Source organism: Dyella halodurans, from assembly GCF_026283925.1.
GTDB lineage: Bacteria > Pseudomonadota > Gammaproteobacteria > Xanthomonadales > Rhodanobacteraceae > Dyella > Dyella halodurans.
Window position 1 is genome coordinate 458,353 of the sequence record NZ_JAPDPF010000003.1, and the last position, 57,671, is coordinate 516,023.

Here is a 57,671-nt window from a genome sequence, read left to right on the forward strand (position 1 = left end):
TCAGAGCCTGTACAAGCTGGACGGCACGCTGTTGGGCGGCGGCCGCGTCACCGGCCTGATCGCCACCAACGCCGTCGCGAGCCTGATTGCCACCAATCCACGCAGGCTCGCCTTCGTCCAAAGCCTGTGGGATAGCCCGGTACCCAATGGACCGCAGCGCTACTACAACGGCATGCTTTATCTGATGGCCCTGCTCCATTGCAGCGGCGATTTCCGCGCCTGGCTGCCCCACGCATCGCCCTGAGTCGCGTATATCGACACGGGTTCCAGCCAGGCCCGTGGATAGACGGACGCTGGCCGATCGCGGTGAGCATGGGTCACTCGTACTGCAGCGCCTTCACGACCGACATTCGCCTGGCCTGCTGTGCTGGCCAGGCGCAGGCGACGACTGAGACGATCGAGACAAGGACCAGCCAACGCATGACACCGACCGGTTCGGGCGTCAGCGAGGCAGGCACGGGGAACATGACCTTGGCGAAGCTTCGTGACATCGCCACGCTGATGGGCACGGACAGCGGCAGCGATACCAGCCAGCCAAGCAATGCCATTGTCAGCCCCTCCAACTGCACCATGCCGAGGATGGTGCGGCCGCGCGCACCCATGGCCCGCAATACGCCGATCTCACGCTGACGTTCCAGCACGGTCACACTCATGGTGGCTGCCAGGCCCATACCGCCGACCACAATCATCACCCAGCCCATGACGCCGAGAAAGCTCACCACCATCTGCAAGTGATCCTCGATGCCTTGCCGCTCTTCGCTGAGCAAATGGCTGCTGGCAACTGTCAGCCCCTGGTTGTCGAAGGCATCGCGCAAGCGCCGAATGAGGTCGAGTTGACCATCGCGGTCGCGGGCGACGCTCCTGACCCGCAGCACTGAGGCGAGGTCCCGACCGCGCCAGGCGGCGAATCCGGACCGGGAGACGTACGCCACCGGCTCGGGCCCGCTGTCCATGATGCCGACGACCCGCAAAGAAGCAGGCCGACCATCGATGGTCAGCTGTATGGGCTGTCCGACCGTCAGTCCCGGGTCGCTTCTCAGCAAACCGCTGCCGATCACGACGTCGTTGGCATCGTCATCGCGCAACCAGCGGCCGCTGCGCATCGCTGGCGTCAGGAGACGGCTGCTCCGCGGGACCGCCAGGAGGGCAAACATGTTACCCACCGTGCCATCGGTGCGTGCCAGGCCGACGCTGGCGCCACCCCAGGCCTCGGCCAAGGCGACGCCAGGCACCGCGTTCGCGGTCGCGATCAAGCGACTGGCCGGTTGCGGCTCGAGCAGGCGTAGCGTGACATCGTGATGTTGATTGACGAAGAGCAGATCCGCCGACTGCTCCACCGCCGTGCGCAGATTGCTTGCGCCGATGAACACGGAACCGGCGGTCGCCAGCGCCGCCAAGGTCAGCATGCAACGCTGACGCTGGCGAAAAGCGTTATGCAACGAGAGCAGTTGTGGACGCGCGAGAGGCACACCCTGCAGCCAATGACGTGCGCGCATGACGGCGGGGCCGTGGGACAGCGCCTGCTCGCGCAGCGCCGCTACCACGGACTCACGGCAGGCTCGAGCGACCGGCACGGCAGCGGCCAGCACGGGCAGCACGATGCCGACAGCGGCTTGTGCGGCGAAAGCCCATAGAGGGATGGCATAGCGCTCGACCGGGAAGTTCAACAGCTCGCCCTGGAAGCCGCCATAGCGTCGCCCCAGCCAGGCGGCCACCGGCAGCGCGATGGCCGCCGCAAGCAAGCCCAAGGCACCTGCCAAGGCCAGCACTTGCGTGGCCAGTTGTCGCTCACTGGCGCCAAGCGCCTTCATGATGCCGAGCTCGCGCCGCTGGCCTGCGAGCATGGCCGACATCAGGTTGACGATCAGGCAAGCGCAGACGAGCAGGGTCAGGACTCCGAAGCCTCCTTGCGTGAGCATCAACGTATCCATCTGGGCGGCATGCATATGCCGACCCGGTACGGGCACGTCGATGGCGCCGGCGCGACGTCCTTCCGCTTCTGCCAGCGCCTTGATGCGCCACGCCAATTGCCGCACGCCCTGCTGGCTGGGGTGCGGCTCGGACACCGTGATCTGCAGCTCATCGAACCCGGATGGCACGCCCAGCCGGGTCAAGGTGTCCGGGGTGGTAAAGCCATACACGAGATGATCCATCCAGCCGGGCGCCACCGAGACGTCGCGCACGATGCCGCCTACGCGCAGCGTGATGGGCGGCTGGCCCGCCACGGCCACCGGGAGTGCCATGCCCACCGTCGCGCCGGAATAATCCAGCGACGATCGCTCGATGATGATCTCGCCGTGACGCGGTGGCCACCCGCCTTGCGCGTCCTGCAGTCGCCCGATATCGGGCCGGGCCACATCGTCGAGCGCGTGAAGCACGATCGTTTTGTGCTCTCCTGGCCCTTGCGTGGTCACCACCACGGTCCGTCGCAGCCGGGCGGCCGCTACACCGGGCATCTGGCGGACGCGCGCCAGGAATGCATCATCCAGCGGCGTGATCTGCAGCGTCGCCGCGACCGGATGGCTCGCGACATAGCTGGCTTGAGTAGTCACACGCACCAGGGCCCACGCATCGAGTATCGCCCCGGCCCCCATAAGCCCCAACGCTACCGCGAGTACCACGAGCAAGGTGCGCGCGCGATGCCCCCAGACATCCCGCAGCGTTTTGCGCCAGCGCGTATCAAACATGGCAGCGTTCTTCGCGCTGGATCACCCGGCCATCTTCCAGCGTCACGGTGCGGCCGGCTCGACGCAGCACCGACGGGTCGTGACTCACCATCACCAGGGTCTGTCCTTCGGCCACCAACTCGCCCAGCAAATCCAGCAAGGCCGATGCGTTGTGCGTATCCAGATTGCCGGTCGGCTCGTCCGCCAACAGCAAGGCCGGGGCGTTCGCCAGGGCGCGTGCCACGGCGACGCGCTGTTGCTGTCCACCGGACATGGTCGAAGGCAACTTGTCGGACTGCGGCAGCACGCCCAGTCGATCGAGCAGTGCTTGCGCGCGCTGGCGGCGCTCCTTGGCGGGCCAGCGTCCCGCCAGATCCATGGGCAGCATCACGTTCTCGAGCGCCGACAGGGTCGGCATGAGCTGGAAAAACTGAAACACGATACCGACCGAGCGCCCACGCCATTGCGCCAGGGCACGTTCGGATAGCGCCTGCAGCGCCTGGCCGTCGACCCACACTTCACCGGCGCTCGGCCGATCAAGCCCGCCCAGCAGATTGAGCACGGTCGATTTGCCACTGCCAGATTTGCCGGTGATGGCGACGAATTCCCCACCAAAGACTTGCAAGTCGACATCGGCGAGCGCGATGCACCTCGCGCTGCCCTCGGCGTAGGTCTTGTTGACGCCGCGAAGCCGGATCACAGGCTCGGGCGAAAGCGGTTGAGCTGTTGAACGGTACACGGGCGACTTCCGATGCGGCCTGACGATGTCGCTTAGCGTAAGCAGGTGCGCTGGACTGAAGACTCCCGTTCACCGGCCTGTTTCGGCGATTCGGCGAATCCCGATGCCTGGGGTCCGCGGCGCCATGGCAGTCTCGATGCGTACATTCCACCACCGAGGCCTCACCATGACTCCTTTCGTTCGCCGTGCATTCGCTGTTGCCTTGTCGTTGAGCTTCGCATCCGTCGTTGCCCAAGCCGTCGCCGCCGACGCCGGCATCCCGACCGCCAACGCACCCGAGTCCCACCAGTTCGATTTTCTGCTTGGCCAATGGCAAGTGAAGGGGGAAGTGAAAGTCGGTGGACTGATTGCCATGATTCACGGCACGCCAAAGCTGGCCGGCAGCTGGAAGGCCACGCGTGCCGTGGACGGCAAGGGCATCGAGGACGAACTCCAACTGACCGACCCCTCGGGCAACCCCCTATCTTCGGTACACTCCACGCGTATCTACTCCCGCGATGAAAACTGCTGGAAGATCACCGGGCTCGATGCCCGCGATGGCCACGCGCAACCATCGACGGGGCACTGGCAAGATGGAGAAATGGTGGTCATCGGCAGCGGCACGGACCACGATGGCTCGCACTATCGAAGCCGCACCCATTTCAACGCCATCACCCCAACGGGATTCCGCATGGTGCAGGACCGCTCATACGATGAGGGAAAGACGTGGGATACGGCTCACGTGACACTCAACGCCAGTCGCACGGGCAACTGACCGGTGTGACGAACGCACCATCGCCCTCACGCAACTGGTTCTGGCTGCAGCTGATCATCGGCTGGCTGCCGATGTGGGCCTTGTTCACCGTCCTGATCATCAACATGCACGAGGCGCCTTTCGCCGGGGCGGCACGGGTGGCGTTCCGCCTGATCGCCAGCGGCGCCATCGTGGGCCTGGGCGTGCGCGCGCTTGTTCAGCGCTGTCCCTGGCCCTACCCATTCCGTTGGCCCTTCTTGTTGATCCATGCAGTCGCTGCCCCGCTGTATGCCGTGCTGTGGATCGTGGTTTACAACCTGATCGAAAGCCTGGTTCGATGGCACCTGGTGTTCATGGTAGGGCCCGGCTTCGGCCGCTTCATGCTGACCGGCATCTGGCTCTATTTGATGATTGCAGCGGTGGGCTATGCCCAGCAGGCCGCCCAGCGCACCGCGCTGATCCAGGCAGCGACGGCGCGCGCGCAGCTCGCCGCCTTGCATGCGCAGTTGCATCCGCATTTCCTGTTCAATGCCCTGCACACCGTCGTGCAGTTGATCCCGCTCGACCCGGCCAAGGCCAGCCACGCGGCGGAACTCCTTGCCGAACTGCTGCGCTCCGCGCTGGACGAGCAACGCGATCAGATCACTCTGGCCGAGGAATGGCGCTTCGTCGAGCGCTATCTGGCCATCGAGCAGCTGCGCTTCGGCGATCGGCTACACGTTGCCACCACGCTGCCCACCGATCTGATGGGCGCCGCCCTGCCTTCGTTTGCGCTGCAGACGCTGGTGGAAAACGCCGTGCGGCACGGTGCCGCCCCCAAACTCGGTACGACCCATCTGCACATTCAAGCTTGTATCGAACACGGGCAACTGTGTCTTGTAGTCAGCGATGATGGTGTCGGCGCCGAACCCGCGGCCGTGATGCAGGGCGGGGGGACGGGATTACACCGCTTGCGCGAGCGGCTGACCTGCCTCTACGGCAGCCATGCCAGCTTGGCCATGCAAGCCTCGCCGGCAGGCGTGACTGCCACCCTGTCTTGGCCGGCGACTCGAGTCACGCACGCGTCCGTCAACGCGGCAAGCAACGATGACTGAGCGCAGCGCGGTCCCCACCCTGATCGTCGACGACGAGCCCCTGGCCCGCGCTGGCTTGCGGCATCTATTGCAGGAGATCGACTGGATTCGCTGCGTTGGCGAAGCCGCAGACGGTCCGGCAGCGATCGAGGCCATTCACCGGCTTCAGCCCGAGCTGGTTCTGCTGGATGTACAGATGCCGGGGTATTCGGGCATCGACGTGTTACGCCAGTTGCCGCTCCCTGCCCCACGCATCATTTTCACCACCGCGCATGCCGAGCACGCCGTTGCCGCTTTCGAACTTGGCGCGCTCGACTACCTGCTCAAACCCTTTGGGGCCACCCGCCTCGCCGCGGCCCTGGATCGGGTTCGTGCCTCGCTCGGCGAGCCGCTGCCACCAGCACTGGACCGGTACGGCGAAATGCTCGCCAACGGTCCCATGCAACGCCTTTTCGTGCGCAATGGACGCAGCATCCAGCCGGTGGCCGTGGCCGATATCCAATGGTTTGAAGCGGTCGGTGATTATGTCGTGGCCCATACCGCCAGTGGCGAGCATATCTTGCATCTTGCGCTGAGCCGCCTCGAGGCGCGACTGGATCCGCAGCGCTTCGCCCGCATTCACCGCGCACATCTCATCAACCTCGGCCACCTGGCCCGCTTCAGACGAGAGCTTGATGGCCGGCTGATGGCCGTTCTGCATAGTGGCGTCGAATTGCCGGTCAGCAAAAGCAAGGCGCACATCTTTCGCGAGCTGGCTCGTTAGTCACAACCACCCACCGCCACTGCGTAGTTTGCGCGCCAGCTCACCCAAACTCCGGCCCGCGCTTCCATAGCTCGCTCCATGGCTGGCGCGCGTGACCGCACACGAAGATATCGGGGTGATACCTGCTCTCTTCATTGAGCACGCCCAAAGCATTGGTCGTGTGGCCCGCAAGGCGGCAATCAGTGAAAAGCTCATTGGCGCGCTCGCGCGAATTTCCCAACACGATAAGCGTGGTAGGTGGCGTCTGCGGATAGCCGCGCAGCCAGCCGGAATTGATCGTGGTGATCGGCGTGGGCAGGTGATAGCGCTGGCCCAGTAAGGCGATGGCGCCGTACTCGCCATAGTTGCCCACGGCAATGCCAAGATGTGCCTGCTGCTCGGCGGGCAAGGCGTCACGAATAGCGGCCACTTGCGCGACGAGTTCGTTCCAGCCGATTTCCTCGCGGAGATCGCCGTTGTTTCGCAGCGCAAAGTCCCGCAACGGACCGCTGGTTGCGATGGGTACGATGCGAAGCGTCGCGTAGATGCCGACGGCGAAGACACCCGCAAATGCCAGTGTGGCGATGCTCACGCGCCATGTAGGACGCATGGTGCGCAACCAGCGCTCGCCTGCAACCGACCCCATGGCGAGTAGCATGGGATAACTGCCGCAGGTGTAATAGAAGCGCCCCTGCGCAAACAGGAACAGTAGCAGCGGCACCACATACATCCAGGCAAGCATGCGATAGCGGCGATCCTTGAAGTACGCGAACAACCCTGCCAGCCAGACTGGCACGGCGAACAGGTTGGCGTTCAACAGGAACTGATCGCGCAGGAAGCCGTCTGCCCGCCCCTGATGGACGTCGCGCGCATGGATGCCCTGCAGGAAGTGGTAGGAAATGAAGTCGTGCCGGATCAGCCAGACGAGGTTGGGGGAAAAGACAAGCAATGCGATGCCGCCACCGACCCAGAACCAGCCACTCGTGACATAGCGCCGTGCATCGGTGAGCAGCACCCCCACCAGCACGCCGGCAAGCGCGAATGCGATCGAATATTTGGTCTGCAAGCCAAGGCCCGCAAGTAGGCCGATCGCCACCCACCAGCGTGGCTCATCGTCACGCAACAGGCGAATCACGCACCAGGCGATCAGCACCCACCACAACAGGTCAAATGAGGAATACTGGAATTCCGTGGCCTGAAACAACGGCAACGGGGACAGCGCTACCGCAATGGCCGTGAAGGTCTGCGCCAGCCGCCCGCCCCCGAGGTCACGCGCCATGAGGCCACTGGCGAGAATCACCAGGACTTGGGCGAGCACCGAAAACACCCGCAGGCCAACCAGTGACAGCCCAAATATCTTGAGGCCCAGGCTTTCCAGGGCGGCAGTCAGGGGCGGGTACGGCACGAAACCCCAATCCAGATGCTGTGCATCGCTGAGGAATTGCCATTCGTCCCGGTGAAACCCGTACTGACCATTCGTCAACATGTGGGCTGCGCCGAAGAGCACGGCAATCACGAGCACCGGCATGACACCGCCTCGCCTGCCTGTCATGGCGCGCTGAACTGGGGTGCTGGTCGCAGTCATGCACGCATCCTCAAAACAGGTCGACGAATCGCCCGATGCCGATCCGGATGCCGGGCGGTAATCCTTGCACTTCCCCAAGATAGCCAATGACCGGGTGGGGTCGGAAGCCAACCTTTCCAACGCGCCATGTGACCGTCCGACCCACCCGTCCAGCACTGCCTAGTAGCCCACGACCTTGATGATTGTTCCCACAACCACAAGGACCATCCCCAGGTATACCAGTCGCTTTTGAATCACTTTATTAGGCATGCGTCTCCGTGAAATCCCGGCTTCATCGTCCTGTCTCTGTGCTCGTTTCCATCGCATTCGGTTTGGCGCGGAAGCGGGCGCACGTTACTGCGCCGACGCCGTCAAGCCAAACCTGGCGGCGCGTTCGTCGATGTGCGGATCGAGCGCACGCGCGGCTTTGAGGTCTGCATCACCGGCGTCCTGTCGGCCATCGCGAATTTCTGCCAAGCCAAGGCCATAGCGTGACCAGGCGGCATCGGGCGCTTTATCCAAAGCCTGCTTGTAGGCCTTGATAGACTCCGGATAGTGGCCCAACCGCCATTCCACCAGCCCGAGGCTCTGTAGGTAGTCCGGTTTTTTGCCATCGCGCCGAATCGCGTCGCGGCAATCACGTAATGCATCATCAAGCATCTGATTGGTGAGCCCGCGGGCCATGCAGCGCTCGCTTAGTACCTGACCAAGCATGGCATCGTCGTCATGCATGACAATCCAGCCATCGAGCAGAGGAAGTGCCGTCATGGGCTGATCAAGCTTGATGTAGAGGACTGCGACGGTCTGAGCCAGCATGGAGCCGGACGGCAGCATATTGCTCATGGCAGCCAAGTCCGATGCGGCGCCCACGCGGTCGTTGCCGGAAAGGCGAAGTTCGGCGCGCATGAGCCGTGCTTCGCCGGCTTTTGGATCGAGGCTTAGAGCCTGGCCGAGATCGGCGAGCGCGTCATCTGGGCGCTTGTCTGCTTCATGAACCCTTGCGCGGGCAACATAGTATGCGGATCTATGGGGCGACAGGAGTATGGCTTTATCCAGATCGGCCAGCGCAGCGCTTAGTTCCCCGCGCGATAGATGCGCCTGACCCGATAGGAAGTAGTCAGCGGCACTCTTTCGATTGCCATCGGTGTCGGCTGCTGCAGCGCCCATGTCGGTCGTACCGCTGTCCGCTGTCGAAGCGTAAGTGAACACGCGCCCGCCGTTATACGTGAAGTAGGCTTTTTTCTGGTCGTTTGCGATGTACACATGATGGGCGAGCAGGAAGTCCGCGCCAAGCAGCATGTCGGTGCCTTCGGCAATGCTACCGTCGATGACTTGCATCTCGGTGTTCTGGATAGTCTCCTGGCCAATCGAGAATGTATCGACGTTCATCGTCCACTCCTTGAGGGACTTACTGCCGACGCCGCCACCAACGGCTGCCTTACTCCCTGGCATGATGACCTTGATGCCGGCGCGCTCGGCGGAAGAACGACTGATGACGCTGCTTGGCGCCCCCGAATCCAGCAACGCGCGCAACCTCGCCCCGTTGATTGTCACGATCAAGAACGTTCGACGATCGAATTTGTTCTTGGATGGCTCGATATCGACGACGTTGTACTCCTTGGTCCAGTACGCCAGCGGCGTGTCGCCACACTGGAACTCGCTAAATAGCGCCACGCTACCGTGCGCGAGGTCGATATCCAGGTCAGCCTGATCGAGCAGATTGGCGCCAAGCAAAGCATGGCCTGCATCACTCCCGCCAACGATGAAAACGGCGTGCTTGATCGGCAAGCCAGGAATATCGATTCGATTCACGAACGCTTGCTGGACGTTCACATCGCCACCAATGCCCGTCATCTTGAAGCCCTTGGGCGCGGGAAAGGGGTCGAGTCCCAGCGATGCGGCGTTGGCGCTGGACATGAAGTTGAAAAAGGCTCCCGTGTCCAGAATAAAGCGGGTATTTAGTCCATTGATCTTAACCAGAGTGGTGGCGCGCGAGCCGATCATCTCCACGCGCATCGTGCCGAACTTGCTCAAATGGCAGTCAGTCGCCCATGCCTGGTCCGCGGTGAGAAGACTGGCGGCAAGGCAGAACAAGCGCAACATGTGCATCATGCGTTCCATAGTCCTGGTGGCCAAGCTTGTTCTCGGCCCCAAGCACACGACGGCAGTCTTCGTTGTCATCGAGCTGATTCCCCTTCGTTGAGTCGAAATCTGAGTCAGGCGGAATTTCAATGATTCAAAAGTGCATCTGACCCGGCCCTGTTCTGATTGGCGGTTCGCTAGTGTCCGTTCCGCGTCGCGGATTCATCCGGCGCATGCGACAGCTTGATGAAATCGCTGAACTGGCTGAATCAACCGACCAGTTCGTCCGCAAGCCTCGCCAGAATCCTCGTTCCAAGCTGCTTACCAGGAGGGGCGAAGTCGACTCGCCCGCATCACGTCAGCTGAACCATTCGGGCCCAGCGGTGCTTGCAAATCCACCGCAGTTATTCGGAGCCTTCCAGCTTGACCGTGTGCGATGGTCGACATCGACCTGTATCGCAGTCGATATACACACCATATGAGCCACAAGGCGCTACATAGCCCCCAGTCGCGCCGGCCTTGACCGCACCACATCCCAACTGGCTGGCTACGCTCTGTGCCTGCGCCTCGATTGGCGCGCTGGCCATGGCAATGGTGGCGACTGCTGTCTCCGAAGCAGCCTGACCGGCGACCGGCATGCTTGACACCGAACTCGCCGAAGCCGGCCCTCTATCATCCACATCCGGTCGCGTCGTCGCGATCGGTGCGGAGGAACCAGCGGGCGTCGCGCTAGCGAGAGTCGTATTGCCGGCTTGTCCGCGAACGGTCATGGCAATCTTGTCTGTCGCCAACGCCCTGATCTTTTCGCCCGCCTCTTCGTCCAGAGGGGGGCCAGCCACAATCTCACCGGCCTTGCTGTTCTCGATCGCGCCAATGATCAATCCACCGATCAAGCCACCGACCAATCCTGCGCCAGCGGCCTGGCCGTAACTGGTATGCACCTGCGGGTGGATCGCCATGCCTGTCGCGGCGCCAATCCCTGTTGCCGCTCCCATTGCCCATACGTTGACCTTGTGGGTAGCAGGGTCGACTGAATAGCTGAGCGTAGAGCAGTCTGTCTTGTCCGGCGCCGATCGAGTCGACCCGCTAAACGTTCCGTAGTATTCGTAGAGGGTCGGCGCAACGGCGGGATCGTTCGGGACATAGATGCCGCCTTCGAACGTCGAGCGACGCCCGCCCGTCGAACTTTCCTTGAGGTCTGCACGTCGAAGGGTGATCGCGCCGGAAGGAGCCCGGTAATAGACGCCATGGTCGTCTTCGTGCTCGGAGATATACGCTCCTCGCCCAACCTCGTAATCCCAGGGAATATGCAACAAGCCCCGTTTGATCGTGTAAGAAATGTCCTGCTTCATCTGCAGGCAGGTCATATTTTTTGGCGCAGGTAGCTTGTCAGCACGTACGCTTGCTGCATGCGACAACGGTGTAACCGCAACCAACAGGAACGCAATCGGCAACTTCCATTTCATGTTCGATTCTCCTGAAGAGGTCTTCCCTAAAAGAGCGTTATGGCGACTACACGCGCGCCTGCCGATGAAGCTGACGTCGGCCAGCGGAACGCGCTTGCTCAGCCCGATGCGACTAGCGAGCTGCCTTTAGCCTCGCCTCATGCGCCCATCGCACGGCCTCTCCGTGAAGGGAGCCCATGGCCACATGAGTGTTTTGTCCGCGCTCGCGAAATATTGGCGCAACCTGCTTGCCACGGGCGAAGCGATTGGCGATCAGAACAGGCAAATGCAAACTCACTCCCCCAAGTGATGCCGCCGCGCGAAACTTATCACAGGGAGTCATTTACTTGCGCGGCATCGGGACGAAGGTACCAAGCCTTTCGCACCCGAAGACGGCAAGAACTTGCGTCAAAGCCAGCGAGTCGGTCAACAAAAGACCCTCGCTTGAGGGAGCCGGAGGCCGGTTACAACCCGCAACGGAAGTGCAGACTGTTGGTTGCGAATCCAGACAAGCCCAGCCGCGAAAACCCTACCGCTTCGACGGCTTGTAGAAGGCCGTGTTGCCGCTTATTTGTCTGACGGACGATACGTTGGATCAAGCGAAACGAGTAGCGTGTCCACCACGCGCTGCACGTAGCCGTTGGCGGTGTCCTTGGGGTTGGCCGTTATTTCGTGATGGACGGGCAACTCCTGAAGGATGGCGCCCGACGTCGCGTCCACCACGTATACCGTCGCCTTGTATCCGACCCTGGGTGGATAGTAGCCACCTACGGGATATTGACCGCCTCGGAATTGGAAAAAGCTGGGTACGAGCAGCGGGTTGATCTTGATGGCAAGCCGGTAGGGCTTATTCATCGCCTTGGTCGCCGACGCGGCGGTGCCTTTGAACATGGGGTCATCGGCATTAATCAGGTGAAGCGTAACCTGCCGCTGATCGGCCCACTCAGAGAATATCTTGTGCACCGTGGCGCAGCTCTCGTCCTCGCTGGTGCAGGCCACGTACGCAGTGAATCTCGGGCTGGCGTCTTTGTTGAACAACTGCATGGAGTCGAGCGATTGCTGTTGAGCCTTGTCCAGCACGGTTGGCGTTCCGACGCATCCTTGCAGAGTCACTGCCGCCAGCATTGCCATCATTCGCATTAGTGACCGCATGAACGTCCCCCTTATGGATCATTGCCATCAACAAGGCTGCATGACGCCTTTCCGGCGGCGAAGTCGGCGTTGGGAGGATACCTTCCCCACATCCCGGCTTTAACGACTCAATGTCCGCCCTGAGGCAGAAACGAGCCTGACTTATCCCCTCCCGCATGACATCTGGATCAGGACGCCGACAGCTTTAGATAGGTTGGATCCACATGCTTCAGGAATGCTTTCACCTGGGCGTTGATATAAGGATTTGCCTCGCCGCCGTTCTGGTCGATGACCGTTTTGTCCTTGAACGACATCGTCTTCAACAAACGGCCGGTCTCCGCGTCGAACACCTGGACGGACGCGGCATAACTGATCATCAAAGCCATGCTTCCGCCGCCCAAAGGGTTCGCGGGCGCGGATAGGTCCGGCACATAGCGCATGGTAAGTCGATAAGGTACCGACCGCTCCGCCGCGGGCGATGGCTGTCCGGCGCTGAAGGCTTGATTGTCAGGCATGACGGTATCCAGCTTGACGTGGCGAGCGTCCGCCCAGCGATCAAAGGCGCGCTCAACGATGGCGCAATCGACCGTGTTGCTCGTGCACGCCAGGTAGGCATGGAACTGCGGCGTATCGTTCGCGCCAAACAACTGCGCGGCGGCATCTCCTGTTGCGGGCGAACTGGCGCAGCCAGCCAACAGCAATGCACCCAGGAAAGTACCCATCAACGAGCGATTGTGCATGACCTCTCCTTAGTTAGCTTGCACCACTACAGCGGCGCGATGGGGCGAGACGCAAACATGCGTACCGACCGCGTGAGGCCTTCGGGCTCATCCAGACGTCAGGGCCAGACAAGTCGAATCGACAAGACGGCAACGTCGCCCCTATGCGCTCAAGGCGCTGTTGATCGGCATCGCTGCCTTGCGCCGCATGACCAGCCATGCCCGTCACCCTCGAAGTCGCTTCCGGTGCTTCGAGGGTGATCAGGGAACAACGACCACCACGCTGTTCAAGGGTGCCCTTGGTTGGCCGGATCCGTCGGCGTGCCGACGTCCTTGGTGGCTTCGCCGTCCTTCTGCTTGACCGGAGCGAGCTCACCGACATTGACCGTGCCCGAGCTCGCGGTGAGTTTCGGATCGTAGGGATTGTCGGTGGAACGCAGCTGCTGAAAGGCTACGGCGCCATCGGTCTGACGAACGCCCGCGACCTCGGCGGGGTTGGTGCTGATGTGGCCACCGTCATGCACGTCGTAGTTCGGCGAGTTCATGTGATTGGCCGAGCCTGCCACGCCGCCGACTTGGACGTGGGCTGCCGAAGAGCCCACGCGCGAACCCGTGGCACTGCTCAGCGCCTCATGCCAGCGTGCCTTGGCGCGGGGAAGGGCGACGGCATCGCCATAGGTGGGCAACAACTGCCGCCAGATCTCATTCGCCTTGGCGAATTGTTCCGGGGTCAAGTTGGCATAAACCAACTGGCGGGCCCGCACGTATTGCGCTTCATCGCGTTCGGCTGCCAGCGCCATCCAGGCCATGGCTTGCGGCAGATCCACGGCCGTACCCTGGCCACTGAGGTACATCACGCCGAGGTTGTACTGTGCGGGTTTATACCCCCAGGTCGCGGCGACCTTGTACATCGCCATGGCATGCACAAAGTCTTGCTTGGTGGCCGCCTGGACACCGAGATGGAAGAAATACTCGCCGGGCTTGCCATCACTGGACGGGGTATTGAAGGCACCGGACTCGCCAGCCGATTGATCGGCGGTCGGGTCGTGAAACGCAATCGCCTTGGACGACGGCTTGGCGTCGATGGGGATGGTCGGAAGGGCCTGATCCGGGGCGGTTTGGGCGAGCGCGGATGAGACCGCGAGCCCGGTGAAAAGACAAAACGTACAGAACGTCACTAGCTTCCGAAGAGCCATGGCGCTGCCTTTGATTGTCTAAGGGTGGGGTGCGAAGTAACGTACCCTCGATGCCAGGCCCTGCGCAACACAGCGACGGGGGGGCTTTCGGCCAACCGTTGATTTTGTCGGTTCCCGGTCGAGAGCTGACATCACGATGATCGCCACGACCAGGCTCGCCCCGGGAGACCGCGCCCTTGGCCGCTGTCAACTTGCCTCCACCAGGGGCTAGGTATTGGTCCGGGATGCGGATACTTTGCGACCGGCTGGCCAATCAAACAGGGAATCTTCGTGAGTCGGAAAAGGCGCGCACTTCGCTGGTCGCATGCACCATGGACGTTGTTGGCAATACTCCCGCTCCTTGCTGCGCCGCGCGCTATGGCGGCGGTCGACCACATCGAGGTCATCGACCGGAAGCCCTATCAGGATGGCCGGGTCTTTCCCGGTACCGGCGCCTATGAAGTCATTCGCGGGCGTGCATGGTTCACGCTGGATCCCAAGAACAAGGCGAACCTTCGCATCGTCGACCTGAAGCTGGCACCACGAGACAGCCGTGGAATGGTCGAATTTTCGACGGATTTCGTGCTGGTCAGGCCCGTCCATGCCATCGACTCCACGTTGCTCTACGACGTCGTCAATCGAGGTGGCGGCGTCACCGGCTGGCTCAATTACGTGATCGAGCCCGCCAAGAAGCCACCTGTTGTCGATACCGGCTTCTTGCAGCGCCATGGATTCTCTGTGCTTACCTCTGCCTGGCAGTGGGATGTCACGCCGGAGGATGGTGATGATCAGGCGCTGGTGTTCAAGCCGCCGGTAGCGTCGGATAACGGCCGCCCGATCACCGGAGAGATTGCGAACGAATTTACTGTCGACAAACCTGGCGACGTCGCCTCATTCGTGGGTATCAATGGACGTGCTTATCCTTCCGCCGTGGCCAATGATCCCGCCGCCGTTCTGACGGTAAGAACGCGCCCGGATGACCCGCGTGTCGTGATCGCGCGTAAGCGTTGGACGTTTGTGCCTGCCACCGGCGATCAAGCACCAAGCACGATCCGGATGGAGGGCGGATTCAAGCCCGGGCAGATCTATGAGCTTACCTACGTGGCGCGCGACCCGTACGTGGTTGGTGCCGGGCTGGCCGGCATTCGCGACCTGCTGTCCTGGTTTCGCACGCATCCGCTCGAAGGTATCCCGGCGCCAAGGCATGTGCTTCTGTATGGCGCCAGCCAAACCGGCCGGCTTATCCAGCACATGCTCTACGACGGATTCAATGTGGATGAGCAAGGCGGGCTTGTCTTTGACGGCGCCCTGTCGCTCGTGGGCGGCAGTGGCCGTGGCAGCTTCAATCACCGGTTTGCCTTTCCGACGCGCGCCGCCAGCTTGGTAGCTGACCGCGGCTACCCGACTGACTTGTTCCCGTTTACCACCACCGAAGAGCATGACGATACGACGGGCGAATCCGGTTCACTGCTCTCGCGGGCGGGCGACAAGGAGGGCCGGACGCCCAAGCTCTTCTTCGTGAATAAATCCACCGAGTTCTGGGGACGCTCCGCGTCGCTATTGCAAACCACGCCCGATGGGCGCGCCGATGTCACGGTGAGTTCCTACACGCGCCTCTATCTACTGGCGGGCATGCAACACGTGTTGACGCCGGATGCGACGCGAGGAAACGCGGTTCATTGTTCCAGTCCCATTGATGACGCTCCGGCACTGCGCGCGCTGTTGCTAGACCTGGATCGATGGGTGCATGACGACACGCCACCACCCGCCAATGCTTACCCCAGTCTCGCCAACGGCACCCTCGTGACGACCGGGCGCTATGCAAAACTATTTCCCACGGGCACGGAATTGACGCCACCAGATTTGGCGTCCACTCCCCGGCGCCTCGATTTTGGCCCGCGTTTTTCTGCTCAAGGTGTTGTCGACCATGTGCGCCCGACGGCCGGCACGCCCTATGCCGCCCTGGTTCCCGCACCCGACGCTGACGGCACGGACGCTGCCGGCGTGCGGCCGGTCGAAGTTGCCGTTCCGCTTGGTACGTATACCGGCTGGAATCCTCGCGACGCATCGACCGGCTTCCCTTGGGCGCTCGACCGCTTTGAGGGTTCGTTCCTGCCGTTTGCGCGCACCGAGGCCGAACGCAAAGCCACTGGCGATTCGCGCCCGTCGCTCGAGGTGCGTTATGGAACGCGCGCGGATTTCATCAAAAGGACGAGTGCAGCCGCAGGCAAGGCGGTCGCAGATCATCTTCTGCTCGCCGAGGATGAGGGCCGCGTCATCGACGCCCAGACTGCGCTTTACGACCGCATCCTCGCTCACGCGCCGAACGATAGGAGCTGCGCCTATATGTGGCCCATGCCTGTCAACTAAGAGCAGCACACTTTCGAGCGTGGATTCCGCCATGGGTTGCGACTTCGTCGCGCCCAGGCCATGCGTTCAATAGACCCAGGGAAGCAGGCGCTTGGTGCGTGAAGCGTATTGATGGAATGCGTCGCCAAAGGCGGCTGCGAGCGCTGCCTCTTCCTCCTGGATTCGATAAAGGTAGAGGCAGGTGGTCAAGCTCATCATCACGATCACGCTTAGCCAGTTCCCCAAGGCCAGGGTGAAACCAAGGAATGCAATCAAGGCGCCTAAATAGCTCGGATGGCGCACATGGGCGTACAACCCTTCCTGCTTGAGTTGATGATCACTCCGGATCGCCACGTTCGGTGTGTGGAAGCGGCCCAACTGGACGATCGCAAGCGATCGCACGGCGATACCCGCCCCCAGGATGACTAATCCCACGACCTGCAGCGCAACGGAATGCAAGGCTCCCCTGCTCCCGTAAGACAAGCCGATGCTTGTCGCGTAGATGATGGGTCCGCCGATCATCAGCAGCTTCAATGAAAACTGATCTCGATTCTCCGCCTGGCCCGTCTTGAGGCGAAAGACGACGATGGCATCCATCGTCAGCCATACAAGGAAGATCACGAGCGCGATGCCGTGCACCAGGTTCATGTCGTTCTCGCCCCCTGCGCTTCGAAAGGAAACGCGCTCTATCCATGCATCGAGTGTGCTGCACTGACCTGATCGGCCTGCAGCAGCGTCCGTCCGACTCTACCTCACCACGCCACATGGCCGCTCAGCCTCGGAGGCAGGCAGCCCCGGTTCACTTCACGTTGCAGGCGCCCCCAGCTTCTCCCCGCGCTCCGAACCCCGACGCCATGCTCTTGCTTCAAAAATAAAACAGGCGCGGTGGGTAGTGCCCACCGCGCCTGTGGCCTGACGTGTTGCCGAGGTTTCAGAGTTGAATCGTCGAGATGCGTGTCGCCCAATTACCCAGGGCACCGCGTGTCCCACCGCACTGGAACAACGGTGCGGTCAGGTATTGGGCCAGGGTGCAGGTCTGCGCGATGTACTCGGAGGCGATCCAGATCGTGTTGCCGTCTGCGGACGCCGCACCATAGTCGCCCCAGCGCGGCCGACCGCCACCCAGGTAGGGAATGCCGGTAAAGCCGTCCCAGGGACCGGCGCCCGTCATGGCGATATTGACGTCGCCGGCGCCGATCTTCGCATCGAAGCTGGCGTAGCCTGCGCTTGGATAGTCGTTGACGCCAACTACCGTGAACGCGATGACGCCGCGCCCGCTTTGGGTGACGGCCGCCGCACCATAGGTGAGGTTCGCATCCGGCAGCGCCAGCGTGCCGTTGACAAACAGGCCGCCGGAGTTCGGATTGATAACGAAGTAGTTGATGCCCGAGCCATGGCTGCCGTCGCTCAGCAAGACGTCGGTATCCAGGGTTCCCCAGACCTTGCCGTTGGCGAAGCTCACCTGCTCCATGCGCGAGTCATTCACTGCCAGGTCGCGCGGCCCCGGATAGACGATGCTCGGGTAGCCGAGTAGCGCTGCACAGCTGGGCGTGGCAAAGCAGTCAAGCAACGGCGTGCTGCCAGGCTTCTGGTGGGCCAAGCTGGTCGGCACGGCATATTGCTGCACGGTCAGTGGCGTGTAATTCAGCGTGACGGCCGTGGGCGCGCTGTCGATGGCCTGCGTGTTCGACACCGACCATAGCCAGACGGTGCTCGAGGTACCGGAGTCGTAGAACACGGCGTCCGAGCTGAGCAGGTATTCGGTACCACCATGCGCACCAGCAAACTGCCCACCGGACGAGATGGCCGGTATGACGGCAAACGCGGGTGCCGTGATGCTCGGATCGCCGCCGTTGAACAGCACCACATTCGGTGACGCGGCGCCCGATGCCAGGGCCTTCTTGGAAATGACGTAGATCTGCGCGCCGTAGAAGCCGGGCCCGAACAACGAGAACTCGTTGGTGGTCAGGAAGATCGCATTGGCGTCAGCGCCGATATGGGGGTAGTCGCCCAGACAGAAGCCGTCCGCACAGCCGTGATCCGGTGTGCCCTGCGTGCCGTTGTTCTGCACCGGCAAGTGGTAGATGTTCCAGGCACCGGTGGGATTGGAGGTCTGACTGACCGCGATGTCCAGGTGATTGGTGCCGGCCAGGGCTGACGTCGTCCCAATGCGATCGAGCGTCAACACGATCTGGAACCAGCGCTGCGTACCTGCATCGTAGTAGCAGGACGGGTCGGTGATACTCGGTCCGTAAGCACCCGTGCCGCGATTGATCGCCGCGGAGTAGCCGTAGAACGTATTGAGATCGACCGGCCCGACGAGTTTGTTGCCGGCGTTGTCATAGATCGCCAGGACGTCGTTGACGCTTTCCATGATGAAGCCATTGCCCGTGCATAGCCCTTGATCGGGCGGTTCCACCGAGAACTGATTGCCGCCATTGGCATAACGCTGGTCGTGGAAATTCAGGCCGTCGAAGCCACCCAGGAGTTCGGGGTGCGATTTGGCGCGCTTGCCATTGCCCATCCCGTGTCCGCCGCCGTGCCCGTGGGCAACGCTGCGATTGACGATGGGTTGTGGTCCGAAGTCATCACCTGAATCGGCATCCCCGCCGACCATCGCCGGATCCAGTTCCAGGCTCGTGATCGGCGCGCCGCCTAGAGCTGATGTCGTGGGTGTCGTCGTGCCCCCTCGTTGCAGTACGAGGGTTGTTGGCGGCGCAGCCATGGCGCAAGTAGCAAACGCCATGGCTGCCACTGCAATCAGCAGTCGAGTATGCATAACACGGGTCTCCTGTTCGTTTCGTTAGGTGACCGCGCCCCCTGTAGAACGCTGATATCGGTCGCGCCGATAAGCGCCTGCGCAAGTACGCATATGGACATATGCGTTAAATCACCATACGCGCATTCGCAAGAGCCTGCATTAGTCCATAGGAACGAATTCGGCCTGTCCAAATAGACAGGAATTCGTAAGATTTTGAATAGGAATGATTCGCAATCACTAAATCGATATCAGTCAGAAGGCGGGATAAACCTGCGTTTCTTGTCACCCTCGCGGGCGGCCCGTGGCCTCAATGCTTTTCCGCGCCAGGCACGACTGATTTCAAGACTATGGGCAAATCATCAGTCGTGGACCGTTTCAAAGTTGACGACTCTGCCACCGGCCACGGTGATGATGATCGTCTTGCCCTCCTGCAGGTATTGCCATTCCTCGCCAACTGCAAGCTGGTTACTGGGCAAGCCGCCGGTCTGCAGCTGCTTGAAAGCGCGTACCTGCGGCTCACCCATCAACTGCAGTACGCGTGCCGCACTGTCGCCGATGATGAGCACTTTGCTGCCAACGCGTAATGAGGTGGCTGCGTGGAGAGTCATGCTCGCAAGAAGCAACAACAAGAGAGGATAGCGACGCATAGGGAACACTCCTTAGTGTCGAACAAACTCGTCAGCGCGCGCCTGCTTCTAGGGCACCTGATAATCTGGCCAATCTGTCTTTAGAGACGTTCTGATTTCGCTCGTCATCCCAGCGAAAGCTGGGACCCAGCGCCTCTAAATCGCTGAGTGCAAAGTCGCTGGATGACCAGCTTCGCTGTTGTAATGCGCCTCCTGCTTGACCAGCCCTGTGGCTGTTGAGAGCCGCAGGCATGACGAGCAAAAAGCCGCTTAATCAGCGCACCCTTAGATAGAGTGGTTGTAGCAATAGTACGCATCGCGGCCATGGCGACTTGATCGACGCGAGTCAGGATAAGACCCGCGCATCGATAAGCACGTCGTTTTGCGTGATACGCGCGCTGCTTTTCGTGTGGGTCTTGGTCGTTATTTACGTGGTCCATCGGCTAGAGCGCGTCGCCTCGGCACCATTGCCAGTTGAACTCGCCTTTATGAAGAGTGGAAGCGGGATCAGCTTGCGATCCCTGTCAGGGCCCCAGTCGGTTGACGAGAAATGACGCAACCCGACCGCGTTATTTCCGTCTATGTGGCAATGACGCTACCGGCTATGCTGGGCGAGCACGGCGCGGGGGCGCCGATCTTCAGGGGGTACAGGATGACGACACGATTCAAGGGACCGTCGGCCGGCTTTGGCTGGCTGAAAAACGGCATCAGCGTGAGCTTCCGCCATCCGAAGGCGTTGTTCGGCGGGGCAGCCTTTCTGTTGCTGGCCTGCCTGTTGCCGGCGCTGATCACCATGCCCATGCAAATGCACGCGATAAGCACCGGCACGCCACAGAGCCCGACGACCGTTGGCTTGATCATGGCCTTCTCCATGCTGATCGGCCTGCTGATCGTGCCGCTCTACGCGGGCTATCTGCAGGTGGTCGATGCCGCCGCACGCGGCCTGCCGGCCCGCGCGCTCGACATCTTCAAGCCCTATCGAGAAGGCGAAGCTTTGCGCCTGATTGGCTTCGGCCTGACGATCGGCGTGGTCTACCTCGTCGTGCTCGGCCTCATCCTCGCGGTATCCGGCGGCGGCATCGTCAGCTGGTACATCCAGGTGCTGGCGGCACAGGCGGCCCACCAGCCGCCTCCGGGATGGCCCCAGGGCTTCGGCATCGCCATGGCACTCTTCACGGTGCTCATCCTTTTCATGATGGGTTTCTATGCAATCAGCCTTGGCCAGGTCGCGCTGGGCCGTCGCGGCGTGTTTGGCGCCATCGGCGATGGCATCGTCGGCGCGCTGAAGAACGTGCTGCCCTTGCTCGTGTTTGCATTGAGCCTGGTCCTTGCCTGGATTGCCGTGGCCATCGCTATCGGACTCGCGGTGCTTCTACTGACCCTGCTCAGCAAGCTCGTCGGCCCATGGCTGATGATCGTGCTGATCATTCCGATCTATATCGCCATGGTGCTGACCATGTTCGCGGTGACGTTCGGTGTGATGTATCACCTGTGGCGCGATGTGTGTGGTGACAACATCGAGTCCAGCGTCGCCATGGCGGCCGCCATCTGATCGGCGCCTTCGCCTGATACACCGTGAGGCACGTGCTGGCGCTACCGATCGACGGTAGCGCCCTTCGCTCTAACGTGCGCGAAGCGGGGTCAAGCCAGACCCCGCCTCCGACGCCAGGCGTCTTATCCCCCGCAGCATTCAACCCACGATTCGATGGGCAGCGGGTGATATCGCGATCGTTACGATGCCTGTCGGAACGCAGGTTCTTGCCTGCTTTTGCACGCGACGCGCAGGACATATAGTGCTCAAAAACTGACACCGGCAAGGAATGATATGAAGAAGATGGCGCTGTTTTCCGCTGCGGTCTTGTCCGCTGCCGCCTCCCTGTCCGCCAGCAATGCCCACGCCGATCAGCCCGCGTCCATTGCCGTGGCCACGTGGTTTCTCAATGTGGTGCATGACCACAACGGCAAACAGTTCTGCCCGTCCGCCACCACCACGATTGGTCAGCTGGCCGATGCCGTGCAGATCTACGCCAAGGCGCATCCCGATGTGTCGGACGAGATCACCGACTCGGTGGCCATCCAGGCGCTTGCCGAAACCTATCCCTGCACGACCAGTCGTGCGGCAACGGGTGCATCGCACGGTCAAGCCAAGAACTGAAGAGGTTTGGACTAGATCCAAGGCCACACGAGTCGACGCACTTAGGCAACTTTGATCTGCACCTTTCGGCCCATGCGGGCCGCAAAGGTCACGAGCATGTCCAGGCTGAATTTTTCCACCTTGCCACGGCGAAGGTCCGAGACGCGGCTCTGGCTCACTTTCAGCACTTGGGCCGCCTCCGTCTGCGAGAGATGCTGGTCGGCAATCATTTTCTCGATAGCGATCATGAGTTCGGATCGCATCTTGTGAACTCTGGCTTCTGGCTCCGCAAATCCAAGGTCAACGAACACGTTTCCGCTGGAGCGGGTCAATGTCGTGTCATCGCGGGTCATTGAGGTCTTTCCCATCTCGTGTCGGTCTAAATGGTTCCGTGCCGCTTTTCGGCGGGATGACGATCACAGGTTGGTGATTGTCTTGTAGCGCGCCTTGCCAATGTTGATATCAGAAAGCGCTGTTTTCTGCGTCCTTTTTGTGAAGGCATGCAGGACGAAAATTTCGTCTCCGATGTCGGTCACATAGAAGACACGATAGGCACCGGCTTTGTCCCGGATACGGATCTCACGGACGCCAGCGCCCACTGCAGGCATCGGCTTCCAGTCATAAGGGGCGAGCCCATGTTCAATTCGGTCTAGCTGATAGCCGGCTTCTCGGCGGGCGTCTTCCGGGAATTCCCTTAGGTCGGCAAGTGCGGTGCCAACAAAAGTTAGCGGTTTCACATGCTATCTCTTACGCTGGATACCATATAACTACTTATATAATTTATGCAAGTAGTTCGATAAGGCTGCCTGCCCCCATTGGCCTCGGCCCTGGCTCTGCTATCTCGTGAGCATCCAGCACTAGTCGCGGCCCAGTTCGTCGAGCGACAACTTGCAGGCAAGTTCCGCCTGTTCGCTGAGGAAGTAGAGCGCGGCGCGCACGCTCTCGGTGTCTTCACTATCCAAAGGCCAGTTGTCGGGTTCCATTTCATCGCATTTCGACTGGATCACGGAGCGGGTGTCGCTATTGCACAAGAGGCGCGTCACAGCCTGGATACCCATACACAACCGAGCGATACGGGCGGTGCGGAACTTGTCAGCGTCCTCGGCGAGCGACAGCGTCCAGAGTGGGCGGCCAAGTGGATTGGTGGGGCGGACGATGCCGTTGGGCGCGGAAGGGCCTGCGGCTGCCGTATGATCGGCCGTAGCCATGATCGACTCCTAACAAGTTGGTTGTGGTCGGCGCGTCGCCTGGGTCGCCTCCCTCTCGGTCCGCGCAACTTCACTTGCGATGAAGCAATGTGCCGGCGGACAAATTCGATACTCCGCAGCCGCCAACTCGCGGACCATCGCACGCAGCGGACGCTGCGTCTGTCCGGAGAAGTCCCGCCCGTGGCTCGAGTAGCGCTACGTTTTGCGCGGCGAGGGAGCTGGCTTAGCTGTGGGTCTTAGCTGCTATGGGCGTCAGTTATCCACGGAGGCGCCATAGCGCGGAGCCAGCGGGCCCGCTAACTGCCTCTTCCCCTCTTTAGTGGGCGTGAGCTCGCTCAATCGTCCCTGAAGTGAATAGCGGCGTGTGACCCGTCGCAGAAGGGTTTGTTCTTCGACTGCCCGCATCGGCAAAGCGTGACGCGATTACGCACCTCGTAGTGGAATCCGTCGGCGGCGATGACGGGAATGCCTCCGCGCAGCCATAGCGGGCCGGCGCACGCCTCCACCGGGTCCTCGATCAGGCCGATGGAAACGGGCAAGGCTGTTTCGACCGGCCGCCCTGTTGCCCTGTCCCAAGCCACCAGACGCCCTGACGGGCACGCATTCACCTGGCGAATGAAATGGGCGCGCACGTGTGCGTTCTCAGTTTCGGCCACCTGGTTCCAGACCTTTCCGTGGGGGTCGCAAAAGCGGGCGAACGCGCAGAGGCTTTCCGCATCGGTAAGCTCATCCACTTGTCCGTTAATGAGCTGCGCTTGGTCGAGGTACGGCCGCCGGTCGGCGGTCTCGGTCCCATCAAAGCCAACTCTCTTGTGCGAGCCATCGCAGAACGGCTTCGTCTGCGATGCACCGCAACGGCACAACGCATAGCTCGGCGTGTGGTCGATCGGCTGACCTTCCTTCCAGGCCTCCGAGCCCCCTTCGGCATCGGGGACGACGGTTTGTTTCGCGAGCGGAATGTCGCCAACGACCAGATACGGACCATTTTTGGAAACGGTCACTTGAACGTTCGCTCTCTCCGATGCCATGCGCTTCACTCCTCTTGCCGTGGAGGTGTCCTGGCGAATAACGATGCCCCCACACCCGGGTTGGCAGCGTGAATTTGGGGTGGCACCGAACCGACCAATCGGCGATGAACGGCCGGCAGAACGCCCCTAAACCTGACCCCAAAGCGGAAATCGTCCCTGCCATCTTTCCGCTTGACATGCAAGTAATAACTTGCCTAATATTTAGGCAAGTTATTACTTGCATGTAGGCATGAATGGCCGAGCCCATCGACGACACCGACTTACTGTTCAAGGCTCTCGCCGATCCCAGTCGGCGCAAGCTGCTGGATCTGCTGCACGCCGAAGACGGCCGCACCCTCAACGACTTGTGCGAACACCTGGACATGTCGCGGCAAGGCGTGACGCAGCACCTGGACTTGTTGGAAGCGGCGCACCTGGTCGCCACCGTTCGCAGCGGTCGCGAAAAGCTGCACTACCTCAATCCGGTACCACTACAAGCGATCTACGAGCGCTGGATTGCCAAGTTTGAAAAGCCGCGCCTCAAGGCACTTTCCAAATTGAAACGACGCCTGGAGCAAACCGATGACTAGATCAACGTTTGTCTACGTAACCTACATCCGCACCACGCCGGAGAAGCTGTGGACGGCCCTGACCGATGCGGAGTTCATGAAGCAGTACTGGTTCGGCATGCACGGCGAAAGCGAATGGACGGCAGGGTCGCCATGGAGTCTGGTGTCGAGCGAAGGTCAGATCTTCGACGCAGGCGCCATCGTCGAGTCCGACCCGCCACGGCGCCTGGTCATTCGCTGGCAGCACCAGAACAAGCCCGAACTGAAGGCCGAAGGCGACTCGCTATGCACGATGGAAATGGAAGCCAGTGGACCAGCGGTCAAGCTCTCCATCACCCACACCATCGAACGCTCGCCCTCGAAGCTGATCGAGGCCGTATCCGGCGGCTGGCCCAAGGTCATCTCCAACCTCAAGTCCCTCCTGGAGACCGGCACCACCGCCCTGCAGGAGCCCTACCCTGCCGAGAGCGCCCATGCCGTCAACGAGTAGCCCTGACCCACGAGGGACGGAGGTGGTTATACCCACCTGACTACCTCCGTCTCTTTTGTTCGATCAGCCACCGCCTGAGGTCGAGGACAACTGCGCGTCATCGTCAAGCGATTGCAAGGCGCCATTGGGCACCGCGTCCGGCGCCTCCAGCGCCAGCTTGGGGCGTTGGAGCCAGGGAATGTTCTCGCGAGGGCCGGGTACATAGAGGGCCCAGCTGCCGTAGTCGGGCACGCTCTCACCGGTCGTCAGGAAGCTTACCGGCACCCTCACCAGCCACTCTGACCGTGCGGCGCGCTTGCCCTTGGTCGGGACGGTGAATACCCATTGCTGGGCGCTCTTCATGGCCGTATCGGCCAAATACTTGCGGTAGCGGGCCATGTCCGCCGTTGGAGCAAAGTTGCTGAGATTGACTTGTTCGGTGGCGATGTTCTGAATCTTTCCGTCTTTGCCGATGCGCATCAAAAGATAAACCGTGCCCGAGGCATGCTCTTCAAGGGCTTGCTTGGGATACAGGATATGGGGATAGCGCGGCGGCTGGACGGTTTCGCTGTCGTCATTCACCGCCTCATCAAAATCGGCGCCTGCCACTCGCAACGATGCGTGATCGTTGTCGGTCATCGTGGCAACGACGCGCAGATACATGCGCTCCGTAGTCAGCGAAGTTGGTGCGACAGCGAACTGAAACTTCCAGGCGGCAGCGCTCTGGCTCACCAGGTTCTTGACCGGCTCCGGAAGCTTTTCCGGATGATCGAGCTGGAAGTCGTGGACGGAGCCATCCGTATTGAGACGGACCACGCCCGTCACCACCATGCTTGCTTCATGGCGTTGATTCACAAAGTAGCTGTCAGCCGCCTGCGCGGACAGGGTGAAGAGGCTGATGACGCCAAGACAGCACCACGCTTGAAGATTCATGTGCCCCCCAGTGGTTGAGGGGACTATCGATACCGATAGCCCAAGGTCGAAACGCGCGCTACCCCATGTCCCCAGGACTCTCTCCGCAAGGGCGAGGCCTCCAATTAGCCTAGAGCAAAACCGGGGTCCAAAGCCAAATCGTTCGAGGTAGATTGGCGGGCTTAACGACCCGCGCGCCCTTTGCCTGGCGGTTACCCCTACCTAACTAACCCCCCTCCCCTTTGTTTCATGTTTGCGGACGTAAACTAGGTCGGCAGGACACCGGACCAGGAGATACGTATGCGCTATCGCCTTGCCGCTGCGACCTTGGCCATCGCGGCGATCTTCAGCATCAGCCCCAGTGCGAACGCCCAAATGGGAGCCGGCCGACGCGTGCGCGTAGACAACTACCGCGTGGAACGCGATGTCCGTCCAGACAGAACTCGCGTCGTCGGAAGGGCCGTGAACGTCAGTGGCCGCCGACTGCGTGATGTGCGTGTCCGGTTCCGTGTCTTCGATTCCCGTGGCCGGCAGATCGGCTGGGCGTCGGACGGCATCGCGGATATGCGGGCCGGACAGAGTTGGCGCTTCCGTGCAGCGGCGGGAGGCAACGTCAGTCGCGCCAGGCTGGCGAGTGCCGACGGCAGGTAACGAACATCGAAGACTCGCCTTCAAGACGGACCGAGGTTGTCATCTCCCCCCCTGCACCTTCGTTCACAACCCGACACCTTCCTTTCGATTGGCGCCCACCATGCCCACATTCCAACCTCGGAAAATCGAAAGCCGCGCCGATTGGCTAGACCCGGACGGCATCAAGATCTACACGATCTCCGCTGCGAATCAGCCGGTGGATACACGGGCATACATGTCCCGCTTAAATGTACTCAAGGGCGAGAAGCGGGTCGCCTGGCGCATCACCCCGGCCTTCGTGATCTGCCATGACGGTGCCAGCGCCAGATACCTGATCCTCGCGTGGTGGGGCAACGACAACGAACTGTTTGTGTCTGTTTCCGCCGAGACGGCTGCGGGCTGGGTTGAGGACCCGTCCCGCTACGCTGTCTGCCTGTGGGATCTGGAAGTCATATGGCACGAACGCAACGTCTTCGTGGAGACGATGTACTGTCCAACGCCAAAGCTGGATGCGTATAGGGAAAGGCGAATCACCAGCGACTGACGCTTCGGCGGAAAGCGTTCTCTAAAACGATGTCGGCGCGACTTGATGAAGTCGGCCTGATCAGCAAGGCGAGCTGGTAGCCCTTGCTGCGGATCGACCATGATTCGCCGCGAAAACCGTCGCACTCGTGAAGCCTTCTGGGGATGCCCAAGCTATCCGCGCTGCAGGGGGACGCGCATCATCCCGCACCCCTGATGGAGTAGGTCGCGACCATGACCATTCCATAGAGTGCGCAGTGTTGACCCAGTGCGTCACCTATAGGTGACCTTGTGGACCTGCAGAGCAGTCTTCAACGGGACGGCAGGCCCATCGCAAAGCGCGCATGACGTGCGTGTCGTCGCCGCACATGCCGGCGAGCCCGCTCCGACCGGCACATCGAAGGCGCCCGATGTCGCCATCGCCACCTCGCTTTTTGCAGGCACGCCGCGCCGAGCGGCCGTGAGTCGAAGGGCGTTCCCTTTTTCTGTGCGCCAGCTCTCCTATGGCACGCAATTTGCTGAACGTCACCCTCGCGACAGCTTCGCTGTCGCCAACACTCACTCAGGAGCTTCAGTGAATCGTACGTATCGCCTCGTCTGGAATAAGTCCCTCCGTCGCGTCCAAGTCGCATCCGAGCACGCAAAGGCAAGCCACGGCGCCGTGGCGACCGGTGCGATGGGCACGGCTACGCCGGCGCTCGCATCGCGCGCTCCCCTCGCACTGGCGGTTGCGTTGCTGTTGGGTGCGTCGTTCGCGCCTTCCGCTCGGGCGCAGTCGTTCCCAGTGGCGGCAGGCGGTGTTGGAGGCCAAGGGGCCACGGCAGGTGCGCTGGTTGGCGGTGCTGGTGGTACGGGCGCCGACAACTACCAGACCGAGGCGACCAGCGGCACAAGTGGATCGACCGGCGCGGCCGGTGGAGCCGCGGGCAGTGACGGCAATTTCTCTGGCCACTATGACGGCTTCGATGGCGGCGCGGCCGCGACGGTTTCCGCCGATGGCGTGGCCGGCGGTGGCGGCGGTGGCGGTGGCACAGGAATGAGCTACGGCAGCATTGGATCCGGAGGGTTCTATACGCTAGCCGGCCAGCAAGCAGGCAACGGCGGCAACGGTGGCGCGGGCGCCATGGTCGCCGCGGGATATATGAGTGTTGCTGGCGGCGGCGGCGGCGGTGGCGCAGGCGGTTACGCCGATGACATCGAAGGGTTCGATGCAATCAATCTGACTGGCTTCTCCTACGGCGGCAGGGGTGGCAATGGCGGCAATGGCGGCAATGGCAGTGCCGGTACGGGCGCCCAGGGCGGCCAAGGTGGTCAGGGTGGCTTCGGCGTGATGACGACCGTCGCGCTGAACACGATTCTCAATGGGGCCGGTATTTCCGGTGGCAATGGCGGCAACGGCGGCAACGGCGGCGACTCACTGGTGCAGGGCGCCGACGGCGCGGCCGGTGCCGACGGCGGGATCGGCTTGATCGCAGTGGGTGCTACGTCGGCTGGCCACATTCCGACGTTGTCGGTCTCCAACGCCGGCGTGGTTACCGGTGGCGCGGGCGGCAACGGCGGCGCAGGCGGCGCTTTTACCCCGAATCCCACCACGGGCAACGGTGGCAGCGGTGGCGTAGGTGGTCAAGGCGCTGCGGGTGCCACCCTCTCCTACGCTGGGCTCAACAACACCAACACGGTCACTGGCGGTAACGGTGGCAACGGCGGCGCTGCGGCGGCCGGCGGTAACGGCGGTGCCGGTGGCCAGGCCGGCAATGGTCTGGAGATGGGCCTCGGAACCACCCTGAGCAATTCCGGTTGGATCAATGGCGGTACGGGCGGCGTCGGTGGCAATGCTGTTGTCGACCTCAGCTCGCCGTGGCTCGGCGGCAACGGCGGCCAGGGTGGCGTCGGCATTTTGGCGTCTGGCGGCGGCGCCATCACGAACCTGGGCCAGATCCGCGGCGGTGACGGTGGCATTGGCGGCATGAATGCCACGCGCGGTCTGGCCACCGGCGACCAGGGCGGCGCGGCGATCGTCGCCATGGGCGGTGAGCAGATCTACAACGCGGGCTGGATCCAGGGCGGCACCAACCAGGACGGCCAGGCGTCGCACGCGGCCGCCGTAATGTTCCACAACGGCGGCAACACGCTGCAGCTTTGGAATGGCTCGACCGTCATCGGTAACGTGGTGAGCGACGGTGCCGGCGACACGCTCTCGCTGGGCATTGGATTGAACGCGCAAGGTCAGAGCAGCGGCAACGGCGTGTTCGACGCGTCGAAGATCGGCACGCAGTACACCGGCTTCAGCGCGTACAACCTTCAGGGCGCCGTGACCTGGACCCTGACGGGGACGACGACGGTGGTGACGCCGTGGACGGTCACGACGGGCGTTTTGTCCATCGCAGACAACGGTAGCCTCGGTGATGACGCCGGCACGCTGACCCTTGACGGTGGCACGCTGCAGACGACGGCCAACGTGACCATGGGCCGCAACGTGCAGATCACCGCCAACGGCGGCAACGTCGACACCGAAAACAACAGCGCGCTGGCAATCAACGGCGACGTCTCCGGTGGCATGCTGGTCAAGAATGGCAACGGCGTGCTGACCTTGGGCGGCGCCAACACGTTCCAGGGACTGGTGATCACCGCCGGATCGGTCTCCGCCGCAACGGCTGCCGCGCTGGGCGATGACACCTACACCCTTGAAATCGACGGTGGCACGCTGACCACCACCGGCAACATGCTTCTCCACCGGGACATCCTGCTGGGTGCAACGGGCGGCACCATCAACAACGATGCCTTCGGGCTTACGCTGGCCGGCCATATCTCCGGCGGCGCGCTCATCAAGACCGGCGGCGCGATGCTGGCCCTGACCGGCAACAACAGCCAGAGCAGCACCTCCGTCAACGGCGGCACCCTGGCGGTGTCCAGTGACAGCGCGCTCGGTGCAAGTGGCGGCACCTTGGGCATCGACGGCGGCGTGTTCGAATTCGACGCAGGCTTTGATATCGCACGTCCGGTAGTGCTGGGCAGTGGCGGTGCGACGGTCACCACCGCGGGTCAGAACGCGTCGATATCGGGTGCGATCAGCGGCACGGGCAGTTTCTTCAAAACCGGCATGGGTACGCTTTCGCTCTCCGGCGCCAATACCTTCGCGGGTGCGACGACCGTCGACATGGGCACACTGGCGCTGCTGACGCCGACCAGCCTGGCCAGCTCCAGCGGTGTCACGGTCAATCGGGCCACGCTCGACGTGTCCAACACCGGTGGCAATGTCATCCTGCAGAGCCTCGGTGGCAGCGGCTCGGTCGTTCTTGGCGCAAACAGCCTCACCCTCATCAATGCGCATGACACGTTCTCCGGCAACATCAGCGGTGCGGGTGGTCTGACGCTCAACGGTGGCACGGAAATCCTGACCGGCCAGAACACCTACACGGGCGCGACCGTGGTCAACGCCGGCGAGTTGGTGGTGACGTCGTCGGCGACGCTGGCTTCGAACGCGATCCAGAACAACGGCACCGTGAACTTCAACCAGACCGACACCATCACGCACGACACGGCGATCGTCGGCTCGGGCGGCATTCACCAGACTGGCGCGGGCACCACCATCCTCAATGGACAGAACACCGCGACAGGCTTGGCCAAGGTCTCTAACGGCACCGTTGAGATCGGTGACGAGAACCACGCGGACGCGACGTGGGCCGGCGATGCGCAAGTGGATGGCAGCGGCGTCCTGCGTGGACACGGCACCATTCTTGGCGGATTGATCAACGACTCGATCGTTCGCCCGGGTGGCTCCATCGGCGTGTTGACCGTCAACGGCGACTACACCCAGACGGCGAACGGTACGCTCGCCATCGATGTCACGCCGAGCGCTGCCTCGGAGCTCGTCGTCAACGGTAACGCGTCCCTCGCGGGCAACTTGTCCCTGATCTACGCGCCGGGTACGTACACCGCCACCACCTTCAAGGTGCTGGAAGCGCACAACGTGACCGGCACGTTCGGGGCCACGAGCTCCAGCGGCAGCGTTCCGACTGACCTGACGCCTACCGTCTCCTACTCCGCGACGGATGTGTCTGTATCGTTGGCGACCGCTCAAGCGCCAACCAACCCGACGAACCCGGGTAATCCGACCACTCCGACGGCTCCGACCCAGCCCACCGCGCCCGTGATCGTGGCTCCGCAGGGTGGCGCACTCTTTGCGAACGCGCAGCGGCTGGCTGTCCGTGATGGACAGGGCGACATGAGCGATGTGCTCAATGCCTCCGGCCGCGGCGGCCATGGCGTGTGGGCCGTGGTGACTGGCGGCAATACGTCGCTTCCAGGCGCCAACCGCATGGACTCGACCGGCTTCGGCATCAACGCCGGATTCGATGTCGCGGCCGGCGACGTGGCCAGCGTCGGTGTGGAAGGTGGCGTTCAGCGCACCAACGCCACGGACGCGATGGGTGGCAAGGCGCGTGTCGACGGTCTCCATGCAGGCGTGTATGGCTTCGCGAATGTGGGTCCGGTGGTGTTGTCCGGCCTGGCCGATGCCTGGAACGGCCATTACGACTTCACGCGACAGACGGGTGTGGGTGGTGCGGTAGCCCGTCCGGACGGACAGGCCTACAACGCCGCGCTTCAGGCCGCGTGGCCCATCCATGCCGGCGGCGCGCAGATCACGCCGAAAGTTGGCGTCATGTACCAGAACCAGCGCATGGATGGCTTCAGCGAGACCGTCGTCAGCAGCAGCCAGCTCGCTTCGGCTTACGGCGTATCCAGCGCGGACAGCCGCGAGAACCAGCTCAATGCGTTTGCTGGTCTGTCGTTCGTGCGTGCCTTCAAGGCGGGTGGGATCGACTATGTGCCGTCGATCGATGTGGGCTATCAGTACGCCATGCGCAGTACGGCATCGAGCATCACCGTTGCGACGGGTGACGGCACCGTGTTCCCGCTTGCCGCCAACGAACTTGGCCGCGGACTAACCACGGTGGGCGCAAGCATCACCGCGAAGGAAGGCGCCACGTGGGATGTGTCGCTCGGCTACCAGGGCGCGTTTGCAAGCGGCATGCACGACAACGCGTTCTCGGTGGGCTTCACGAAGCACTTCTGACCTACTCGGGCAGGTAACAAAGCGAAGGGCCGCAGCAATGCGGCCCTTTTCTTTGCGGCATCGGCAAGCGTGCGTAAACCAAGTTAATTACCGCTGTCCCCTTAAGTGCGATGTACTGTCCAACGCCAAAACTGGATGCGTATCGGGAAAGGCGAATCATCAGCGAATGACCCTTCGGCAGAAGAAGCCCCGAAAAGCGGCACCGCCCGGCTTGATCGTCTCGATGACCTCCCCGCCCATGAGCTGCTAACAGCCGTTGGAACTTTTCAGTCAGTCGAGGAGACCTACCTCCCGCAGTGCAGCCTTGAGCGCTTCTTCATTGCCGTTGGGTGGCCACCCGCTTACCTCGCGCACCAGCTTTCCGTCCTTGAAGAAGTAGAACGTGGGCGTCGCCCAGTTATGGAACATGGGCCATTCGCTTTCGCGATAGCTCACGGCGGTGGGAGGGATGCGATGCGCCTGGTTCCACGCGGCCAGGCTGGCAACATCAATGTTGCCGTCCTGAGGAGTGATCCAGATCGAGTGCGCCTGGAAGATGGGGAGCAACGTATCACTGCGCTCGATGTCAGCCACGGCGTCGCGCGAAAAGTGGCACTTCGGATGCGAAATGACGACCACCTGCGCCGAGGATGTGGTCAGCGGCAATGCTCTTCGATGAAACGAGCGGTCGTTCTCCGAATCGACCAGGTAAAGACCCGTGGGCCCTCGGAAGTCTTTCGGAAGGTCATCGTGGACGATGGGTAGCGCGGATAGCTTGGCGTCAGGATGCGCTTGCTGGAAACGGGTCGCTTCGTCGAAGCGGCGTTGAGCCACGATCGAATGGTAGAAATCCTTAAGGACTTTTTCAGGCGTCCTGCCACGACGCTCAAACTCAGCGACGTCCCGTCGCATGTCATCCAGATACTTCTCGTCATGCGTGTAGAGACCGGCCAGAAAGGCGGATTGAAATAGAAGATCCACCTCGGCATCGGAATGTCCCGCCAGCGCGGCGTCCTCTTGAAAGCGGGCAAGGTGTGCGTCGTAGTACCCACCTATCTGTCGGCCCTTCAGTTCATTGTCCGTGCCGGTATCGGCCATGTTCAACGCATAGATCTTGTCGTAGTCCTGTTCAATGGTGCTACGCGACGCTTCCGCGCCGCCCATGGATCCAGGCACTAACACCGCGAGTAGTAGGAGCCAGCTATGCATAAGGTTCCATTCCGTCCTGATGTCCGAGAGAGACGGGCGCGACCCATGCAATAGCGGCCGCGCCCTTACAAGGTCAGCAGCCAGTCATGCAAATCATGCCGGTGGTTCGAACGCAGTTGTGGCCACCGATGCAGCGATAGTCCCCATGATCGTCCTCGCCAAGGTCCGGATACATGATCAGAAGCGCATCCTGCTCGCCGAGCACCTTGAGTCCGCTGATGAGGGGTACCGTGCGTTGCGCACCAAACAAGCTCATTAGTCTGTACACGTCCGATGCGGGAAGCTCCGCCGCCAGGTCAGAGTAGTCGTAGCCGACCAAGCCGTTCTCGTTGAATACCAGCCCGTCGAGAAAGCGCTTCTTCGCACCCGGTGAGAGCTTTTCAATAGGCGAGAGCGCCTTCGGCATCTTCGCCAAGTAGGCTTGAAGGTCCTTTGCCGACTTGATGGGCGCGGCCATGAAATCGAGCTGACGTTGCCGAAGAGCAACGGTACTTGCTGCGTCGTTACGTGGTTTCCCTTGAGCGGAACCGGTGGAAGTCAACGGCGGCGCTTGGGCCGCAGCGACACTGTAGGCAAACCAGACAAGAGCGCTGGCGGCCATGATTTTCATCATGCTTTTCATCATTCACTCTCCCCTTTCCTGATGCACTGGGTTTGGTGCGCCAAGTACTGCGCTTCAGTGCGGTGTATGCAGACGAGCAGACTTAAGAGCCGTGCGCCCGAGGCCTGCTCGGACCGGCGCAAGCGTTGCGCCGGCCCCGATGAAATGGCTCGCGCTGTTAAAGAGCTGTCAACTTCTACGAAAACAAGAATGAAGTGGGACGAGTCAGCCCAAGGAACTTCGATCTCTGACACACGCATGCGCGGTCCGCCTACAAATCCGATTGCGGCTAAAACCCAGCATCGATGCGAGCACGTTCGACGCCGCCCTTTCTGCTCATCATCGTGAAACGCGGAAGACGCGATAAGCACCGGCTTTGTCGCGGAGGTGGACCACAGAGACGGCAGCGACCGCTAAAGCGAACTTCGAAAAAGGCTCGTCATTCCCGCGAAAGCGGGAATCCAGTGCCTTTGGTTTCGCTGGGTCGAAAGTCGCTGGATTCCCGCTTTCGCGGGAATGACGGTGAATTGGGGTCAGAGTCGACGTTTAGGAAAGTCCACTCTGAGCCCCGTCTTCTCTGTTTGCTATTCGAATCCCAGCTCGTCCAGCGACGCCTTGCAGGCGAGTTCCGCCTGTTCGCTGAGGAAGTAGAGCGCGGCGAACATGCCCTCGGTGACTTCGTTATCCAGGGGCCAATTGCCGGGTTCCATTTCTTGGCATTTCGACTGGATGATGCGGAAAGTGTCGCTATTGACCAGGATGCGCGTCACCGCCTGGATACCCATGCACAATCCGACGATGCGGGCGGAGCGGAACTTGTCGCCGTCCTTGGCGCGCGAAAACGTCCAGAACGGACGGCCAAGTGGATTGGTGGGACGGGTGACGCCGTTGGGCGCGGTGGGACCTGCGGCTGCCGTATGATCGACCGTAGCCATGATCAACTCCTAAGAAGTCGGTTGTGGTCAGCGGGTCGTCTGGGTTACAGCCCTTTCGGCCCGCGCTACTTCACTTGCGATGAAGCGAAGTGTCGGCGGACAGATTTGATACGTCACAGCCGCCGACCCACGGACCATCGCACGCGACGCAAGCCGTGTCCGTCCGCAAAAGTCCCGCAACTGGCTTGGGAAGCGCGGTGTTTTGTGTGGCGCGAAGGCTGGTTTCCTGCGAGGAATAGCTGTTATTGGTGTCAGCCATCTGCGGAAGCGCCAAGAACGGGGTCAGACTGACTTTCTCCGCCTAGGAGAAGTGAACCTGACACCGTTTTTGGACCAAGGCGGCCATGGAGACCTTCGGCTATCCGCCCTCCAGACCATTGGCGACACCGTGAGAGGCGAGTTGGCGGGGGTCGCGCCCAGTCATACACCGGGACCGAGCGCATTCGGCATGAGGGGTATAGTGCGTGTTGACCCGGCTGTGATCTTGCCCATGACCGACACACCTTCCGCCATCACCGCCGGTCTGAGCGCCGCTGATACGCCCTACATCGACGCCACCCTCCATTGGGTGGAGCGCGCCGTGGTCGGCCTCAATCTCTGTCCGTTCGCTCGAGCGCCATTCATTCACGGGAAAATCCGCTATGCGGTCAGCCATGCCCGCGATACCGATACGTTGCTGAACGATCTCTGCGGCGAGCTGCAAAGCCTCGCGGCCGTCGATGCGAACGAGTGTGAAACGACCTTGCTGATCCACCCGCATGTGCTGGGCGACTTCCTCGACTACAACGACTTCCTCGATGTCGCCGATACCGCTGTCGAGACACTCAAGCTCGACGGCGTGCTACAGGTCGCCAGCTTTCACCCGCACTACCAGTTCGCCGACACCGCGCCGGATGATATCGAGAACGCCACCAACCGATCACCGTGGCCCACGCTTCATCTGCTGCGCGAAGCAAGCATCGAACGCGCCGCCGATGCGATGAGCGACCCGGACGAGATCTACCGCCGAAATATTGAGACGTTGCGAAAGCTGGGGCGCGCGGGCTGGGATGCGCTTGGCGTGGGTGTTCCCGGATGCAAGCAGGGGTGAGAGTCGACTTTTAGGAAAAATGCACTCTGCCCCCTGTCTTCACCCTTTTGTTCCCAAGCAGGTAACGACAATGCGCGTGCGGAGCGAGGTCAACAGGGATATCGTGCCGTCCTGATCACGAGAAACACCATGACGAAAAGCTACGACCCACCCCTGACTACGAACCCGCATGGCCCCCTCTACCGCGTCGATAATGCGATCAAGGCAGCCCAGCAACGGCTGGATGCCGCTATCGATATGAAGCGGCATCACACCAACCAAAATCTGGCCCACGAAGTGATCAAAGAGGCTCGCGAAGGACTCAGAAAGTCTGAACAGTTGCGGGTGCTCAAGATCAAAGAACTCGCGCAAAAGGCGGCGGAGACCTAGGCGGAATCCGGGCCAGCTCACTCCATCCCCTTTTTCAGATTCGACAGCGTTGCAAACGTTGCGCGGTCAATCTGCTTGGACACTCTGCAAGACCCTTCTCTCTGTCTCGATCGCCAAACGGGCTCGGCATGAGTCTCCTGAAACTACCGCCCAAAGCTGGCGTCAGTGTCGACTTTTAAGGAAGGTGCACTCTGACCCCTGTTTTGGTCATTCGAACCACCAATGACAACGCTACCTTGGACTGGGCCAATCACAACACCCGTACGTGATTGAAGGGTATAGACCCAAGAAACGGTCACGCCGCTTGCGAGTCTCGCACTGTCGATATCTCTGAAACGAGTGGACAGGCCAATCGCACCCGAATATTCCTTACCTGGAATCAACTCGATATCGTCGCTATCCGGGTCCGAGATGTACCCGAGCTGCTCCAAGGGCGTTTGTAGACCGTTGTTCTCGATCACAGTCAGCCCGATGGCTCCGCGAGCGCCCCATGGCAAGCTCTCTCTCTGAACACGTAGGGGCTCGCAACCCAAATACTTCATCGAGAACTTCAGCAAAGTCCCTGATTGATCCGTAGCACCCTTACCCGTCAGCTCAATTCGAGCTGGAACACATCCCTGAGCGAAGGATTCAATAGAAAACGCTAGCAGGATAACGAATATCGAAATTTTCATGGGAGTAGAAGCATCGAGAAGGTTCTCGTCCTAGGTCCGACTACGTTCGACTCTCACTTTTGATCATCCTCAGGCGATGCCCTCTCCCCAAGGCCACAGTTACGCGCGGGCAGAGTCGACCTGTAACCTTTGCGGAAAGTGCACTCTGACCCCTGTTTTACCCTTTGCGGGGCACTGATCCCTTATTGCTACCCATCGACTTCCTCCTCCTCAGAGGAAAATGTCACGCGAAACAATGTGTAATTTTCAGATGCCCGGCGATCGACAGGCCTCGCATATTTTCCTGCGCTTACGCGCCATACGGATATATCGCGAAAATAAGAGCCTGCCAACATTGCGCAAAAAGCAAATATTTTAGGGCCGAGCGGAAGCAGCACGCAGCGGTAACTCTTTCTCAAGTGAGAAAGCAAGGAGAAGAGATCCCTAACCAACGCGGGCGCGTCCAACACGTCATAGCGCAGTACATGCGAAGCATCCACGTCCCGCAACAGCAGATCATTCGCCTTGCCTACGGCCTCATCGTATCTCTCGATCGGCGATTCTGGAAAAAAAATCCAGCTGCTCGATGGATCGACTAGCTCAATAACCCCCAATGCCTTCATATATTCGTAGCCTAGGCCCGAGATGACGACCGTGGGATTCGTATACTCGCCCGACCAACCCGAAAAATATTCGCTAGCGGGGCCTAAGTGATCGTTTGCTGGCTCAGCGAGCGACGGAGGAGAAAACTCCGCTAGGGAGTAGAAGAAGTCCACCTCAACATGTCTAAGTGCCGTAAAGCAGCGAATTAGACTCGCCAATCTGAATCGCGTGAAGCAGGAAATATCAACAAGAACTCTACAACGTTCAATGGTTACTCCGTCCACCATTAGCGAACGTCTCAACGCCTCATCAAAACCCACGTCATCTATCCGCACGAATTCGAAGCCCGCCTCGATTAGTGCGTCTTTGTTCTGTTTGAACGCTATCTTCTCGTTTAGTCCGTATCCAAAAGCTATCTTGCGATCCGCCTCAAAGGCTATGGCCTCGATCATGAATCTTGAGCGTCTCTCATAGCCACACGACACAATGGCGACCGCATAATTTTCCGCGGGCTGGACTGTCTCGACTTTAGGATTCATGATCTAGACCGAGAGAAAGCTGAGAAATATCGACTGTGTCCAAGCTTGAGTCGACCCTACTTCTCTCCAGGAGCGTAGTAAGGTTTATCGACTTACCCGCAACGAGGGGTAATTTAAAGTGCGGTGCGAGCCAGTTCGACAAACGAAAGCGCCCCCCCACCAAACCATTCACTAGGTAAATATGGCTATTGATGTCGAGTGGAACCAAAGCGCCTATGTATAGCGCGTTTCCAAGACAACGTAGTTCGGCGTCTCCTACCTCGTCAACAACAAAACTGAGAATTGGATCGGCAATAAAGCGTTGCCCTACTATCTGCTGCCCGAAGAAGAGGCCAATCTTCTCGATTAGCGCATAAGTTGAATGCTCATCGGCCGAAGGAAATGCCTTGAGCCGCGCGACCACGCGACTCACGGCAAACTTTATCTCCCGACTTTGAGCAACCAAAGAGATGTGCGGTGACTTCTCCCTGGCCTCCCCAAGCATCCCACTGAGCGTAGACTTCAACCAGCGAGGATGAGATTCGGAGACCGAAAAAATGTTCTTTGCTCCGCAATAAGGGATAGGAGCCCGCCTTGAAGCACGACCGACCTCCGACCTCATGCTTCGCTTTAAGTAGAAAGATCGTATCTCCACAACTGGTCGAACCTTGCGAACAACAGAGTCGAGTAAGTTGGGCTTAGCATCGAGGTCGCTTACGTCAACTCCTTTTCGCACCAAGTAGTCGGCAAAAGAGATATCGATGGAAGCAAGACTTCGAAACATCGAACCAAACCGGGCGTCAGCTGGCGCTCTTTCAAATACGGCTTCGGAACCAACGAACCCCGTATGAGAGGGGCGTTCAAACGCATCATCGGCACTGACAAGTGAAGCTGACGCAGAGCGGTCCCTTGCGCTCACGAGACCGGACCATAGCCCCCTGCAAAATTCTTCGCGCGATCGCTCGCTCGCCCCCTCTTCACGAGTGGCATAGCTAAGTGAAATTGAATCGTAATCGTGTGCGGGCACGGGGTGCTCCGAGCCGGGTACCTGAGGCAACTTCAACGCCGGCGTGAGCGCGAGCTTTAGGAGCAAGTTTTGAGGTGTCGCACGCAGAGCAGCAAATAGATGGCTTTGCACGCCAGTGGGCGCGATCTCTAATTCATCACAAAGGAGTGCCCACTTACGAGAATCATCGTTCGCAAGCAGATTGAAACCGTCACATGCTAGTCCGGCAAGCTGGGTCGGGCTTTCTGTAGCGGCGAGTGCTGATACACGCTCGCCAGCTTCCATTTGCATGAGTCGCCGGGGCAGAATCGCCAACTCTTGTGTCAAGAGCAGCCGGAGCTCTAGCAAACTTAAAACCTTGCGACCAGGAAGCCACAAACTCGCCAGATGGCGGACCAGATCAAGCTCATGATTCCGGTCCAATTTAATGTAGAAACGCTCCTCGTTCGCCCGACAGGACGCGTCTAAGCGCCAAACCATTGTGTCGACTAAAGAGCGCGCAACTGCGAGCGTATAAATCGACATGTGAGCCCCGGCACGCGCCTCCTCGCCGAGAGGTAAAAGTGTATTTTGAAGCGAGCTAATCCATGCCGTGTCGACCGGAACAAACACACCCACGTAGTCAACCGACTCCTTCAGGCCTTGGGCGCCCGGCTCACGCCATGTACCTAGAGCGCGAGGATCAAGCATACGCAGCAATGTGGTTTTCCCACTCCCTCTGGGACCTAAGAGGACTGAGTTACGTGATTTGGCCACCTCTTCGAACTGGCGCGGAGCAATAAATGACCGAGCGACCATTTCGGGTGTGAGGCCACGAGCGTTGTAGTGTTCCCACAAAGAGTCGTTCACGAGAGCTATGCCTCCCTTAGGAGCTGGACAGGATTCAGCGGGTTCTGGCCCACCGCTCGAATCCCATGGCGCTCCATCAACATAGACATGAGCTTTGCTCGATCCTCAATGAGCATGTATTTCATATCAGGATGACGCGACTCGATGTCGGTCCAACTCACAGCCGTTCCCGGCTGCACAAGGCTCGCAATCCTTCCGGCCAAGGCATGAATATTCTCCCGATGACCAAATCCACAGCCGTTCACAATCTTGCCAGGATGATTGCTCGCGAAATCCGAAGGCGACCAACCGATTGACTTTATCCACTCCCACGAGCGAACTGTCCCCACGCCCCCAAGCCTGGAAAGATCATCGATATCGAGGTCAAGGATGTAGAACTGGTTGACGGCGGTCTGAAAATAGACTGGTGAAAGTATCGCGCTGAAACTGCCGGCAGAAAAGACCGTGGGCGATGACGATGTTCCGCCCGCGTATGTCAAACGCGGGAAATGCTTGTGCCCGTGAATGATAAGCCACGGTTGTTCAGAACGAGACAATTCCTCGATCAGCTTAATTCCCTGAGCCATTTCACTGTAATCAGGTGCCGACTGATCGAGATCCGGATATCGAAAGGGATGATGATGGCAAAGCAGCACATTCAAGCTGACATCAGGGTCTGACGGAGTCATCTCCAAGATGCGTTGAATTGTATAGTCCGTGACTCTGCCGTGCGCATACTCCTTTTGACCGCGAGCGTGTGTGTTACAAGTATTCAGGACCAGGATTCGTACTGACCCAACTCGCACGACAAAAAAATGCTCCGCCCAGTAACGCAACCGATCCATCTCATTGAGCCCAGGGGACGGATAGCTGGGCGTCAATAGTTTTAGTCGCTCCCAAATTTCAGGCTCTGTTTCACCCGTCCGCGACGAGATGTCGTGATTGCCAGTTGCGGCGAATATATGATCAGCACCAAGAACCGAGGCCGTGTGTTGCAATGCGGCCCATGCGGCGGTCAACCCGGATGCGCAAGCAGCAACCGTGATATCTCCCGGACACATAAGTATGTCGGCGCAGAGCGCATTTTCCTCAGCGAACCGGTACAAATCTGCGATAGGGTCCTGCTTCTCCGCCCTGACCCTGGAGAGATCTACGTATGATGTCTTTTGCTCGTTATCGGCCGCAATAAAATGCAGATCACTCATTATGGCAATAGATAATTTATTAGCCATATATAATGTCAGTAATTACAAAAAATGTATTCGCTAATCATCTTTCGATCATTAGCGTTCGCGCCGATAACATAACGCCCCCTGACCAAATGCTTCCGCCACCCGCGAAGCTCAGAGGAAAGGTCTACGTTATAAGAAAACAATATCTTCGCGCCGCGAGTGGCTGCGATCTGCGTAGACTCAATCAAACGACCAAGCTCATCATCCTTCATCGCATCGGGCCCATATTCCCCGCGATCCCGATTTGAAACTCGATGGTATGGAGGGTCGATATAGAGGAAATCACCGCGATCCGCCAAGTCAATCGTTTCCGCGAAGTCGCCGCAAACAAGATGCGCAGTACTCATTACCTCTGCACACTCCCACACTTGTTGCAGGCTCGGGAAGAGCGAGAGTTTACGACCAATTGGCACATTGAATTCGCCCGCCTGATTGGTTCTATATAGGCCATTGAAGCAGGTCCTATTGAGATACCAAAACAACGCAGCCTTTTCTAATGGATCACATGGCGAATTGAAGCGTTGCCTGTACTTACTGTAGTCCGCCGCTTCTTGCGAGTAAGTACTCGCCGCTGCATGCAGCTCACTAGGCGAAGCCCGGAGCTGCACATAGAAATTCATCAACTCAGTATTAACGTCGCCAAGTACAGCTTCGCGTGGCGTTAGTGCGAAGAACAAAGACGCGGATCCTGCAAACGGCTCCACGTAGGCAGCGAATGATTTTGGTGACTGGCGTACCAGCTCAGGGAGGAACTGCCGCTTACTGCCTGCCCACCTTAAAAGCGGCCGACACTCTTGATCTCGTTCCTGGAGCTCAGTGCCAGGCATCTGCCCATCCTTAGAATTTGCCGATTAATGCCGAGCCTAGATCAGATCAAACGCACGAAGCATGGGCACGCGATTCACCACAGAGTGTGGACCCGAATATATCGGCATCAACCGCACTTGCTATACCCACAATTCAAGCAAGTCTGGCACCCATCCATCAGCACCAGCGCCTGGGTGTTGCACTTGGCGCAGAGGGTGGCGCCGGGCGGGAAGCCGTTGGTGGTTTCGGCGGGGGCGTCAGTGGTGGCGGGGGTGGCTTTCTTGCCGGCGGTGACGGCCTCGTAGGCGGCGCGCTTTTCGGCGACCAGCTTGCGGGTGGATTCGTCCATCTCCGGGTCGTGGATCAGGCCGATCATCTTCATATGCTGCTCGATGACCGTGCCGATCTCGGCGACGATGGAGGGCATGTAGACGCCGCCGGCCTTGAAGTAGCCGCCGCGGGGGTCGAACACGGCCTTCATCTCTTCCACCAGGAAGGTGACGTCGCCGCCCTTGCGGAACACGGCCGAGGTGATGCGGGTGAGCGCCACGATCCACTGGAAGTGGTCCATGTTCTTCGAGTTGATGAAGATCTCGAAGGGGCGGCGCTGTTCGTACGGGGTGCCGGCGTTGAGCACGATGTCGTTGAGCGTCACGTACAACGCGTGCTCGAACAGCGGCGACTTGATCTTGTAGGTGGAGCCGACCAGCGTCTCGGGACGCTCCAGGCTCTCGTGCATCTGGATCACTTCCGCCTTGGGCGCTTCTTTGGGCGCGGCGGGTGCTGCGGCGGGCGCGGCCTTGTCCTCGGGCTTGACGACGTTGTAGCCCTTGATCTTCTTTTCGATCTTGATCGCCATGGTGTGTGCTTCTTTTCGAGTAGTTGGCGGCGCGCGACGGCTTGGGTGACTGGCAGGACCACCCTGATTTCGGTGGGAGCCATGGAGTCCAGAGCCTAGAGGCACTGGATTCCGGCTTCCGCCGGAATGACGGGGCGGAGGTGTCCGCCGGTCTTGCCTGTCATTTGGAGACGACCCGGCCCGGCGTGATAACGCCGGGCCGGACCGGTTTACGACTTACTTGCGGCGGGCGGCTTTCTTAGCCGGCTTGCGCACGGCCTTCTTCACGCTCGCCTTCTTGCTGGCAGTGGACCTCTTGACCGCCTTGGCGGCGGTCTTCTTACCGGCGACTTTCCTAGCCACCTTCTTGACTGCGGCCTTCCGTGCCGTCTTCTTGCTGCTGACCTTCTTTGCAGCCTTCTTGGCAACCTTGCGGACGGCCTTCTTGGCGGTCTTCTTGGCTACCTTGCGTGCCACCTTCTTGGCGACAGCCTTCTTGGCAGTCTTCTTCACTGCCTTCTTGGCGGTCTTCTTCACGGCCTTCTTGGCCACCTTCTTGGCGGCAGCCTTCTTCACCGCTTTCTTGGCGACCTTCTTGGCAGCGGCCTTCTTGGCCGGAGCCTTCTTGGCCGTCGCCTTCTTTGCAGCCTTCTTGGCGGTCTTCTTCACCGCCTTCTTCGCCGCCTTCTTGGCCGGAGCTGCCTTCTTGGCCGGCGACGACTTCTTCTTGGCGCGGGCCTTCTTGGGGGCTGCGGCCGGCGTCACTTCGACAGCGGCAACTTCCACCGGCGCGTCAACAACCACTACGGCTTCGTCTTTCATATCAAACTCTGTATCGATAGACATGCGTGTAATCCCCTCCGACGTGGATTTGGAACTTGTAATGAGCCTTGCCTCTGGGGCACCCGGAATGCTTTCGCCAGCGAGCCGGCACCTGGAAGCCAGGTACCGGCGACTAGTTTAGAACTTTCCGTAATACCCTTCCTTCAAGGCATCGAACAAATTGGCGGCGGTATGCATTTCGCCGTCGTATTCCACTTCTTCGTTGCCTTTCAGTTCCACCACACTACCGTCCTCCAATTCGAAGCGATAGAGGGTGCTCTCAAGATCCGCTTCTTTGACGAGCACGCCCTGGAAGGCGGCGGGGTTGAAACGGAAGGTGGTGCATCCCTTCAAGCCTTGTTTATAGGCATAGAAGTAGATGTCCTTGAAGTCTTCGTAGGGGTAGTCGGTGGGCACGTTCGCCGTCTTGGAGATGGACGAATCCACCCACAACTGGGCGGCGGCCTGGATGTCGACGTGCTCTTTGGGCGAAATATCGTCGGCCGCCACGAAGTAGTCGGGCAGCTTGGCCAGCCCCTCGGTGGCGAACGGCATGGCGTCGGCGTTGATCAGGGCGCGGTAGGCGAGCAGCTCATAGCTGAACACTTCGACCTTTTCCTTGGTCTTGCGGCCTTCGCGGATGACGTTGCGCGAGTAGTGGTGGGCAAAGCTCGGCTCGATGCCGTTGCTGGCGTTGTTGGCCAGCGACAGCGAGATGGTGCCGGTGGGCGCGATCGAGCTGTGGTGGGTGAAGCGGGCGCCGGTTTCGGCCAGCTGGGCGACCAGGTTCGGCGCCACCGAGGCAATGCGCTGCATGTAGCGGCTGTACTTGGCGTGCAGCAGGCGGCCGGGGATGGTGTCACCCACCTTGTAGCCGTCGGCGACCATTTCCGGACGCTTGCGCAGCATGTCGCCGGTGACGGTGTAGTCACGCAGCAGCACCGGGGCGGCGCCCTTTTCCTTGGCGAGGTCGAGCGCGACCTCCCAGCCGGCCACGGCCATCTCGCGGGAGACGTCCTCGGTGAAGGACACCGACTCGGCGGTGCCGTAGCGCATCTTGAGCATGGTCAGGGTGGTGCCCAGGCCCAGGAAGCCCATGCCATGGCGACGCTTGGAGAGGATCTCCTCGCGCTGCTGCGGCAGCGGCAGGCCGTTGATCTCCACCACGTTGTCGAGCATGCGGGTGAAGATCTTCACCACTTCGCGGTATTCGTCCCAGTCGAAACGGGCCTTGGGGCCGAACGGGTCGCGCACGAAGGTGGTGAGGTTGACCGAGCCGAGCAGGCACGAGCCGTACGGCGGCAGCGGCTGCTCGCCACACGGGTTGGTGGCGCGGATGTGCTCGCACCACCAGTTGTTGTTCATCTCGTTGACCTTGTCGATCAGGATGAAGCCCGGCTCGGCATAGTCATACGTGGACACCATGATCATGTCCCACAGGTGGCGGGCACGGATGTGACCGTAGATCTTGCAGGCCACCAGGCCGTCGTCGCGCTCCACGTAGTTGTCGTGGGTGGGCCACTCGCGCCAGACCACCTTGGCGGCGTCGGTCAGGTCGATCTCGCCCTGTTCCTTGACGTGCACCGGGAACACCAGCGGCCAGTCCTGGTCGTGCTCCACCGCCTGCATGAAGCCGTCGGTGATCAACAGGGACAGGTTGAACTGGCGCAGGCGGCCGTCTTCGCGCTTGGCGCGAATGAATTCCTTCACGTCGGGATGGCTGACGTCGAACGTGCCCATCTGCGCGCCACGGCGACCACCGGCCGACGAGACGGTGAAGCACATCTTGTCGTAGATATCCATGAAGGACAGCGGGCCGGAGGTGTAGGCACCCGCGCCCGAGACGTACGCGCCGCGCGGACGCAGCGTGGAGAACTCGTAACCGATGCCGCAGCCAGCCTTCAAGGTGAGGCCTGCCTCGTGCACCTTCTCCAGAATGTCGTCCATCGAGTCGCGGATGGTGCCGGACACGGTGCAGTTGATCGTGGAGGTGGCCGGCTTGTGCGCCAGCGCACCGGCATTGGACGTGATGCGCCCAGCCGGAATCGCACCGCGGCGCAGTGCCCACAGGAAACGCTCGTACCAGTGCTCACGCAGCTCTGGGGTGGCTTCCACGTCGGACAGGGCGCGCGCGACGCGCTGATAGGTTTCGTCGACGCTGCCGTCGACCGGATCGCCTGACTTGGCTTTCAGACGGTACTTCTTGTCCCAGATATCGTAAGACGCCGGTTGCAGCGGAATGGCTGCGGTGTCACGACCTACTACGGGTGCACGCATGGTGCTCATCGGCTTCCTGACCTCCAGGTACGGCCTTACGGCCCCTTTGGTTTGTTCTTTTCTATTTCGGCTAAGCCGCTCGCGTCAGGCCCGCACCGGAACCGCACAGCCGGTACAGCTGCCCAACGCTTGCGTTCCATGCCCGACCTTCGACCACCCTCCCCCCGAGGATCTTGTGACACCAGCGCTTGGGTTACCACGCCGATAGATTACACAAGATGTTGTGGTCGCGAACGGAATGGGAAGTTACCCCCGAGATACGTCGATGTAAAGTGTTTTCGTCAGTAACCGAGCATGGAACCGCCGTCGCTGAGACGAGTCGAAGGACGGCCCTCACATAAGGAAAGTAGCCTCCATGTTTGCCCGTCTTACCCGCCGACCGGTCGTGATTTCACTGGCGCTGATCGCCTCCGCGCTTGCTGTGATCACATTGACACCGGTGGCCAGCCACGCCTCCCTGCCGCCTTCCGTCGATGGCCAACCGCTGCCCTCGTTGGCGCCCATGCTGGAGAAAGTGACGCCGGCCGTGGTGAACATTTCCACCAAGACACGCGTGCAGGTGCGCGACCCGTATTTCGACGACCCGATGTTCCGCCAGTTCTTTGGCATGCCCAACTCGCCCCGCGAGCGGGTGGAGCAGAGCCTGGGCTCGGGCGTGATCGTGGATGCCGCCAAGGGCTATGTGCTGACCAACAACCATGTGGTCGGCGGCGCCGACGACATCACGGTGTCGCTGCAGGACGGACGCAACTTCAAGGGCAAGCTGGTCGGTGCCGATCCGGATACCGATGTGGCGGTGGTGCAGATCGCGGCGACGAACCTGCAGGCGCTGCCGCTGGCCGATTCGTCCAAGCTGCGCGTGGGTGACTTCGTGGTGGCCGTAGGCGACCCGTTCGGCCTCAGCCAGACGGTGACCTCGGGCATCGTCTCCGCGCTCGGCCGCAGCGGCCTGGGTGGCAATGGCTACCAGAACTTCATCCAGACCGATGCCTCGATCAACCCCGGCAACTCCGGCGGCGCGCTGGTGAACCTGCGCGGCGAGCTGGTGGGCATCAACACCATGATCTTCTCGCCCTCGGGCGGCAACGTGGGCATTGGTTTTGCCATTCCGACCAACCTTGGCAGCCAGGTGATGCGTCAGTTGATCGCCAACGGCAAGGTCAATCGCGGCAATCTCGGCGTGGAGACACAGGACATCACGCCGCGCATCGCCCAGATCCTCGGCCTCAAGGCCACCGACGGCGCCGTGGTGACGCGGGTGGCCTCGGGCTCGGCGGCCGAGCAGGCCGATATCCAGACCGGCGACGTGATTACCGCCATCGACGGCAAGCCGCTGCACAACGCCCAGGAGCTGCGCAATGCCGAAGGCCTGCTGCCGGTGGGCAGCGCAGTGAAGCTGGGCGTGCAGCGCAACGGCAGCACGCGCGACGTCACCATCAAGCTAGTCGCCGAAAAGCTCGCCACGCTCGATGGCAGCAAGCTCGACCCGCGCCTGGCCGGCGTGACCTTCAACGAGCTGTCGCAGAACCAGCGCGGCCAGGGCGTGGCCGGCGTGGCCGTGAGCGCCATCAGCGCCGGCAGCCGCGCCGCACAGGCGGGCCTGCAGGCGAACGACATCGTGATCGGCGTGGGCAACTTGCGCGTACCTGACCTGCGCACGCTGCAGCAGCTTGCCGGCGTGAACCCGCGCCAGCTGGTGCTGGTGGTGTCGGATGAGGATGGGGTCAGGTATGTGGATGTGCGTTGAGGGGTGAGTGAGGGGTGAGGGCCTCAGGCTCAGTCGTTCCACGCAGCTTCGTCGCGCCACCCAGCTTCGTCGCCCCTACTTCGCCATCCCTCCGAATTTCCTCATTCCGCCCTACTTCGTCATCCCCGCGAAAGCGGGGATCCAGTGCCTTTAAAGCTCCGCACCAGCGTCGCCAAATCCAAGTCGCTGGATCCCCGCTTTCGCGGGGATGACGGAATCGTGGGCGCGACGGCGAAATGCGCGTGGCGGACCAGTGCGGATAACGCATAAAAGGGGATTACGTCACGATACACACCACAAACGAGGCACCACCTGCCGTCGCACTCCATATGCGACCGTATGCCCCTGACTGAGACGCCAACGTGCGATGAACGACTTTGCAGTGCGTGCGCAACATCCCGTTTTTCACGTGCGCAAACGCATGAATAAGCTTGATGTTTGGGGCTGAGCTGGATGAAATAGCGGGGTTGCACGCTTTTTCTTGCACGCGTTCTGGTCAAGGCAGTACGCGAACGCCACACTCAATGCCTCGGGGTTCCTCATCGCCATGTCCACTCGCATTTCCCGCCTACTTATCGTTGCGCTTTTCAGCGCATGCGCCGCCACCGGCGCGCTTGCTGCTGCCACCGGCAAGACCAAGGCCAAGTCGCCCGCCAAGCCCGCCGCATCGGCGGCACCCGCCCTGGTGTGGCGTGGTGACTACGCCACCGCACGCGGCGTCGTTGAAGACGTGGGCAAGGCCTGGGAAAAGAGCGGCAAGGGCCGCATCGAAATCCAGCCGTTCAACACGGCATCGGGCCTGGATGCCGTCGCCCACGGCACGGCCGATATCGCCGGCAGCGCTCGCGGTAGCGCCGGCGGCACGGAAAGCGACCTGGTGTTCCTGCCGGTCGCCTACGACGCGCTGGTGATGATCACCCATCCGTCGAACCAGGTAAGCAACCTCACCATTGCCCAGCTGCACCAGATCTACTTCGGCAAGATCACCAACTGGAAGGAAGTCGGCGGCAAGGACGCGCCGATCAACCTGTACGCAGTAGCCAGCCCGGGCGACGGTGTCGAGTACAGCCTGCGCCGCCTGATCTTCGGCCGTGGCAACCAGCCGGTCGCCGCGCCGCGCCTGTACGTGAACACGGCGAAGCTGGAAGAAGCCGTGACGCTCGACCCCAACGCGCTGGGTGTCACCACCCTGTCCGGCGTGGCCAGCAACAGCAAGGTGAAGATGGTCAGCGTCGACGGTACGCGTCCGAGCGTGGCGACGGTCACCAGCGGCAGCTACCTGCTGTACACCCCGCTGTACCTGGTCACCAACAAGAACAACCCGAAGGCCGCGCAGATTGAAGCCTTCATGGAGTTCATCAAGACCGATGCAGTGAAGGCGCTTGCCCGCCAGCACCAACTGGTGCCGTACACCGATGCACCGGCCCTGGCCGAGCAGGACAACGCACGTCGCGCCAAGATCCTGGCCGAGAACGGCATCAAGATGCCGGTCGAAGACCCGGCCTCGGTCTCGGGTGCCGCGCACCAGTGATCAGCGAGGTCGAGCGCCACGTCCGCATTCGCGCCGTCACGCTCGATCTTGACGACACCTTGTGGCCGGTACTGCCGGCCCTGGAACGCGCAGACCGCGATCTAGACGCGTATCTGCGCCAGCACTATCCCGACGTCGCACGCGCATGGCCGATTCCTGCCATGCGCGTGCTGCGTGCCGAGGTCGCCGCGGAACGCACCGACCTCGCCCACGATTTCACCGCGCAGCGCTACATCACCATGCAGCGCGCGTTCGCGGCCTGCGGCATCGAGCAGGCACCGCTGGATACGTTGTGGGACATCTATTTCTCGGCGCGCAACAGCGTCGAGCTATACCCCGACAGCCTCCCTGCCCTGCAACGCATCGCCGAACGCTGGCCGGTGGCCAGCCTGACCAACGGCAACGCCGATCTCGAGCGCATCGGCATCCGCACCCACTTCGCCCACCACGTCAGCGCCCGCGACACCGGCGTGGCGAAACCCGATGCGCGCATCTTCATCGCCGCCGCCGAATGCCTGGGTGTGGCGCCCGCCGAGATCCTGCACGTGGGCGATGACCCGGAACTGGACGTGGTCGGCGCCCGCGACGCCGGGCTACGCACGGCGTGGATCAACCGCGCGGGACATCCCTGGCCGGGTGCACTGGGTCGGGCGCCTGATCTGGACGTACGCGACATGGGCGCGCTGGCGGATTGGCTTGAGGGGCGGGGCTGAGCGACTACTCGTACGCTCTGCAGCCGGCTCGACTACGTCACTTTAGAACCGTCATTCCGGCTTTCGCTGGGATGACGAGCGATGGGCGAGCGGGTGACCCAACCCCCAAAAGCGCGCATCATTAGCGCTTCGTACGCCGCCATCGCGGCCGGCTGCCCTACGCCGCGCAAGGAACTCCATGTCTGCTCTTATCGAACGCAAAACCGGCGACCGCCAAAGCATCGCCATCGAGACCACCGACGCTGCCCGTTTTGCCGCCAGTAAGCGCCGCCTCACCGCCGCGCAACGCCGCTGGCTGACCGACTGCGGCTTCGATGCCGCGCCGGGCACGTTTGCCCTGCTCGCCGATGAAGGCGGCAAGCTGGTACGCGTCCTCGTCGGCGTCGATGCCGGCGATGCACTGGGTTCGCTGGGCGGCTTGCCGCGCGTGCTGCCCGAGGCCACCTATCACCTGGCCGAGGAAGGCGTACTCAAGGACACCCTGCAGATCGCGCTGGGCTGGGCCCTGGGCGCCTACGAGTTCACCCGCTATCGCAAGGCCCGCCGTGCACCGGCGCGGCTCGCCATCGCCGCCGCTGAGCTGGACGTGCTGGCACCGCTGGTGGAAGCCACCGCGCAGGTGCGCGACCTGGTCAATACGCCGACCGAGGACATGGGCCCGAAGCACCTGGCCGACGCGGTGAAGCGACTGGGCAAGACGCACAAGGCCAAGGTGCGTGAATGGGTCGGCGACGAACTGCTCGATGCCAACTTCCCCACCATCCATGCCGTGGGCCGCGCCAGCCATCGCGCGCCGCGCCTGATCGAACTGAACTGGGGCAAGAGCAGCGACCCCAAGCTTGCCGTCATCGGCAAGGGCGTGTGCTTCGACACCGGCGGCCTCGACCTGAAGCCGGCCGACGGCATGCGCTGGATGAAGAAGGACATGGGCGGTGCCGCCCACGCGATCGCCCTGGCCGGCCTGATCATGCAGGCCAAGCTGCCCGTGCGCCTGACCTTGCTGATTCCCGCCGTGGAGAACGCCGTGTCTGGCGCCGCCATGCGTCCAGGTGAAGTGATCACTACGCGTGCCGGGATCACCGTCGAGGTGGACAACACCGACGCCGAGGGCCGCCTGGTCCTGTGCGACGCGCTCACCTATGCAAGCGAACAAAACCCGGACCTGATCGTCGACTTCGCCACGCTCACCGGTGCGGCACGCATCGCGCTCGGCCCCGACCTGCCGGCCCTGTTCTCAAACCAGGACGATGTCGCCGAACGCGTGTTGGCCGCCGGCCGTGCGGTGAACGATCCGCTGTGGCGACTGCCGCTGTGGCGTCCGTACCGCAAGATGCTCGAGTCGTATCTGGCCGACATGGCCAACTCCGGTGCGTCGCGCCATGCCGGCGCGATCACCGCGGCGCTATATCTCGAGCGCTTCGTGCCTGAGACCACGCCGTGGCTGCATCTGGATACGTATGCGTGGAACGATGCGGATCGCCCGGGTCGACCGCGGGGTGGCGAGGCCTTGGGCCTGCGCGCGTTCTTCGCGTTCCTGCAGCAGCGCTACGGCTAAGCGTCGCCGCCCTGACTCCTTCTCCCCTCCGGGGAGAAGGCTGGGATGAGGGGCGGGTGCTCGCGATCACGCGACAACCGAGCGCCACGGCCAGCTTGCCGCTTACGCAGCGGGCGTTTCGACTGCCTGCCGGCAGCCGAGTCACTTTTCTTTTGCTGGCCCAAAAGAAAAGTAACCCAAAGAAAATGGCCTGAAGAGCTCATAGCATTGCGTCGGATGCGAGCCTGACGGGTGTGGCCAGCCGGATAAGTGGCGGCCCATGGCCGCTACACAGCGGCTACACCGCAACGCGCCGTAGCGGAGAGGGCTTAAAGCGTGGGCTTGCCCTGCGGTTGTAGCGCTATCGCGAGCACCCGCCCCTCATCCCAACCTTCTCCCCGGAGGGGAGAAGGGGCAAGAGCTTCGGCGAACATCCATGAAAAAGGGCGGTGCTTGCGCACCGCCCTTTTGGTTTTCCCGGCGAACTGATCAGTGCGTCGTTGTGGACGGCGTGACTGGAGCCGGGGTCTGCGACACCGCGGCCGTCGAGCTGGTGTCGAACTTACCGCCGTAGGGCAGGACCTGCGCCGCCAGCTTGGAGTCCGCCTTGATCAGGCCCACCGCGTCGAACAGGATGTGCGCGGTTTCGTTCAACTGCGGATCGGGTGCCTTCTTGGCATCCGTCTCCTGCTTCAGCTCGCTCTTCAGGCTGCGCTCGTTGGCGTTGAGGCCGTCGTCGAGCGAGGCCTCGTCCTCAACGTCGGCATTGCCGTCGATCGCCTTGTGGCGCGCGCGGAAGTCGGCCTGGAGGGCGTCGAGTTCCTTGCGCTCCTGCTCGCGCTGGGCAAAGTTCAGCGAGATCGTGGTGCGGTCGCGCATCTTGCGGTACTGCGCCAGCTCGTCGAGCATCAGTTTCCACGCCGGCGCCTGGGCGACACGCGCGTCATGCTTGGCCTGCAGCGGGCTCAGGTAGGCCTTGAGGTCGGCCACCGGCTTGTAGTCGGCCTGCGCGATCTGCGTCCACTGCAGGGCGTTGTCGTAGGTCGACTCGCCGAAGTCCTTCTCGTCGCCGTTCTTCGGGAACTGGATGTCCGGCGTCACGCCCTTGAGCTGGGTGGAGCCGCCGTTGATGCGGAAGAACTCCGCAATCGTCATCTTCAGCTCACCGAACTGCGGCTTTTCCTGGCCGGTGCGGGTGAAGCGGTCGAGGTCGACCAGGTTCTGCACGGTGCCCTTGCCGAAGGTCGGCTGGCCGATGATCAGGCCGCGGCCGTAGTCCTGGATGGCGGCAGCGAAGATTTCCGAGGCCGAGGCCGAACCACGGTTGACCAGCACGGCCATCGGGCCGCTCCAGGACATGCCCGGGTCGTCGTCACCCTGCACTTCCACCTGGCCGCGCGCATCGCGCACCTGCACCACCGGACCCTTGTCGATGAACAGGCCGGTGAGTTCGTTGGCTTCGGCCAGTGAGCCGCCGCCGTTGTTGCGCAGGTCGACCACGACGGCTTCGACGCCGGCGGCCTTCAACTCGCCGAGCAGCTTGGCCACGTCGCGGGTCGCGCTCTTGAAGTTCTTGTCGCCTTCGCGGCGCGCACCGAAATCGGAGTAGAAGGTCGGCAGGTCGATCACGCCGATCTTGCGGCTGACATTGCCGTCCTTGACCTCGATGATCTTCTTCTTGGCGGCCTGCTCTTCGATGCTCACCTTCTGGCGCACCAGGGTGATCAGCTCGTGCTTGCCGTCCACGCCCGCGTCAGCCGGCAGGATCTCCAGCCGCACGGTGGTGTCCTTCTTGCCGCGGATGTGCTTGACCACGTCGTCCAGGCGCCAGCCGATCACGTCGACCATCGGGCCACTGGTGCCTTCGCCGATCGCCAGGATGCGGTCGCCCACATGGACCTTGCCGGACTTGGCGGCCGGGCCGGCGGGCACGACTTCACGGATGGCCGTGTATTCGTCGCGCGCCTGCAGCACCGCGCCGATGCCTTCCAGCGACAGCTTCATGGAGATGTCGAAATTCTCCGCCGCACGGGGGCCGAGGTAGTCGGTGTGCGGATCGGTGGATTCGGCATAGGCGTTCATGAAGGACTGGAACGCGTCTTCGCCGTCGAGCTGCTTCACGCGGTCGATGTAGCCGGCATAGCGCTTGTCCAGCGTCTTGCGGATGTCGTCGTCGGTCTTGCCGGCGAGCTTCAGGCGCAGCCAGTCGTTCATGGTGCGCTGGCGCCACAGCGTATCCAGCTCGGCCTGGTCCTTCGGCCAGTCCGCCTTTTTGCGGTCGTAGTTGTAGCTTTCGTTCGCAGTGAAATCGAAGCCCTGCTTGAGCAGGCTGCGCGCATAGGTCATGCGCTCGATCGCGCGCTGCACGTACAGGTTGAACATGGAGAACGGACCGGACAGGTCCTGGTTCCAGATCGAGCCGTCCAGCTGCGTCTTCAGCGGCGCGAACTTGGCCATGTCGGCCTGGGTGAAGAACACCTTCTCGCCGTCCAGGCTATCGACGTAGGCCTTGAAGATCTTCTGCGACATCGCCGCGTCGAGCGGCTGCGCGTCGTAGTGGAAGCGCGTCAGGAAGCGCGCCGACAGCTGCGCGGCCTGGGCCTCGGTAACGGTCGGCTTGAGCGGCAGGGTCGAGAACTTGCGCGGCGCGCTGTCGTCGGTGAGATCAGCAGCGGACTGCGCATGGACGCCGACACCGGTGACGGCAAGGGCAAGCAACAGGGCAAGCGATGGGCGCAGTTTCATAAAGTCTCTTTAGGCCTGCTCAGTCAGGCATGCTCGGTGACACCCGCGGCGTGAGCCTGCAGGTCAGCGTGATACGACGAGCGCACCAGCGGGCCGGAAGCAACGTGATGGAAACCCATCGCCTCACCGGCTTCGCGCAGCGCCTCGAACTCTTCTGGCGTCCAGTAACGGATCACCGGGTGATGATGCGGCGTGGGCTGCAGATACTGCCCGATCGTGATCATCTCGACGTCATGCGCACGCAGATCGCGCATGGTTTCCAATACCTGGTCCATGGTTTCGCCCAGGCCCAGCATGATGCCGGACTTGGTCGGTACCTCCGGATGCTGCGCCTTGAAGCGCTTCAGCAGGTCCAGCGACCACTGGTAGTCGGCGCCCGGACGTACTTCGCGATACAGATGCGGCACGGTTTCGAGGTTGTGGTTGAACACGTCCGGCGGGAAGTCCTTGAGCACTTCCAGCGCGCGTTCCATGCGGCCCTTGCCGCGGAAGTCGGGCGTGAGGATCTCGATGCGGATGTTCGGGCTGGCGTGGCGCACCGCGCGGATGCAGGCGGCGAAATGCTCGGCGCCGCCGTCGCGCAGGTCGTCGCGATCCACCGAGGTGATCACCACGTACTTCAGGCGCATGTCGCGGATGGTCTCGGCCAGGCGCGCCGGCTCCAGCGGATCGGGCGCGGCCGGACGGCCATGCGCCACGTCGCAGAACGAGCAACGACGCGTGCACACCTCACCGAGGATCATGAACGTGGCGGTGCCCTTGCTGAAGCACTCGTGGATGTTCGGGCAGCTGGCCTCTTCGCACACCGTGACCAGCGCGTTCTCGCGCAGGCGCGCCTTCAGCTGCTGCACGGCATTGCCCTGCGGCAGGCGCACGCGAATCCAGCTCGGCTTGCGCAGCGTCGGTACGGCCGTGTCGAAGCCTGCGCGGTTAAGCGCAATCTTGTCGTTACCTATCTGCTTATCGACGGCCGACGTGCCGGCGACAACGCTGATCGGAATAACCTTGGGGGAGGAGGAGGACATTTCGCTCATGTAGGCAAGCTCAGACCGCTGCACGAGCGGGGAGTTCAGGGAGAATGGGGGCGGCCTGTTCAGCGTCGAATCCGAACTGGCGGCAGAACTCTTCCACCAGGGCGTCTTCGACGTCGGCCAAGCGCGACGGACCGCCCAAGTCTAACACCTGGGTAACCGCCAAACCCTTGTAACCGCAAGGGTTGATGCGGTGGTACGGCTCCAGGTCCATTGACACATTGAAGGCCAGGCCGTGAAAACTGCAGCCGCGGCGCACGCGCAGGCCCAGGGCGGCGACCTTGGCGCCGGCCACGTAGACCCCGGGCGCGCCTTCCAGCCGTTCAGCGCCGATATTCCAATGCGCCAGCGTATCGATGATGGATTGCTCGAGCTTGTTGACCAGCTCGCGCACGCTGACCCCGGCGCGACGCAGGTCGATCAGCGGATAACCCACGATCTGGCCCGGCCCGTGATAGGTCACCTGGCCGCCACGATCCACCTGCACCACCGGGATATCGCCCGGCGCCAGCACGTGCTCGGCCTTGCCGGCCTGGCCCTGGGTGAACACCGGGTCGTGCTCGAGCAGCCACAGTTCGTCGGGCGTGTCGGGCCCCCGGTTGTTGGTGAAGTCACTCATCGCCTCCCACGTCGCCGCGTAGGGCTGACGACCGAGACGACGAACTTTGAGCGGCAGGGACATGGGGGACCTGAGGCGGCGGAAGACCTTGGGGAAGGTGCGGCCGGTTGGCGAGAAGCCAAGAGGGGGATGGGGGTGGGCAGTGGGGGCGCGACAACCGTTTGTTGCCGTACGTCGGTAGTGGGTGCCAAGACGCATGATCTCGCGCCCCCACTACCCGCCTCAAACCCCCGCTCTTACAGCGTGTAGCGGATATCCGGATCGGCCCGCAGCGCGGCATGCGCGGCGTCGTACTGCTCGCGCGTGTCGCAGCGGAAGCTCACCGTGACCGACAGGAAGTTGCCCTCCCGCGACTGGCGCTGCTTCACCGTCTCATGCAGCACGTGCAAGCCGATGCCTTCCAGGATCTGCGGCACGCGGGCCTGAAGGTCCACGCTGGCATTGCCCATGGCGGTGATTTCGAACTCGCCCGGAAACTGGAAACCCTGGCCTTCCTGGCGGGCCTCGATCGATTCGATATCGCGCATCACCGTAGCCTCCGTTACTTGGTCTCAGGCTTCTTGTCGCTGTGGAACCACAACATCATGCTGTCCCACAGGCGGGCGAAGAAGCCGCCCTGCGGGGCATCGGCCAGGGCGACCAGCGGCACGTTCTGCACCGGCTGACCGTCCAGCGTCAGGCGCAAGGTACCTACCTGCTGGCCCTTGGTGAACGGGGCGATCAGGGTGGCCGGAATATCCATGGTGGCCTTGAGCTTGTCGTAGTCGCCGCGCTTGACCGTGATCAGCACGTTGTCGGCCACGCCCAGCGGCAGCTCGTTGGCCTGGCCCTTCCACAGGCGCGGCGTGGCCAGCGGCTTGCTGGCGTCGTACAGCTTGTGGGTTTCGTAGAAGCGGAAGCCGTAGTTCATCAACGCCAGGGCGGAGTCGGCGCGGGCTTTCTCGTTGCTGGCGCCCATCACGATCGCGATCATGCGCGAATCGCCCTGCTTGGCCGAGGCGGCCAGGCAGTAGCCGGCAGCGGCGGTATGGCCGGTCTTGATGCCGTCAACGGTCTGGTCGCGCCACAGCAGCAGGTTGCGGTTGTGCTGCTTGATGCCGTTCCACTCGAAGTCCTTGATCGCCGAGATCGCATAGTCCTCGGGGAAATCGTGGATCAGCGCGCGCGACAGGATCGCGATGTCGCGGGCGGTGGTGTAGTGGTTGGCGATCGGGTAGCCCGACGCGTTCTGGAAGTTGGAGTTCACCATGCCCAGCTGCTTGGCATAGGCATTCATCAGGTTGGCGAACGCAGGCTCGGAGCCGGCCGTGTGCTCGGCCAGCGCGATGGCGGCGTCGTTACCCGACTGGATGATCATGCCGTACAGCAGGTCCTTCAGCGGCACCTGGCTGTTGAGCTTGAGGAAGCTGGTGGAGCCGTCGGTGGCCGCGCCACCGCCACGCCAGGCGTTTTCGCTGATGGTGACCGGATCGGTCATGTGGATCTTGCCGTTGCCGATTTCCGCCGACACCACGTAGTCGGTCATCACCTTGGTGATCGAGGCCGGCTCCAGGCGCACGTCCGGGTCCTTGGAGGCCAGCACCTGGCCGGTGGCGTAATCCATCAGCACCCAGCTCTTGCCGTCCACGTCCGGCGGCGGCGGCACCGGCGC

50 protein-coding genes (2 of these 50 only partly in view) are annotated in these 57,671 nt (G+C 61.7%); 18 read left to right on the top strand and 32 right to left on the bottom strand.

The window, feature by feature from the left end; translation table 11 throughout:
• Nucleotides 1–244, top strand: the final stretch of a protein-coding gene (locus tag OUZ49_RS08770; protein ID WP_266149967.1) for a family 8 glycosyl hydrolase. 1,046 nt of this gene lie to the left of the window's left edge; 244 of the gene's 1,290 nt are visible here — the last part of the coding sequence; its start codon lies beyond the left edge, outside the window; its stop codon occupies nt 242–244.
• Nucleotides 245–317: 73 nt separating this feature from the next.
• Here the strand turns inward: OUZ49_RS08770 and OUZ49_RS08775 are convergent, their stop codons facing one another.
• Entirely contained in the window at nt 318–2,687 is a 2,370-nt protein-coding gene (locus tag OUZ49_RS08775; protein WP_266149968.1) for an ABC transporter permease, read from the bottom strand.
• Nucleotides 2,680–3,405: an ABC transporter ATP-binding protein gene (locus tag OUZ49_RS08780; protein WP_266149969.1), complete on the bottom strand. Its 726-nt coding sequence runs from the start codon at nt 3,403–3,405 to the stop codon at nt 2,680–2,682. Before OUZ49_RS08780 ends, OUZ49_RS08775 begins: the two co-directional genes overlap by 8 nt.
• Before the next feature lie 166 nt (nt 3,406–3,571).
• Between OUZ49_RS08780 and OUZ49_RS08785 the strand changes: the two genes are divergently transcribed.
• From OUZ49_RS08785 to OUZ49_RS08795, 3 genes are read left to right on the top strand one after another with little or no spacing between them, the layout of a single operon-like run.
• Complete coding sequence (locus tag OUZ49_RS08785; RefSeq protein WP_266149970.1) at nt 3,572–4,159, top strand: hypothetical protein; 588 nt, start codon at nt 3,572–3,574, stop codon at nt 4,157–4,159.
• Nucleotides 4,160–4,164: 5 nt separating this feature from the next.
• Nucleotides 4,165–5,232, top strand: coding sequence for a sensor histidine kinase (locus OUZ49_RS08790; RefSeq protein ID WP_266149971.1), 1,068 nt, complete (start codon nt 4,165–4,167; stop codon nt 5,230–5,232).
• Entirely contained in the window at nt 5,225–5,974 is a 750-nt protein-coding gene (locus tag OUZ49_RS08795) for a LytR/AlgR family response regulator transcription factor (RefSeq protein ID WP_266149972.1), read from the top strand. Before OUZ49_RS08790 ends, OUZ49_RS08795 begins: the two co-directional genes overlap by 8 nt.
• 40 nt (nt 5,975–6,014) lie before the next feature.
• Here OUZ49_RS08795 and OUZ49_RS08800 read toward each other — a convergent pair whose 3' ends face one another.
• The 6 genes from OUZ49_RS08800 to OUZ49_RS08825 form a co-directional block, all read right to left on the bottom strand.
• Complete coding sequence (locus OUZ49_RS08800; RefSeq protein WP_266149973.1) at nt 6,015–7,538, bottom strand: glycosyltransferase family 39 protein; 1,524 nt, start codon at nt 7,536–7,538, stop codon at nt 6,015–6,017.
• 333 nt (nt 7,539–7,871) lie between these two features.
• Nucleotides 7,872–9,629, bottom strand: coding sequence for a retroviral-like aspartic protease family protein (locus OUZ49_RS08805; RefSeq protein ID WP_266149974.1), 1,758 nt, complete (start codon nt 9,627–9,629; stop codon nt 7,872–7,874).
• 374 nt (nt 9,630–10,003) lie between these two features.
• Nucleotides 10,004–11,065, bottom strand: a complete 1,062-nt coding sequence (locus tag OUZ49_RS08810) for a hypothetical protein (protein ID WP_266149975.1) — start codon at nt 11,063–11,065, stop codon at nt 10,004–10,006.
• Between the two features lie 546 nt (nt 11,066–11,611).
• On the bottom strand, nt 11,612–12,196 hold the full coding sequence (locus OUZ49_RS08815) for a hypothetical protein (protein WP_266149976.1): 585 nt from the start codon (nt 12,194–12,196) through the stop codon (nt 11,612–11,614).
• A 167-nt stretch (nt 12,197–12,363) separates the two neighbouring features.
• Nucleotides 12,364–12,915 (bottom strand): hypothetical protein, encoded by a 552-nt coding sequence (locus tag OUZ49_RS08820; RefSeq protein ID WP_266149977.1) that lies wholly within the window; start codon nt 12,913–12,915, stop codon nt 12,364–12,366.
• A 266-nt stretch (nt 12,916–13,181) separates the two neighbouring features.
• On the bottom strand, nt 13,182–14,090 hold the full coding sequence (locus OUZ49_RS08825) for a tetratricopeptide repeat protein (protein WP_266149978.1): 909 nt from the start codon (nt 14,088–14,090) through the stop codon (nt 13,182–13,184).
• Nucleotides 14,091–14,447: 357 nt separating this feature from the next.
• Here OUZ49_RS08825 and OUZ49_RS08830 point away from each other — a divergent pair, with 357 nt between their 5' ends.
• On the top strand, nt 14,448–16,439 hold the full coding sequence (locus OUZ49_RS08830) for an alpha/beta hydrolase domain-containing protein (RefSeq protein WP_266149979.1): 1,992 nt from the start codon (nt 14,448–14,450) through the stop codon (nt 16,437–16,439).
• Nucleotides 16,440–16,505: 66 nt separating this feature from the next.
• On the opposite strand, the gene OUZ49_RS08835 is transcribed toward OUZ49_RS08830, so the two are convergent.
• The 3 genes from OUZ49_RS08835 to OUZ49_RS08845 all read right to left on the bottom strand — a co-directional run bounded on the left by OUZ49_RS08835 (nt 16,506) and on the right by OUZ49_RS08845 (nt 19,826).
• The gene (locus OUZ49_RS08835; protein WP_266149980.1) at nt 16,506–17,066 is read right to left on the bottom strand and encodes a methyltransferase family protein; all 561 of its coding nucleotides are present in this window, start codon (nt 17,064–17,066) and stop codon (nt 16,506–16,508) included.
• A gap of 283 nt (nt 17,067–17,349) precedes the next feature.
• Nucleotides 17,350–19,197 (bottom strand): hypothetical protein, encoded by a 1,848-nt coding sequence (locus OUZ49_RS08840; protein ID WP_266149981.1) that lies wholly within the window; start codon nt 19,195–19,197, stop codon nt 17,350–17,352.
• 341 nt (nt 19,198–19,538) lie between these two features.
• On the bottom strand, nt 19,539–19,826 hold the full coding sequence (locus OUZ49_RS08845) for a DUF2845 domain-containing protein (protein WP_266149982.1): 288 nt from the start codon (nt 19,824–19,826) through the stop codon (nt 19,539–19,541).
• Between the two features lie 631 nt (nt 19,827–20,457).
• Between OUZ49_RS08845 and OUZ49_RS08850 the strand changes: the two genes are divergently transcribed.
• Entirely contained in the window at nt 20,458–21,357 is a 900-nt protein-coding gene (locus tag OUZ49_RS08850) for a hypothetical protein (RefSeq protein ID WP_266149983.1), read from the top strand.
• 273 nt (nt 21,358–21,630) lie between these two features.
• Complete coding sequence (locus tag OUZ49_RS08855) at nt 21,631–21,960, top strand: Rap1a/Tai family immunity protein (RefSeq protein WP_266149984.1); 330 nt, start codon at nt 21,631–21,633, stop codon at nt 21,958–21,960.
• A gap of 41 nt (nt 21,961–22,001) precedes the next feature.
• Here the strand turns inward: OUZ49_RS08855 and OUZ49_RS08860 are convergent, their stop codons facing one another.
• The 4 genes from OUZ49_RS08860 to OUZ49_RS08875 all read right to left on the bottom strand — a co-directional run bounded on the left by OUZ49_RS08860 (nt 22,002) and on the right by OUZ49_RS08875 (nt 24,175).
• Complete coding sequence (locus tag OUZ49_RS08860; RefSeq protein ID WP_266149985.1) at nt 22,002–22,292, bottom strand: helix-turn-helix domain-containing protein; 291 nt, start codon at nt 22,290–22,292, stop codon at nt 22,002–22,004.
• Nucleotides 22,293–22,355: 63 nt separating this feature from the next.
• A complete protein-coding gene (locus OUZ49_RS08865; protein WP_266149986.1) occupies nt 22,356–22,676 on the bottom strand; it encodes a type II toxin-antitoxin system RelE/ParE family toxin in 321 nt (106 codons plus the stop codon).
• Between the two features lie 120 nt (nt 22,677–22,796).
• Entirely contained in the window at nt 22,797–23,147 is a 351-nt protein-coding gene (locus OUZ49_RS08870; protein ID WP_266149987.1) for a hypothetical protein, read from the bottom strand.
• Between the two features lie 335 nt (nt 23,148–23,482).
• Nucleotides 23,483–24,175, bottom strand: coding sequence for a CDGSH iron-sulfur domain-containing protein (locus OUZ49_RS08875; RefSeq protein WP_266149988.1), 693 nt, complete (start codon nt 24,173–24,175; stop codon nt 23,483–23,485).
• A 233-nt stretch (nt 24,176–24,408) separates the two neighbouring features.
• Between OUZ49_RS08875 and OUZ49_RS08880 the strand changes: the two genes are divergently transcribed.
• Nucleotides 24,409–24,744: an ArsR/SmtB family transcription factor gene (locus OUZ49_RS08880; protein WP_266149989.1), complete on the top strand. Its 336-nt coding sequence runs from the start codon at nt 24,409–24,411 to the stop codon at nt 24,742–24,744.
• Nucleotides 24,737–25,213: an SRPBCC family protein gene (locus tag OUZ49_RS08885; RefSeq protein WP_266149990.1), complete on the top strand. Its 477-nt coding sequence runs from the start codon at nt 24,737–24,739 to the stop codon at nt 25,211–25,213. The genes OUZ49_RS08880 and OUZ49_RS08885 overlap by 8 nt, the downstream gene beginning before the upstream one ends.
• A gap of 63 nt (nt 25,214–25,276) precedes the next feature.
• On the opposite strand, the gene OUZ49_RS08890 is transcribed toward OUZ49_RS08885, so the two are convergent.
• Entirely contained in the window at nt 25,277–26,023 is a 747-nt protein-coding gene (locus OUZ49_RS08890; RefSeq protein ID WP_266149991.1) for an energy transducer TonB, read from the bottom strand.
• Nucleotides 26,024–26,404: 381 nt separating this feature from the next.
• Here OUZ49_RS08890 and OUZ49_RS08895 point away from each other — a divergent pair, with 381 nt between their 5' ends.
• From OUZ49_RS08895 to OUZ49_RS08905, 3 genes are all read left to right on the top strand, one after another.
• Nucleotides 26,405–26,755, top strand: coding sequence for an FxLYD domain-containing protein (locus OUZ49_RS08895; RefSeq protein WP_266149992.1), 351 nt, complete (start codon nt 26,405–26,407; stop codon nt 26,753–26,755).
• Between the two features lie 100 nt (nt 26,756–26,855).
• Nucleotides 26,856–27,278, top strand: coding sequence for a hypothetical protein (locus tag OUZ49_RS08900; protein WP_266149993.1), 423 nt, complete (start codon nt 26,856–26,858; stop codon nt 27,276–27,278).
• A 552-nt stretch (nt 27,279–27,830) separates the two neighbouring features.
• Nucleotides 27,831–32,333 (top strand): autotransporter-associated beta strand repeat-containing protein, encoded by a 4,503-nt coding sequence (locus OUZ49_RS08905; protein ID WP_266149994.1) that lies wholly within the window; start codon nt 27,831–27,833, stop codon nt 32,331–32,333.
• 270 nt (nt 32,334–32,603) lie between these two features.
• Here OUZ49_RS08905 and OUZ49_RS08910 read toward each other — a convergent pair whose 3' ends face one another.
• From OUZ49_RS08910 to OUZ49_RS08920, 3 genes are all read right to left on the bottom strand, one after another.
• On the bottom strand, nt 32,604–33,521 hold the full coding sequence (locus OUZ49_RS08910; RefSeq protein ID WP_266149995.1) for a YbbN family protein: 918 nt from the start codon (nt 33,519–33,521) through the stop codon (nt 32,604–32,606).
• Nucleotides 33,522–33,594: 73 nt separating this feature from the next.
• Nucleotides 33,595–34,143: a hypothetical protein gene (locus OUZ49_RS08915; protein WP_266149997.1), complete on the bottom strand. Its 549-nt coding sequence runs from the start codon at nt 34,141–34,143 to the stop codon at nt 33,595–33,597.
• A 563-nt stretch (nt 34,144–34,706) separates the two neighbouring features.
• On the bottom strand, nt 34,707–35,057 hold the full coding sequence (locus OUZ49_RS08920; RefSeq protein ID WP_266149998.1) for a hypothetical protein: 351 nt from the start codon (nt 35,055–35,057) through the stop codon (nt 34,707–34,709).
• Between the two features lie 490 nt (nt 35,058–35,547).
• On the opposite strand from OUZ49_RS08920, the gene OUZ49_RS08925 reads away from it, so the two are divergent.
• Both OUZ49_RS08925 and OUZ49_RS08930 read left to right on the top strand, forming a co-directional pair.
• Nucleotides 35,548–36,147 carry a DUF1415 domain-containing protein gene (locus OUZ49_RS08925; protein WP_266150047.1) on the top strand — a complete coding sequence of 200 codons (600 nt, stop codon included), beginning with the start codon at nt 35,548–35,550 and terminating at the stop codon, nt 36,145–36,147.
• Nucleotides 36,148–36,276: 129 nt separating this feature from the next.
• Nucleotides 36,277–36,516, top strand: coding sequence for a hypothetical protein (locus OUZ49_RS08930; RefSeq protein WP_266149999.1), 240 nt, complete (start codon nt 36,277–36,279; stop codon nt 36,514–36,516).
• A gap of 143 nt (nt 36,517–36,659) precedes the next feature.
• Here OUZ49_RS08930 and OUZ49_RS08935 read toward each other — a convergent pair whose 3' ends face one another.
• From OUZ49_RS08935 to OUZ49_RS08970, 8 genes are all read right to left on the bottom strand, one after another.
• On the bottom strand, nt 36,660–37,190 hold the full coding sequence (locus OUZ49_RS08935) for a hypothetical protein (RefSeq protein ID WP_266150000.1): 531 nt from the start codon (nt 37,188–37,190) through the stop codon (nt 36,660–36,662).
• A 188-nt stretch (nt 37,191–37,378) separates the two neighbouring features.
• Nucleotides 37,379–38,311, bottom strand: a complete 933-nt coding sequence (locus tag OUZ49_RS08940) for a hypothetical protein (RefSeq protein ID WP_266150001.1) — start codon at nt 38,309–38,311, stop codon at nt 37,379–37,381.
• A complete protein-coding gene (locus OUZ49_RS08945; protein ID WP_425492343.1) occupies nt 38,301–40,145 on the bottom strand; it encodes an ORC-CDC6 family AAA ATPase in 1,845 nt (614 codons plus the stop codon). Before OUZ49_RS08945 ends, OUZ49_RS08940 begins: the two co-directional genes overlap by 11 nt.
• Nucleotides 40,146–40,150: 5 nt before the next feature.
• Nucleotides 40,151–41,356, bottom strand: coding sequence for a metallophosphoesterase family protein (locus tag OUZ49_RS08950; RefSeq protein WP_266150003.1), 1,206 nt, complete (start codon nt 41,354–41,356; stop codon nt 40,151–40,153).
• Nucleotides 41,357–41,364: 8 nt separating this feature from the next.
• Nucleotides 41,365–42,183 (bottom strand): DNA adenine methylase, encoded by an 819-nt coding sequence (locus OUZ49_RS08955; protein ID WP_266150004.1) that lies wholly within the window; start codon nt 42,181–42,183, stop codon nt 41,365–41,367.
• 107 nt (nt 42,184–42,290) lie between these two features.
• Complete coding sequence (locus OUZ49_RS08960) at nt 42,291–43,022, bottom strand: TSCPD domain-containing protein (RefSeq protein ID WP_266150005.1); 732 nt, start codon at nt 43,020–43,022, stop codon at nt 42,291–42,293.
• Nucleotides 43,023–43,238: 216 nt separating this feature from the next.
• Entirely contained in the window at nt 43,239–43,823 is a 585-nt protein-coding gene (locus tag OUZ49_RS08965) for a histidine biosynthesis protein HisIE (RefSeq protein WP_266150006.1), read from the bottom strand.
• A 138-nt stretch (nt 43,824–43,961) separates the two neighbouring features.
• Complete coding sequence (locus tag OUZ49_RS08970; protein WP_266150007.1) at nt 43,962–46,109, bottom strand: adenosylcobalamin-dependent ribonucleoside-diphosphate reductase; 2,148 nt, start codon at nt 46,107–46,109, stop codon at nt 43,962–43,964.
• Nucleotides 46,110–46,455: 346 nt separating this feature from the next.
• Here OUZ49_RS08970 and OUZ49_RS08975 point away from each other — a divergent pair, with 346 nt between their 5' ends.
• The 4 genes from OUZ49_RS08975 (at nt 46,456) to OUZ49_RS08990 (ending at nt 51,646) form a co-directional block, all read left to right on the top strand.
• Entirely contained in the window at nt 46,456–47,847 is a 1,392-nt protein-coding gene (locus OUZ49_RS08975; RefSeq protein WP_266150008.1) for a Do family serine endopeptidase, read from the top strand.
• Nucleotides 47,848–48,394: 547 nt separating this feature from the next.
• Nucleotides 48,395–49,378 carry a substrate-binding domain-containing protein gene (locus tag OUZ49_RS08980; RefSeq protein ID WP_266150009.1) on the top strand — a complete coding sequence of 328 codons (984 nt, stop codon included), beginning with the start codon at nt 48,395–48,397 and terminating at the stop codon, nt 49,376–49,378.
• Nucleotides 49,375–50,091: an HAD family hydrolase gene (locus OUZ49_RS08985; protein WP_266150010.1), complete on the top strand. Its 717-nt coding sequence runs from the start codon at nt 49,375–49,377 to the stop codon at nt 50,089–50,091. The genes OUZ49_RS08980 and OUZ49_RS08985 overlap by 4 nt, the downstream gene beginning before the upstream one ends.
• Nucleotides 50,092–50,269: 178 nt before the next feature.
• The gene (locus OUZ49_RS08990) at nt 50,270–51,646 is read left to right on the top strand and encodes a leucyl aminopeptidase family protein (RefSeq protein WP_266150011.1); all 1,377 of its coding nucleotides are present in this window, start codon (nt 50,270–50,272) and stop codon (nt 51,644–51,646) included.
• Between the two features lie 468 nt (nt 51,647–52,114).
• Here the strand turns inward: OUZ49_RS08990 and OUZ49_RS08995 are convergent, their stop codons facing one another.
• The 5 genes from OUZ49_RS08995 to OUZ49_RS09015 form a co-directional block, all read right to left on the bottom strand.
• On the bottom strand, nt 52,115–54,370 hold the full coding sequence (locus tag OUZ49_RS08995; RefSeq protein WP_266150012.1) for a carboxy terminal-processing peptidase: 2,256 nt from the start codon (nt 54,368–54,370) through the stop codon (nt 52,115–52,117).
• Nucleotides 54,371–54,393: 23 nt separating this feature from the next.
• Nucleotides 54,394–55,395 (bottom strand): lipoyl synthase, encoded by a 1,002-nt coding sequence (gene lipA, locus OUZ49_RS09000; protein ID WP_380003584.1) that lies wholly within the window; start codon nt 55,393–55,395, stop codon nt 54,394–54,396.
• A 19-nt stretch (nt 55,396–55,414) separates the two neighbouring features.
• Nucleotides 55,415–56,083, bottom strand: a complete 669-nt coding sequence (gene lipB / locus OUZ49_RS09005) for a lipoyl(octanoyl) transferase LipB (protein WP_266150014.1) — start codon at nt 56,081–56,083, stop codon at nt 55,415–55,417.
• A 173-nt stretch (nt 56,084–56,256) separates the two neighbouring features.
• Entirely contained in the window at nt 56,257–56,547 is a 291-nt protein-coding gene (locus OUZ49_RS09010) for a YbeD family protein (RefSeq protein ID WP_266150015.1), read from the bottom strand.
• Between the two features lie 14 nt (nt 56,548–56,561).
• On the bottom strand, nt 56,562–57,671 hold the 3' portion of the coding sequence (locus OUZ49_RS09015) for a D-alanyl-D-alanine carboxypeptidase family protein (RefSeq protein WP_266150016.1). Its footprint extends 120 nt past the window's final position; only the last 1,110 of its 1,230 coding nucleotides appear in the window; the start codon falls outside the window, past its right edge; its stop codon occupies nt 56,562–56,564.

Coding starts and splice junctions, on each gene's coding strand:
- OUZ49_RS08820 (WP_266149977.1), bottom strand. CDS start 12,915: ATGCACAATCGCTCGTTGATGGGTACTTTCCTGGGTGCATTGCTGTTG.
- lipB (WP_266150014.1), bottom strand. CDS start 56,083: ATGTCCCTGCCGCTCAAAGTTCGTCGTCTCGGTCGTCAGCCCTACGCG.
- OUZ49_RS08950 (WP_266150003.1), bottom strand. CDS start 41,356: ATGGCTAATAAATTATCTATTGCCATAATGAGTGATCTGCATTTTATT.
- OUZ49_RS08935 (WP_266150000.1), bottom strand. CDS start 37,190: ATGAAAATTTCGATATTCGTTATCCTGCTAGCGTTTTCTATTGAATCC.
- OUZ49_RS08990 (WP_266150011.1), top strand. CDS start 50,270: ATGTCTGCTCTTATCGAACGCAAAACCGGCGACCGCCAAAGCATCGCC.
- OUZ49_RS08850 (WP_266149983.1), top strand. CDS start 20,458: ATGACGACACGATTCAAGGGACCGTCGGCCGGCTTTGGCTGGCTGAAA.
- OUZ49_RS08920 (WP_266149998.1), bottom strand. CDS start 35,057: ATGGCTACGGTCGATCATACGGCAGCCGCAGGTCCCACCGCGCCCAAC.
- OUZ49_RS08880 (WP_266149989.1), top strand. CDS start 24,409: ATGGCCGAGCCCATCGACGACACCGACTTACTGTTCAAGGCTCTCGCC.
- OUZ49_RS08955 (WP_266150004.1), bottom strand. CDS start 42,183: ATGCCTGGCACTGAGCTCCAGGAACGAGATCAAGAGTGTCGGCCGCTT.
- OUZ49_RS08775 (WP_266149968.1), bottom strand. CDS start 2,687: ATGTTTGATACGCGCTGGCGCAAAACGCTGCGGGATGTCTGGGGGCAT.
- OUZ49_RS08810 (WP_266149975.1), bottom strand. CDS start 11,065: ATGAAATGGAAGTTGCCGATTGCGTTCCTGTTGGTTGCGGTTACACCG.
- OUZ49_RS08855 (WP_266149984.1), top strand. CDS start 21,631: ATGAAGAAGATGGCGCTGTTTTCCGCTGCGGTCTTGTCCGCTGCCGCC.
- OUZ49_RS08845 (WP_266149982.1), bottom strand. CDS start 19,826: ATGCGTCGCTATCCTCTCTTGTTGTTGCTTCTTGCGAGCATGACTCTC.
- OUZ49_RS08900 (WP_266149993.1), top strand. CDS start 26,856: ATGCCCACATTCCAACCTCGGAAAATCGAAAGCCGCGCCGATTGGCTA.
- OUZ49_RS08785 (WP_266149970.1), top strand. CDS start 3,572: ATGACTCCTTTCGTTCGCCGTGCATTCGCTGTTGCCTTGTCGTTGAGC.
- OUZ49_RS08875 (WP_266149988.1), bottom strand. CDS start 24,175: ATGGCATCGGAGAGAGCGAACGTTCAAGTGACCGTTTCCAAAAATGGT.
- OUZ49_RS08970 (WP_266150007.1), bottom strand. CDS start 46,109: ATGAGCACCATGCGTGCACCCGTAGTAGGTCGTGACACCGCAGCCATT.
- OUZ49_RS08910 (WP_266149995.1), bottom strand. CDS start 33,521: ATGCATAGCTGGCTCCTACTACTCGCGGTGTTAGTGCCTGGATCCATG.
- OUZ49_RS08890 (WP_266149991.1), bottom strand. CDS start 26,023: ATGGTGGTGACGGGCGTGGTCCGTCTCAATACGGATGGCTCCGTCCAC.
- OUZ49_RS08795 (WP_266149972.1), top strand. CDS start 5,225: ATGACTGAGCGCAGCGCGGTCCCCACCCTGATCGTCGACGACGAGCCC.
- OUZ49_RS09010 (WP_266150015.1), bottom strand. CDS start 56,547: ATGCGCGATATCGAATCGATCGAGGCCCGCCAGGAAGGCCAGGGTTTC.
- OUZ49_RS08940 (WP_266150001.1), bottom strand. CDS start 38,311: ATGAATCCTAAAGTCGAGACAGTCCAGCCCGCGGAAAATTATGCGGTC.
- OUZ49_RS08815 (WP_266149976.1), bottom strand. CDS start 12,196: ATGCGGTCACTAATGCGAATGATGGCAATGCTGGCGGCAGTGACTCTG.
- OUZ49_RS08980 (WP_266150009.1), top strand. CDS start 48,395: ATGTCCACTCGCATTTCCCGCCTACTTATCGTTGCGCTTTTCAGCGCA.
- OUZ49_RS08965 (WP_266150006.1), bottom strand. CDS start 43,823: ATGAAAGACGAAGCCGTAGTGGTTGTTGACGCGCCGGTGGAAGTTGCC.
- OUZ49_RS08915 (WP_266149997.1), bottom strand. CDS start 34,143: ATGAAAAGCATGATGAAAATCATGGCCGCCAGCGCTCTTGTCTGGTTT.
- OUZ49_RS08805 (WP_266149974.1), bottom strand. CDS start 9,629: ATGATGCACATGTTGCGCTTGTTCTGCCTTGCCGCCAGTCTTCTCACC.
- OUZ49_RS08975 (WP_266150008.1), top strand. CDS start 46,456: ATGTTTGCCCGTCTTACCCGCCGACCGGTCGTGATTTCACTGGCGCTG.
- OUZ49_RS08860 (WP_266149985.1), bottom strand. CDS start 22,292: ATGACCCGCGATGACACGACATTGACCCGCTCCAGCGGAAACGTGTTC.
- OUZ49_RS08885 (WP_266149990.1), top strand. CDS start 24,737: ATGACTAGATCAACGTTTGTCTACGTAACCTACATCCGCACCACGCCG.
- OUZ49_RS08825 (WP_266149978.1), bottom strand. CDS start 14,090: ATGGCTCTTCGGAAGCTAGTGACGTTCTGTACGTTTTGTCTTTTCACC.
- lipA (WP_380003584.1), bottom strand. CDS start 55,395: ATGTCCTCCTCCTCCCCCAAGGTTATTCCGATCAGCGTTGTCGCCGGC.
- OUZ49_RS08895 (WP_266149992.1), top strand. CDS start 26,405: ATGCGCTATCGCCTTGCCGCTGCGACCTTGGCCATCGCGGCGATCTTC.
- OUZ49_RS08930 (WP_266149999.1), top strand. CDS start 36,277: ATGACGAAAAGCTACGACCCACCCCTGACTACGAACCCGCATGGCCCC.
- OUZ49_RS08830 (WP_266149979.1), top strand. CDS start 14,448: ATGGCGGCGGTCGACCACATCGAGGTCATCGACCGGAAGCCCTATCAG.
- OUZ49_RS08840 (WP_266149981.1), bottom strand. CDS start 19,197: ATGCATACTCGACTGCTGATTGCAGTGGCAGCCATGGCGTTTGCTACT.
- OUZ49_RS08800 (WP_266149973.1), bottom strand. CDS start 7,538: ATGACTGCGACCAGCACCCCAGTTCAGCGCGCCATGACAGGCAGGCGA.
- OUZ49_RS08925 (WP_266150047.1), top strand. CDS start 35,548: ATGACCGACACACCTTCCGCCATCACCGCCGGTCTGAGCGCCGCTGAT.
- OUZ49_RS08835 (WP_266149980.1), bottom strand. CDS start 17,066: ATGAACCTGGTGCACGGCATCGCGCTCGTGATCTTCCTTGTATGGCTG.
- OUZ49_RS08870 (WP_266149987.1), bottom strand. CDS start 23,147: ATGGCTACGGCCGATCATACGGCAGCCGCAGGCCCTTCCGCGCCCAAC.
- OUZ49_RS08960 (WP_266150005.1), bottom strand. CDS start 43,022: ATGGCGATCAAGATCGAAAAGAAGATCAAGGGCTACAACGTCGTCAAG.
- OUZ49_RS08995 (WP_266150012.1), bottom strand. CDS start 54,370: ATGAAACTGCGCCCATCGCTTGCCCTGTTGCTTGCCCTTGCCGTCACC.